Source organism: Rossellomorea yichunensis (assembly GCF_032337515.1).
GTDB lineage: Bacteria > Bacillota > Bacilli > Bacillales > Bacillaceae_B > Rossellomorea > Rossellomorea yichunensis.
In genome coordinates, this window is record NZ_JAVYAD010000002.1 from 230,687 (window position 1) to 287,375 (window position 56,689).

Here is a 56,689-nt window from a genome sequence, read left to right on the forward strand (position 1 = left end):
AAAGTTCTAAGTCCGATACTTGGTGCATTATTTGCAGCATGGATTTGGTTTATTCCCTTCTTTTCCATTCCAGTATTTTCACTTTTATCCATTCTTCTCATCGTCGTTTTTGTAAAAGTCCCAGCAAAAAAAGAAGAAGTAGCGAAACAAACCATTAAAGAATTTGTTCATGAGGTGGGAATTGTCCTTAGGAAGGAAAAGAAATGGATTTTCGGAATTTTTATTATCGGAATCATTTCCATGTTTACTTTATTTGGATTTTTATATTATTTATCAACCCGTTTAGAGCAGGCTTATGGAATTAACGGAGTAATGAAAGGACTATATTTAGCAGTTCCACTCCTTTTTTTATGCCTGACCTCCTATATAACCGGAAAAGTGATTGGAAAGAGCAAAGACAAGATGAAGTGGGTCATCGTATTTGGATCCCTAATGAGTTCGGTTGCTTTCATACCATTAATCTTTACTGAAGGAAAATGGATCATCTTGAGCATTTTTTCCATTGCTGGTATCGGAATGGGTGCAGCCCTCCCCTGTTTGGATGCATTGATAACAGAAGGAATTGAGAAGGAACACCGTGGAACCATTACCTCCATATACAGTTCAATGAGGTTTACAGGTGTCGCTTTAGGTCCTCCTTTAGTAGCGTTGATTGAACCTTTGAGTACCTTTATCATTTTTATAATTCTAAGCCTATTTTCCAGCCTCGTCGGCATGTTTTTCATTAAAGTTCCAGAAACTCCCCCGCAAGCTGTCTCAACTAAAAAGGCTTAGAAATTCAATCCATGATGAAAAAAACGGTGCTGGATGCAGCTCCGTTTTTTATTGCAGCCACTTTTCTGAGTAGAATATTGAAAGCTCGTACTCTACGATCCCAACATGTTTATTTCGAATCATAATGTGGTAGATATATCCATAAACATGATAAGGATCGTAAGGGAGGAATATATATGACTTGGATAATCGTGATTGTTTCTCTTTTTATACTTCTCATTCTGGCTGAAGAAGTCATTAATTATTTTCTACGTACAAAAGTAATTGATCATCAGCCCAAGGCGAAAAAAAGCGAAGGAAAGATGAAATCTTTGTTTCATAAAGTAAAGCTGAAACTGACTCATTCACAGTAATTGGTGCTACATAGACTAAAAGGTGGAGAAGTTTTTTCTCTGCCTTCCACTTAAATCACTTCTTTGACACAATATGCATCGTTTCATTTGGTTGATGTGCTAACATATCTTTAACCTCTTGAGGATATACTTGTACTTCAGAAAGTTCTGCAATGGGAATCCACTTATATAATAAACGATCGCCTTCCAGTCCATGAAAGGCGTCCTTTTGAAAAATTGCCCTGTCTGTAGATTTCACTTTATAATAAAATCCAATTTCATGGAAATCCCATTCTTTATACGGAAAGAAATTTTCGTTCACCATGATCAATTGTTCTATATGAATATCTATCCCTAGTTCTTCTTGCATTTCTCTCTTTAAACTTTCCTGTGATGCCTCTCCCATGGCGACTCTTCCACCGGGCAACGACCAGTAACTGTCTTCCACTTGTTTATGTAATAAAATATGGTCCTGTTCTATCCAGACGGCCACTACCCTGTAATTAAAAACGTTTTGCTTTTGTTTAAACAATATCCATTTGCCCCCTCCTTCCCCTCATTCTAACCCATAAAAAACCAATTCCATCTAAAAATATACAAAAAGAAGACAAAAGCTTCAGCAAAACTTTTGTCTCCAAAGGAAAGAAATTAGAATGGGTCTTACATAATAAAGATTTAAACAAAAAGAAAGCTACCCCACTTTCTTTTTGCTTAGGGAGTGATAAATCCTTATTCATAAGCAAGATTCATTGTAACGGGTGAAAAAGTGAACTCTATTAGAACAAGATTAAAATTTGATGAGAAAATCATTTTCTTCCTTAATTCCCCACTACTCTATCAGAAAGCATCCAGATTAAATTTATGATATGATAAATAAGAATTCAGAATGTTACAATTCATTCTAGTGGATGAAAGGATGGAAAAATGAAAATCGATTTAAACTGTGATTTAGGAGAAAGTTTTGGTACATATACAATTGGACAAGATGAAGAAATGATGAAATACGTGTCCTCCGTCAATGTCGCTTGCGGATTCCATGCAGGAGACCCCCTCGTAATGAAACAAACAGTCACAAATGCATTAAGTCACAACTTAAAAATAGGTGCTCATCCAGGGTTGCCTGATCTTCAAGGCTTCGGAAGAAGAATGATACAAATAACCCCTGAAGAAGCATACGCCCTTGTACAATATCAAATTGGCGCCCTACTCGCTTTCATTGAGGCACAAGGAGGTAAGTTGTCACATGTTAAACCTCATGGTGCCCTTTATAATATGGCTGCGAAGGATTCCGAACTGGCTGTATCGATTGCTAAAGCAGTATTCGACCTTGACCCTGGATTAACATTGTTCGGCCTTTCTCAAAGTGAGCTGACAAAAGCAGGTGCGGAAATCGGATTGCATGTTGCACATGAAGTCTTTGCCGATCGAACCTATCAATCTGATGGTTCACTAACTCCCCGTTCCCTTCCGAATGCCGTACTTCATGATGAAAACCAAGTTGAAAAGCAAGTCTTACGAATGGTTGAGAAACAAGAAGTAGTTTCAACAGATGGTGAGGTATTATCAATTAAAGCGGATACCATTTGTCTTCATGGAGACAACATGGCTGCTTTGAACCTTGCAAAAAGATTATATGAAAAGTTAAGTTGAATCATATAAGGGCTATACATAGCCCTTATTCTATGGAGAATGTAAAGGATTTGTCTATTGTATAGAAGATAGGAGCAATCTCTAATGAATAAGACTTTACTACTCGAAGGGTTCCGTTGGATGTTCATCTTACTTGTTGCTTGTGTCATCATTCTCTATGGTTATCAGCGGTACCTTTTGCACTCTAGCATTGAAACATCTCTACAAACCGTATCTCCCGACTCAACCATCATAGGAATCATTCAAACTCATACCACTGACAATAAAGAAAAAGTGTATGAAGCTCTATACAAGACAACAGACGGCAAATGTTACCGAGCTTCATTCGAGCGTAAGGGGCGCACATTCATAGGAAACCAGGAGGCATCCTGCGAATAGGGTGAGTAGACAGATGAACCGAGTTATACATATCTTTCCTCATTTCGAATCAGCAGAAGAAAAATAAAAAATCAGAAAATTCATGGGATTTCCCCCTCGTCAGATTACACTCGTTTTCCCGTCTACTGCGATTATTCCAACTTGTGAAATTTGATAAAGAGTATGTCTGGTTTTAATCAGGCCATTTAGTGGAATGTAGAGGAATATGACATACATGGAAAGGATCATTGCTATGATAAGAACTCTTACAATCGATACAAAAAAACGTGATGAGATGGTTGATATCACTACTTATGTCCAAGACATCGTCATCAATGAAGAAATGAAGGAAGGTATTGTTGTGGTTCAATCCTTACACACCACAGCCGGAATCACGGTGAATGAAAATGCGGACCCAGATGTAAAAACGGATTTTCTACGTCGATTAGACGAGGTATATCCTTGGGAACATACGCTCGACCTTCATGGAGAAGGAAACACGGCTGCTCATTTAAAGACAAGTACGGTAGGACACTCTCAAACAATCATTGTCACTAATGGAAGGCTTCAATTGGGAACTTGGCAAGGCATCTACCTCTGTGAGTTTGATGGTCCTCGCTCCGGAAGAAGGGTTTCGATAAAAACGATTGAAGCTGAATAAGGAACGAAAAGACTCGGGGGCTTTCTACCGAGTCTTTCTATTCGATAAAACGATCTCTAATGTTTTGCGAAGGCAGCATACAAGAATCTTGTTTTCCAAACCATTTATATCTATTCTTCGCAATCCATCTGTATACCCTATCTCTTAGGGGCTTAGGGACGATTATGCATGTATTGATAAGCTTCCATGGCCATGTCAAATGAGAGCAAACCTTTAAAGCAGCGGTTGATTCCACATACGCTTTATTTTCTTCAATTAATACAAAGCTATCTGTAGTATTCGGAATGTTATGCTTCTGTAATAATTGTTGACCAATATCGCTTTGTAAGGAAGCAAATTGGAAGATCCCTTCAGGATCACGTTCGATAATAAATCGCACACTACTATTGCAAAAATTACATATGCCATCAAACAAAATTATTGCCAATGAAATCACACCGTTTCAGGAATATCCCATATTTACTTCTGATTATAATAGAATTCATAACTTCATTCCAGGAAGTTATCTGCTCTCAACTTTTAAAATGCTCGGATAGGTGACCTACTTCATTGTAGGAATGAACTGCCCATCGTTCACTTCTAAAATGGAGATTGGTCAGGCAGCCGTTAAAAAGCTTCACATGCTCCAGTGCTCCCTTTTCTTGATGAAACTCCCGCAATACTGCATTGATGACAGCACCGTGAGCAACCAACAGTACCTTCTTTGCGGGAAACTGAGCATGAATCTCTTCCAGCCCTTCCTGCACCCTCCCGACCAACTCTTCATACGATTCCATATACGGAAAGTTAAAATCAGGATACCGCTTTTCCCTTTCTTCACGGGATAATCCCTCTCCCTCCCCAAAATGGCGTTCCTTGAAATGATCCATTTCCACAATTGTCAGTTTCAATGATTCATTGATAATTTCCGCTGTTTTTCTCGCTCTCATTAAAGAAGTGGTTATGAGAACATCCCATTCTGATTTCTTCAAAAACTCCCTGCATTCTTCTGCTTGACGTTTTCCAGTTTCATTTAATGGTATATCTGTTTGGCCCTGTAATTTACCCAATAGATTCCATTCAGTTTGACCATGTCTTACTAAGCATATTTGAGTCATTTCATTTACTCCTTCTGTCAAATTTCTGTTTCTATTTGTCCGTACAATATCATGCTTCAAGAAATCTATAATTCTACTAGATTTTATGATATACTATATTACCATTAAAAGAGATTATTTCGAAAGTTTTAAATAAATGAGGCAGTATAAGGAGTTGGCTGAAAAGGATGAGAGATGAATTATTATATCTGGGTCAAGAAATCGTTTCACATAAATCTGAAATTGCTAAAGGTGTAATTGACTATCAGGAACAACGATACTCCGAACAACTTAAGTTTTCAGGTGTTAACATGGAGAAAGTCACAGAGTGGAGAACTGAGTTAATACAAATATTGGGAGAATCTTTACTTGAAAATCAAAAGGATTCTCTTATTAAAATAAAAGAGTGGACGCAGAAAGTTGGGAATATTGCTATTGAAAAAGGTATCTCCCTAAACGAATCTTTAAAAACTCTATCAACATTCCGTACGGCCATTTGGGATTTCTTCCATCATCAAATTGACAATCAAATTTCAGCCTCTATTATGCTGCAATCAAACAAAAAGATAAATCCCTTGCTTGATGAAATTGCTTATCTTTTCAATGAGCTATTTATTAAGCAACAGAAAGATCAGTTGGCCCTGGTTCATTCTGCCATGGATGAACTATCAGCACCGATTGTGCCGATAGCTGACAAAATTGCAATTCTTCCTCTTATTGGGGAAATTGACACTCATAGATCCAGCTCTGTTATGGAAACGGCACTAAAGAAAAGCTCTGAATTGCAATTAGACTATTTATTTATTGATATATCCGGTGTAGCAATCATGGATACGATGGTTTCGCATAATATCTATCAAATTGTAAATGCTTTAAAAATGATGGGTGTACAATCGGTATTAACAGGAATTCGTCCTGAAGTTGCCCATACATTAGGGAATCTGGGTATAACCTTCGACGATTTAAAAACCAGCTCCAGTTTAAAGCAAGCCCTCGAAGACATCGGATTCACTCAATATGAGGTTGTCCTCCCCCTATAATGAAAACCAGAAGCCACATGCAGCATGGCTTCTGGTTTTTTGGTTATTTACAAACACTAGGCACTCTTATTTATTTTATGATGAAATAATAGTTGAATGCTTTGAACAGCCATATATATGGGAATCGACCAATACATTTCATACCCTTTATCGAAATGGAATATACCGATTCTGACCGTGAACCATTCCATCAAGATAGAAAATGCTGTCCAGATCAATAAATAAGCAAGGTTCATAATCCCTCTTATCTTTAGCTTTTTATATATGTATATGAAGAAATAACTATAAGGGCCATACATGATGTAACTTACAAAGTCAATTGCCTGGTAAGCTGAACTGTCATTGACATCATAAAAATCCCATGGAGGAATACTAATTGTATGATCATAGAACATTCCAATTGAGATGCCATAAATATAATGACTTAACCCTTCGAGGAATGAAAATATTTTTGGAGTGATCCAGATCAATAAAAGGAGAGTGAATAGACTAATGATGATAAACCATTCGTTTAAGTCAAATGACCTCTCATAGATTCTGTCCACTGTCTCTCTCCTCCTTTTTCTGCAAATAATAAAGCCCTTGACCTATCCAAATACACATCAATAAATATGTTCCATTAATGATAATTGTATTTAACAGGCTCCAGTGAGGATACTCAAGCGTTTTAAAGTGTATGTGAAGGATATCCAATACACTGATAAAGCATAGCAAACATACAAATAATAAGAATCGATAAGTCCTATTCCCGTAATTCAAGTAACCGTTCACCATGACAATCCCGACTAATGGCAAAATGCATTCCCGGTTTATCAATAAGCTGATAAATTGAGTGACATCCTCTGACGCCTTCATCCACTCCAGGTTATTGGTCATAATCGTAATATAGTTCGTTGAAATGATCGATAACACCATGAACTGTATGAAGTTTGAAGTAAATGAAAGCTTTTTTCGCATAAAACTGACAATATAAATCAGTATGATCAATATGGAAATAAAGAAAGGAAGAGACATTGATTTCTCCTTAGATTTTTCTTACTATCCTTGCCTTAATCGACTCATTACATAACCAAAATAGTGACAAGAGAGTTTGGATGTTTGTATTGTATTGCAAGGGGAAAAGAGTAAAGGAGAATAAAGGAGGTAATTTTATGAAACATGAATCTATCACCCCCAATGCAAGAGATGAAATAAAAGAAGTCTTTGTGGATGGTTTGCAGCGTGACCTATCACCTGAAGAAGAAGGACTTATCACAGGATGGACTCAAACCTTTAACAAAAGCGAACGTGCAACCATCATTAATATGCTAAAAGAACTACTAAACAAACATAAAAAACATGACTAAACCTAAAGCGGAGGCTGCTTGGTCAGAGGCGACAAGCATAAGACAGGACTACCGGAAAGGCGCTCTTTGCCTTTTTGGTAGTCCTGTCTTATGACCTCGAGCCTCTAGCCGCCGGAGCTGGATGAACCAAAAGCGGAGGCGGCTTGGTCAGAGGCGACTAGCATTAGCAATCCGTCATAATGCGAGAATAAAGAAAAGGCAAGCCTGAATTTTAAGGCTTGCCTTTTCTCTTTTATAGTAATGTTCCTCTTACCTATCACTCGTCAAATCTAGAAGTTTATCAATATCAATGCGATAGATTGGGCGATTTATATCCTCTTGTCCAAGTTCTACGGTATCTTCTAGTACATCATCGATGTTCATACTTTTAAATACCTCCCAAGTTGTGTGTCTACTCTGCATGGCTACAAACCTTTTGCATTCTTATCAAAGAATACGAAAGAAGGATCCCATTCATGGGGGTACTTACAAAATTATTTTTTAAGATGAATTGTAGGTAATAATCTTAAATTTGAATCAAATGATTCACTATGTTAATGTTAAGCGACTATTGATTCTACTTAAATAACAAAATGGGTAGAATAGCTTTCTCCTTAAAGGAGGCATTTCAATGAAACGATTTTCCATGCTTCACGTTCCTCAGGATTATAGGCATAGGGGGCGTCCGGCGGTTACCGTTCATGTTCTACCTGTTCACAAAGAATATTTCGCGATAGGTAAATCATTAAAAGGGAACGGCCGGGCTGCAAACAACAATGAAAAACTAGCCGCATATTATGCGTATCTAGATACTTTAACATAAACGCTCTTCTCTATAGAATGACTTATTAAAAAAAGCTGATCAGATAAGTTTCTGATCGGCTTTTTGCATGTTGAAATGACTCATTCCTTTATCCTAATTGTTTCTTAAATTCATTTAGCATACACTGGTGGCTTCCCACAATAGTATCAGGTAGTTCTTCTAGATTACAAAACTTTAGTTGAATGGATTCAGAGTGTTCTGCTTTCATTTCTCCACTGTACTCATTTGTAAAGTAGGCTGTGGTGACTACATAAAACTCATCTCCATTTTCAGCAATAATGTATTGATCCGCACCAGAATATACGTTTAACAGATTCAACTTACCTAATGTCAGATTCGTCTCTTCCTTCACTTCTCTCCTCGCCGTCTCTTCCGTTGTTTCTGCCAATTCCATTAATCCCCCAGGCAGTCCCCATGAACCGTTCGGAAATCTCCTTTGCTGCAGAAGCACTTCCTGTCTGTCATTCAAAATAATGACGACCGAACCGACTAAAATAAGAGAGCGTGTTCCAACAATTTCTCTTAATTCTTCTATGTAACCCATTGATCAATCTCCTCTCTGAATCTGCTAACGCAATGATACCCAGACCAAATTAGTCCGTTGTATACTGACAAGCCTCAAAACCATTACCATCTATATCCCAGAACTCAAAAAACGTAACCTCTCCAACCTTTACGTCCTTTTCCACAAGCTTTAACCGGGTCTCTTCCAGTGCATCAGAAAAGAGAATCGGCTTGACGGATGAGGGACGGACTTCTCCTTCTTGAACCGTTAAAGTAGAGTCTCCTTGACCTATTTGAAACACAACATACTCTCCCGAATCAAAAACGCGCTCAAACTCCAACACCTCTACATACCATTGAATAGACCTTTTTAAATCTTTTACACACATATGGACCGTATCGACTTTAGAAAACAATGAAATACCTCCTTCTTTCTCTCTAGTTTTTTAATAGTGTTAAGTGCCCGACAATCTCTTTTGCTTCAAACTTCTCCATTGGCGGAAGTGCCACTACTGTTAAAGATCCCTCTTTAATTTCAGTCAATCCGCTATCATGAATACTGAAATATCCATCACCCTCTAATTTCTCCAGCTCACCGGTTTTTCCCTTTAAAACAATTTTTTTCATTCCAGTCTGCACCCATTCTACAAAGTCTGCTTGTCGATCTTGAAAAGGTGAATCAGATGACATCATCGTCAGCGTACTAAGAGTAGCAGCATGTGCCACTTGCGCTGCCGTTTTCCCTTTTGACATATTAAGTTCCTTATTAACAATAAAATATTGAACGAGATCACGCTTATTCATTCGTCTAATCAGCCCTTTTTATCATTTAATACTTGTTATTTTAACATGCGAAGGAGATGTACCTCAGTATTATTTACTTCCTTCTTATTTTCACGTAATTATTTTCAACTGAAACTATTTTGACCCTCTCTCCTATTTTATAATCTAAATATTGATCACAATCCAACTTATAGGTGTGACCGTTATCAAATTTCATAGAGCATGAAGGATCGCTGCTGTTTTCATCTATAACCTCACCTGATTTAATTCCTTCCGAACCTTTTTTATCATTCGCCGGAAAGTACTTTTCCTCAATCATTACCCAGTCCTCATGACTGATAACCACCAGCTTCAGAATAACGAGCCCCGCCAGAAGAACAAGTAACATACTAAGTATCGCAAATTTTGCCCGTAAGCCCATCATGTATATCCCTTTCCTTCCATATAAAATCAACAAATGATTATATGAAAGGAATCTGATATATATTCATTCATTTGAAGAAAGTGGATTATCTTCCCCTCTTGCATTTATTTAAAAAGAGATATAAACTAAAACTAACGACCGTTAGTTAGTTTGAAGGGAAGGTGAATGAATATGAAGAATGACAACAAACAACTCATAAAAGATGTCGCCTTGGAACTATTCGGCCAAAAAGGTTATGAGGATACCTCATTAACGGAAATTGCAAACTCGGTTGGAATTAAAAAGCCATCCATTTACAACCATTTCCGAAGCAAAGAAGATATATTTATGGAAGTGATTGAGGATTTAAGTGTGTCTGAAGTGACTGCCTATAAGAATGCATCGAAAAAAATGAATATAAATGAACCACTAAAGAATGTACGAATCCTCTTTGACCTATTTTGTCACCGATTAGTTACAACCAAAGAAGCTCTTTTATGGAAAAGAGTCACATTCTTTCCTCCAGAAGTGTTTAAAGATCTTATTCAAAAACAATTCATTCATTTTGAACAGGTGACAACAGCAATTTTGGTATCGATTTACCAAGAAGGTCAAAAACAAAAACTGTTCAGTGACATCGAGGAGGATGAATTTATTGCCTCCTTTTTATGTTTAGTGGATGGTGTCTTTTTAGAACATCACTATTACACAGAAGAAATTTTCAGACAACGAATAGAATCGGCTTGGAAGGTTTACGAATTAGGTATATCAAGTCGTAAAGGAGAGTAGCATCATGGGTTGGATATACGTTATTATTGGTGGAATTTTAGAGATTGGCTGGGCTACTGGGTTATCCCTTTCGGAGGGATTTACAAAACCTATCCCAAGTATTGTCACTGCGGTTCTCATCTTAATCAGCTTTTATTTCTTCTCAAATTCCATGAAATTATTGCCAATCGGAACTGCATATGCCGTCTTCACCGGTATTGGAGCAGCCGGCACTGCCGTTGTAGGAATGGTATTTCTAAATGATGGGATTAGCATTTTGAAAGTTGCGTTTATTACACTACTCATTTTTGGAGTGATCGGCCTCAAAATGAGTGATAAAGAAGAGCAAGATACAGGGAGGTCTTACTAATGGCGTGGATGTTACTCATTTTTGCCGGGTTCTCTGAAGTTGTGATGGTAACGTTTATGAAGCTTTCTGAAGGATATAAGAAGCTGGCCCCTTCCATCGTAAGCTTCGCAGCAGGAGGTATAAGCTTTTATTTATTATCCCTTTCTCTACTAGATATCCCAGTAAGTACAGGATATGGAATCTGGACCGGGATAGGATCTGCAGGTGCTGTCATCATCGGGATGATCTTTTTCAGGGAAACGAAGGATTTAAAGAGATTATTTTTTATTAGTTGCATTATAGGGAGTATTATTGGTTTAAAGATTGTTTCATGACTTTAATAAAAATGTCCAGCCATAGTATTACTAAAGGCTGGACATTTTGATAAATCTTAAAAATACATATTAATTAATAATCCCGTGACCCACGATATCCACTTTTATAGTCGGTACAATGGTAATGGTGGGGTATGTTTCTGTCCAATTTATTTTTTCCCATGTTTTCGGATGATAAGCAATCAATTCTCTGCCAATTCCAAATAAATCAGAGTTGGCGATTTGAATTTTTTCTATCATTTTTTGGGCATCTTCTGTTAATTGCTTTGAAATTTCTTTGTTTAGGTATTTAAGTTTATTTTTGTCGGTTAATTTGTCCTGAGGGTACTCTGCGATTGAAACATCCATATTCGTGTCGATACCTACCTGAATATTGTCTGGTGTGTCTGAGACAATTGTAAGTTTTGATTTAGATTTAGCAACATTGTACGTAATATAATTGTCAATGTTCATTTTTTTATCATTGTCAATTTTTGTAACGAACCGAGTTCGCTTTGCTCTTTGATTGTCCATAAGCAGATATAAAGTTGATTCTTCAAAGGATAAAGTCCCCGTTAGTGAATTCTTGTGGAAAATTGCTGTTCCATCTAGTTCAACTTCACCATCTTTCATTTTAATAAGTGGAAGCGCAAAATCCTTTCCTTCATCAAACATTATCGTACAAACCGTCTGTAAATTTTGTTTAGGTATACCTGTAGAGCCTTCCGCACTTGTAAGTATTTCAATCAGAAACTCAGATATCAAAACATTTTTCTCATTCAATTTAGATAGAATTTCTTCCCCGCTTCCTTCCACCACGGCCAATTTCGCAGAAATAGAGCTATTGGGATCGCGGTAGAAGATATCTAAAAATTTATAAATATCTTTCTTGGCTAATTCTTCCCCCAATAAGAACACCCGGTTTTTTGAGGGTTCAAAGACTCCGGAAATCTTCCTGTCCATACTCATCCTTGTCTCGCGAATCGTTTTCCCTTCACCCTGTACCATAACATTGGTAGGGGTTCTATCCTTAAAGTCACGAATGATGGCAGTCGCTTTAATGGTATCTTCATCAACCATATCAAAGGAAGAAGAAAAAACAAGCCTTCCGTTTTTAAGTAAACGTTGATCCCAACACCCCGCCAAAGAAAGGTTGATGAAAAGTAGAACCAATCCTATAATGTACTTTTTCCTCATACACGTTTCCCTCTTTCCTTCTTCTTGAAAATAAAAGAGACTCCCAATAATATAAATGGAATGACAAGTACAAAGAGATAGGATATATTAAGCACCCATTTGTTGTACATATCCATTTGTGATGCTTTATTGGGAACTAAGGCTATGATGAAAGATAAACTGCCAAAAAATATCGTAATGACAGGACGTTTGATTCGCTTAAAGATATGGGTACTTCCCTCCGTCGATAAGAAAAGGTAGCTGGTTAACGAAGTTATTACACTGACCACCCAAAGTGAAACAAATACCAAATCAACTCTCTCAACGATTTGCAAATACAGGGATTTCACATAATATAGAACCGGCTGAGGGATGATGACTAACTCTTCAGGACTGAACGTTATTAGACTTACAATGGTGAGAAATGCATACATCAATGTCACAAAGAGATTGGCCATTGTAGCTGAGAATAAGACAGACCGTACCCCATTATGCTGGAAATAAGGAAAGAGAAATAATAGTAATTCAAAGCCAAGCATTGAAAAATAAGCTTCTTTTACCCCTTTCAAAATATTGACGCCGCCGGAGTGTCCAATTGGGAGTAAATATCTCCAATCCACAGGGTACATGAACAACACAACGATAGAAATCATAATCAGAAAGAAAATCAGTCCCGAGACCACAACATAAACATTGCAAATGTCGGATAAAAGTTCCTTCCCTAAGTAGATTGCTGTTCCCATTAAGAGAAGCATGATAATCCATTTTGGTGTTAGTGTAAGCACCCACGTTTTAATGATAGCAGTTGAGTACATCAATATAAGGCTGGTTACAAGTAGTCCATAAAAGACATAGGATACATTTATGAATGTACCCCCTGCTTTACCTACTAATTGTATTGAATACTGGAAAAGAGATTTAGAGGGAAATCTTCTTCCTAATACCCAAAAAATTGTTATAAATGATTGAACAACAATACCAGCCAGTAATACTGATATCCACGCATCACCTTTCGAAACGGAAAATACGTTAAAAGGAAGCCCAAGAACCCCGACTCCAATTTGTGTTTGAATAATGAATAACATCAATTGAATGGAAGTGAGATTACTCTGATTCTTCATTTTTTTTCCATCCTCGAGGATCCGTCGTTTTCCACTTATACTGTGGTTTCAAATCCTTTGGCCTTTCTTTCATCAGCCACATAGGTACACGAATAAAGGTGTCTTTTAGTGACTTGAAATCCAAAGGTGCCACAGGGTATAAATAATATTGGCCCAATGATTTAAGCGTCGACATATGTATCAACAACAACATCAAACCTATTACTATTCCGAGAACCCCAAATAAAGCAGCAAAAACCATTAACGGAAATCCCAGTATCCTGACGGAAGTACTCATTTCGTTAGATGGAATAACGAAAGACGATATAGCTGTAATTGCGACTACGATAACCATCGTATTGGAAACCAGGTTTGCTTCCACAACAGCCGTCCCAATTACAAGTCCTCCCACAACACCAATGGTTTGAGCAATAGGATTCGGTAAACGTATGGCAGCTTCACGAAGTAATTCTAAGGTCAATTGCATTATTGCTGCTTCAATCAATGGGGGGAATGGAACATACTCCAGGGAGCTTTTAATCGAAAATATTATTTCTACCGGTATGATTTCATAATTATATGAAATGACAGCGATATAAAATGCGGGTAAGCAAAGTGTTGCAATAAAACTGATTAATCTAATGAATCGTACAAATGAACCGATAAATGCCCGATTATTATAATCCTCTGCCGTTTGAAAGAAAGAGAAAAAATTCACAGGCAGAAGTAAAACGGTAGGACTTCCTTCCATTACAAGAGCAATCCTGCCTTCCATTAGATTTCCGGCTACACGATCTGGTCTTTCCGTATTCAAAAACTGGGGAAAGGGAGAAAACGAATTATCTTCTAAAAATTCTTCAAAGTATCCAGGTGACTGAATCGCATCTACTTGGACATAATTGATCCGGTCTTCAATCGTTTTCAGCAATTCAGGATTTGTCAAATTAGATAAATAAACTAAAGCGTACTTTGTTCTTGTTGTTTCTCCTACACTTGAGTATTTCACTGTCAATTTCTTACTGGAAATTCTCTCTCTTATTAAATGCACATTTTCTGTAATATTTTCACTGAACCCTTGATGTGATCCTCTAATCACCTTTTCATTTATTGGTTCAAAACGATTAGTAAGAATTTTGGGCATACTGATAAAGGTCAGGATTTCACTGTCTTCCGTAATTAATAGGCAGTGTCCATCCACCATTGCGCTGAGTGCCTCGTCTAAATACAAGGTTTCTTTAATACTATTACTACTAACGACATCACGTATTTCGCCTGAGCCTTTTTCTAATATAGGTTTTATAATATATGTCTGTAAGCTCCTATTATCAATGACCGAATCAATAAACATAATGGTCATTATTTTACTATTAAAGGTTAATTCTCTTATTATTAAATCATCAGTATTAAATAAACCGTTACGAAAATAAGAAATTTTCTCTTCTAAAGTGAGAAATTCGGGAACTACTTCTTCTTTTTCTGAAAGCAGCTGCTTGGGTATTCTTCTATTCCTTTTATTAAACGAACTCATATTAGCACCTTCAGTAAGAATCTTTTTTTCTATGTTTCCCAAAGGAGGTGCTATTATGCATCCCCGAGGCTCATGTTAACGTTCCTTTCCGTAAAAATGCATCCCCCATACATCTTCTAAAATAGTGATGAATGTTTCGTTTATATGTCCCCATTGAAAAGAATCATCCATGTGTAGATTCTCCAGAGTCCCGTTCATTATTAGTAAGTCATTACTTATGTAGTCTTCAAAATTCCTAACAATGGGGTTAGGAACCTCCTTTCCATTAACTCTTGCTCGAATCATAGATGAAATGGTGTCCTTTATTTCTTCATTTATATTAATGTGGTAAATCATTTCGTTCATCCCATTTGGAGGAAACGTTTGAAACTCTTCAATCCATTTACAAGCAAGCCACGGTCTGATAATCGTCATCCATTTCTTCAAATCTTTGGTATCCTCATACAGATACTTTTCAATATTGCGTTTAGCCATCTGGTTGTAATGAATTAAACAGCTGGCGGGAGAAAAAGTCATGTCTCTCAGCTCCCTGATATTCTTTATAACCGAGAGCTCCCTATACACGTTTTCATTTGTTAGCCACTCCAATAGAGAGGGGTTTGATTTCCGAAGTAGTTTGAGTGCTTTACTAAGGTCCCAGCCGCTGAATTCAATGGAATCGTATGTAGACTTTATAATAACGTCCTTGGTCTCTTGAAGATTTAAATATGCGGTAACCTCCCGAATATAAATAAAACGGACATCATAATCACTCTCATCTGTTTGATACCCCCATGCACGACTCCCGGCTTCAACGGCATACAGAATTATTACTCTCTCTTCTATTTCGATATTTTTCAGCTCACCTAGAATGATTTTTCTCACAAAATAATTCTCCTTAACTTATCTTTATTAGTAGGGTTTTCCTTTCAGTATTTGATATACTTAATCACACAAACAAGTCGATAGATAGAGGTGAATAGCTTGACCAAGAAAAAAATGTACTCATGGAGCCTGCAGGTTCTCATTATTCTTACCATTATTTATGTTTCAACAAAAATCTCCTTTTTATTTGAACCGATTGTCGTATTCGCTTCAACATTATTTTTTCCTATCATCATTTCAGGATTTCTGTATTTTTTATTAAATCCATTAGTCAATCTCCTGGAAAAAGCAAGATTACCGAGAACCATTGCCATCATCGTGCTTTATGCTGCTATCATTGGTGTAATGGTGCTAATTATTGGGAATATCGCGCCTATTCTCACAAAGCAGATAACAGGGTTGTTCAATGAACTTCCGGAGTATGCAAGACAAACGAGGAATTTCATCGAATACTTATCTGAGACTCAACAATTCAAATGGATGATGAGTCAAGACTATGTGTCACTAAAAGATGTAGAAAAACAGCTAATGGACTTTGCCAATACTTTACCAGATAATATTACAACTGCTCTTAAAGGAGTAGTAAGTGTACTGACCAGTATTACGATATTGATTGTCACCGTCCCTTTTCTATTATTCTTTATGTTTAAAGACGGTCATAAATTTCCTAAGGCAATCTCAAAATTCCTTCCTCCTGCCTACCGGGAAGAAGGGATCAACACTTTAAAGGATACGAGTGATACACTTGCCGCATACATACAGGGACAATTGACGGTAGCATCCTTTGTAGGAACCCTGACTTTTATCGGGTATTTGATCATTGGACTCCCCTACGCATTGGTGATGGCGTTAATAGGGGCGGTAACGAATATCATTCCATTTATCGGCCCTTTTATCGGTGCTGCACCTGCCATCATCGTGGCCCTGTTTGATTCACCGACGAAAGCCATTCTCGTCATAGTGGTTGTAACGATTGCACAACAAATAGAAGGGAACCTCCTTTCACCTCTTATTTTAGGAAAGCGGCTGGATACTCATCCAGCGACGATTATCATTTTATTGCTGGTGGCAGGAAACTTAGCGGGTATCCTTGGAATGATTTTAGCCGTTCCTTTTTACGCGGTAACAAAAACCATTGTGTTAAATTTAGTGAAGTTTATTAAACTGAGAAGATCTGCGATTCAAGAATGATAGTGGAGAGACAACCGGGCTAGCCCGGTTGTTTATTTCTGACGTGACAAAAACGTGGAAGTTGAACCGAAAGAAGGTTAAGGAGCAGATATGATTGACTCGATCCCGACAATCATATTTGTTTATACATAATCACATGCGGCCCGATTGGTTCTATTTCAAATACATCCCCCAACTGAATTAATCCCAATTTCTGATAATATGCCCCAGCCGAAATTCTGGCATTGCACCACCACATTTCGCACCCTTTATCTTTAAGAATTTCTTCACTGTATTCGATGAGCTGCTTTCCAATGCCATTCCCCCTGTAATCCGTAAGGGTGGCCATTCCCCTTAACCGGTAAGGCAGATATCCATTCAAACCCGGTTGTTCCTCCTGATAAAAGGAACCGATACTGATCAGCACTTCTCCTTCAAAAACACCAATGTGGAAGGAACTGTCGTCTAAATCTCCTTCGTAACGACACTCCTCTATCGATTGAGTCGGCCTTAAGATTTGTTGTCTAATGGCATATGTATCGGTAGCTGAAATAAAACGAATATGAATCATTTTCACCCTCCATTTTTGATCTCTAGTTTTTCATCCCTATTTTATCATAGCATCTTCGTCATATTTGAGGTGAATAAGAAAAGGAGCAATCCCTCCATAGGAGATTGCTCCTCTTGTATCCTTATTTCTTTTTAAATAACTTATTTGATGCACCTTTGACTGCCTTGCTTGCGGTGTCTACTGTTTTCCCGACCATTTTGTTCCCTGTATTGCTTACATTTTTCACAAAATCTGCCGATGTATCTGACACTTTCCCTACAAGTCCGCCTTTACCGCTTACACTTTTGATTATTTCGTTAGCTGTGTCTGCCGTTTTATTCACTAGCCCGCTGGCTTGCTTTGAAGTGTTCTTTACAAAGTCACTTGGAGTATTTCGTTTATCTTCAGCCATGATGTTCTCCTCCTTAGAAAAAGACTCATCACTATCCCTATGTCAACCAATTTAAAAGTATGCTGATTCAGGGACTATCCTTATACCCCTTTTTTAGAAATTCTGTCGATAAAACCGTTTCGTGCATATCGCCATCTCTCTTCTCGACCCAATAGGCCGAAGCATGAACTCTTGAACTCACTACTTTATAAAGACTTTCATCAATAAAATGTAAAGCAGCACCATCATCCACCCCATAGCCTGCTTGAAATATCCCTTTACGGATGAATGAATGAAATTGAATACGCCTATCTTCTTCGCCGTCATAATGAGGGGAGTGGCTTCCTTTTAAGAATCCCAACCCTTTAATCGTTTCTAATTCTTCACCATACGAATCAGTAATTCCTTCTTCAAACCAACAGATCGAACCTGCGCTCAAACCTGCAAGAATCGTCCCTGATTCCCAAGCTTTCTTGATGATAGAATCGACCTCCCACTCTCTCCATAGGGCAAGCATACTTTTTGTATTGCCGCCACCCACATAGATAATATCCTTTTCAAGAAGGAACCCCTCTAAATCTTTGGTAGGCAATTTGAATAGTGATAAATGGGAAGGCGTACACTGAAGCGAGAGAAAGGAATTGTAAAATCGCTCTATATAACCCTCAGCATCTCCACTGGCTGTAGGTAAAAAGCAAACCTTTGGCTTAGATTCCCCGGCCTGATTTATTATATATTGATCTAAGAGCAAGTTCTCAGGCTCCATGGAAAATCCGCCCCCACCCATTGCGATAATCTGTTTCATTGAATCAACACTCTCCCTCTATTCGAAATTCCCAATAAGTATCTTAATCCTATCAAAATCTGTGACTATAAGCGTACATTTTTTACAATTCAAGAAGAAAAAACAATAGAAAAAACCCCCTATACGAAATAGAGAGTTGATCACTTACTTTATTACTTCTACTGTTAATAAAATCACTTACCAGCACCAGACGTTTTTTTCTTTTTCAATTTCATTTCTTTTTGGAATGAAAGAATTAATCCATATGTCATGACAAATAAGATGATACCTAATGGTAATGCTGTGATGATGGTGGCAGCTTGTAAACCGCTGATTCCCCCAGTGCCCATCAAGATCGCTGCAATGGCAGCTAGTACGATTCCCCAGCTGAACTTCACGAAGAATGGAGGGTTCAAGCTTCCATTGGACGTTTGCATCCCCAGTACAAATGTTGCAGAGTCAGCCGAAGTCACAAAGAACGTGATAATCAAGATGAGGGAAATAATCGACAGCACCCCACTTAGAGGCATTTGATCATATACATAAAATAGTGCCGTCTCCAAACTTTGACCCGCTACATCTACGCCTTGAACAAAGTCGTAATACAATCCTGTTCCTCCGAATACTCCAAACCATAGAGCGCATACGATTGTAGGAACAATGATGACGGCGATGATAAACTCCCGAACTGTCCTTCCTTTTGAAACCCTCGCAATAAAAGTTCCCACAAACGGTGTCCATGATATCCACCACGCCCAATAGAATATCGTCCAATCCTTCACCCACTGATTATTCTCCACATTAAAAGGTGAAAAGCGTAATCCCATACTAGGAAGGTTCTGAACATAGCTCCCAAAAGTGGTCAAAAACAATTCCAGGACAAATTGCGTAGGACCTGCGATGAGAAAGACAATGAATAACAAGACCGCCAATATCATATTGGCATTGCTCAGGTATTTAATTCCTTTTGATAAACCAGAAGCAGCAGAAGTAATAAATAGGACCGTTGCAACTCCCATGATGATAAGCTGAACTTTAAAGTCAATCGGGGTTCCCATCAGATAATTAAGTCCACTATTAATTTGTTGTGCACCAATTCCAAGTGAAATCGCCACACCGAAAAGTGTGGCAAACACAGCGACAATATCAACAATATACCCTATTGGACCTTTCACTCTATCTCCAATGACAGGATATAATGTGGCACTCATCAGTCCTGGCATGTCCTTCCTGAATTTATAATATGCAAGTGCCAATGCTACGACCGCATAAATGGCCCAGGCATGGAATCCCCAATGAAGATATGTATAGCGTAATCCGATTTTAGCTGATTCAATGGTCCCGCCTTCCCCATATGGTGGAGTGGAGTAATGAGAAACAGGTTCCGAGACCCCATAGAAAAGGAGTCCGATTCCCATTCCCGCACTAAAGAGCATGGCAAACCATGTCAATGTGGAATATTCAGGCCTATCAGTGTCCTTCCCTAATCGAATCTTCCCATATTTACTAAATGCAAAGAAGATGGCGATGATGAAAAAGAATGAAGCTGAAAATTGATAAAACCAGCCAAATTTGTCTAGAAGAACTCCTTGAGTATTGGACATGATATCGATTAATGCCTGAGGAAAAATAACCCCCCAAGCCACAAAAATGATGCCGATTGTAATCGCAATCCAAAACATTGGTGTAAAATTTTTCAAATGACTTCCCCCTTAATTCGTTGTTGTAGCTCTATCATGTAGAAATAGGTAAGTAAAGAAAATAAATGCACGAACTTATTAGTACCCCCCTTTTCCAAGGGCTAAACTAGTAAGTAACTGGAAAGTGAGGGACGGACCTTTACGAGGTCCGTCCCTCACTCTAAATTCACATATTCTAAATTCACATTTTTAAATTGATTTTTCGTGTATCTTTTTTTCATTTAGGGGCAAATTATAGTAGACGGAGGTGATAAACATGACTAACAACAACAACAAACCACAACAACAAAAAAATGAAGCAGAATTTGCACAAGAGCAAAACGCTGCTGAAAGAGCTAGAAAAGCTGCTAAACAACAAAATCAGCAAAATCAACAAAACCAACAAAATAAATAAAACATAGGACACAATTGAATACTTAATTAGAGACTAGTCAACTGACTAGTCTCTTACTATTAAGCCCGTTTCTCTTAGCACAGGATTTCTTTAAACCATTCCACAATGTGTAAATGATCTTTCATAATGACTCCTATGGGTTGGCTAGATCCTTATCATGATGTTACATAGAAAAACCTCCCAGGATTGTTCCGGAGAGGTTAGTGTGATTAGCTTATTCTTGATGGCATGAAGTGTGCACATATAGCAGGTTATGCCTGCTCCTTCTTTTTCAAAGGTTTATACGCAACAATAACCGCAAGTACCGCGGCTACGACATTGATGAAGGTCCCAATAACGGGAGACCCTTTATATCCATCACTATGATATAAATTGGTTAAAACCAGACCAGCAATAAGACTTAGTATGATGTTACTTCCTATGAAAACTCCAATAAAAACAAAAAATTTCTTAGCGTTTTTCCACAAAATTCAGCACTCCAGTAAATAAGTATCGTTAACAGTACAGTAACAGAATTATTGAGGAAAAACCACTATAGAGGCGTGCTTTATAGAGTCCGGTATCCACTGGATGTGGGAAAACACAAAAAAACAGAGTACGTCAGCTGACGTACTCTGTTTGGAGTTTTACGATTGAATTACTTTTGAACGTTAGCTGCTTGTGGTCCACGAGCACCTTCAACGATTTCAAATGTAACGTCTTGACCTTCTTCTAATGATTTGTATCCTTCACCTTGGATAGCAGAGAAGTGAACAAAAACATCGTCTTGACCTTCAACTTCGATGAAACCGAAACCTTTTTCAGCGTTAAACCATTTAACTTTACCTTGTAACATAAAACAAGTACCTCCTAGTGCAGTTGCACATAAAAATATTTATATTCCTGCTCTGATTAAGATTCAAGACGAATGTTCTTCAATCATGCACATTAACCGAACAAAAATAACTATCTTTACTATAACAGAATCTCATACAAAACTCAAGAAATGTGGGGCAATTTGTAAATTACAAGTGTGTTTCTACTCTGCCCTTGTTGGATTGTGTTCTTTTGTATATAGTTTTTTGATCATCCGTATTTGTCCCCTATGATTGATTTCATCTTCAAATACATGAAACCACTTAAAGAAGTTATTTCCTTTTTCACCATACCACCAATCCGTTTCTTCATATAGCCAGGATTCATCCAATTGTTTGAACTGTTCCACCGTTTTGTTCCTTGTCATCTGCAAGTTTTCCAGGTAGAATTCGACTCCATTTCCTTTAATCAATTCGGCTGCCTTACTGCCTAAGCTTAAGGCAGGTTCCAAGGTCGTTGCGTATTCATCAATTTCATCATCACTTAAATTTTCAAAGGTCAAGACCTGATAAATTTTTTCAACTGCATCAAAATGAGCAAGAAGCATCCCGATTGAATTTGCTTCATCATGACATCTGTAGTCAAGCATTTCCACCGGTAAGTTCTCCACTTCACTGATAGAAGTGAACCGTGCATAGTCCATCATTGATAGGAGTAAAGAAAAGTCTTTCTTCATTCCATTTTTTTCTTTAATTAAATATATTGAGTTGATTTCCATTGTTTCTCCCCCCGGTTTATTCTTCTCTTACTATATATATTGGATAAATATAGTAAAACTCCTTGTTTATTTTGTCGATTATTCAATTATTCAGGACTGTGCTGGGGATCTTTTAATAAATCACGTATCTCTTTAAGCAGCTCTTCCTTCTGATCGACCTTTATTTCCGCTTTGATTTCCTCTTTTCGCTCCATTTTCTTATATAACCGAATAATAAAGAATATGGCGAGGGCTATGAGGAAGAAATCCACAACGTTTTGCAGGAAGACTCCATATGTAATGACAGCGTCTCCTACCGTAACTTTTAAGTTCGCAAAGCTGATGCCACCAAGCAATATACCAAGAAGGGGCATTATGATGTCATCCACCAAGGATTTGACGATTTTACCAAAAGCTGCACCTATAATGACCGCGACTGCCAGATCTATGACATTTCCTTTCACGGCAAACTTTTTAAACTCTTGCCACATTCGCATTCTCCTTTTGTTTACATTGAAGTACAGGAACCTTGCCTGTCAGGAGTTAGTTTGCCACAATTATACAATTTTATATAGTAGTATGAGTTTCTTTATAGCTACAACAGTTTTTTAGAATTACATGGGAAAGGAGAGAACAGATGATGTTCTTTTCCCTCAGATACACGACAGGATTCTTCAATATGTCCTAAAGGGTAAGCCGGAAGATTTCATCGAAGACAGGGAATTTTATTTAACACATCGATTCATAAATCAATGCCCACCCTTTGGTACAATTGTTCCAAGGAGGGATAATATGTTTTGGATATGGTGTGGACTCATTCTTTATGCATTATTTCTTGCACCTGGAAAAGTTTTTACAACTGATCCTATTGTACAGAACTTACTTACTGGTAACTTTGCTGAGGTGGATCCACTTGTTGTAACTGTTTTTAACTTCCTTGGCCTATTCCCATTATTGTTTGCTTCATTATTGATCCCAGTTGAACGGGGCAATCCCCCCGTATGGCCATTTATTTTAGGATCATTCGTTTTGGGGGCATTCAGTCTTCTCCCTTATTTTTTCTTACGAAAGAGAAAGACCCCTTCATCAAAAAGAAACCCTAAATGGATTCATAAAATTCTCAAATCCAACGTTTACAGTATTCTACTTATTCTATTAGCATTCTCTTCGTCCATCTATCTTCTAAATGGATTTTCACTGATCGCTTATTGGGAAGCGTTCAACAATTCAAAACTTGTAAGTGTCATGACAATTGATTTCTTAGTTCTTCTCTGGCTCTCATCCTATGTAATGAAGACTAAATACAATGTCACACGTTTTCCTATTCTTAGCTTCATTCCCGTTATAGGTCCGCTTGTGTTACGATGGATAAAACACAATGGGAGGAAAACTTATCATGTTTACGAAGATACCAAAAGAACAGAAAGACACGATGATTGAACGGATTCAAACGTTTTATTATGAACAGACCGGTGACGAAATTGGGGATTTAGGTGCTGAAAATTGGTTCGATTTCTTTATGAAAGAGATTGGTCCATATCTCTATAATCAGGGAGTGATGGATTCTAAAGATGTATTGATGGATAAGATGCTTCTTCTCGAAGATGATTTGTATGCTTTAAAAAGACCGGTAAATACTAGATGATCAATACAGACAAAGGAGCAGGACAATGCTGTCCTACTCCTTTGTTACGTTATGAAGAACTGCATCATCAATTCGACCGTTATCATTAACAAGTTCAATTGTGACAGCTTCTTTGTCTTTATTCTTTATTTCTCTTATCAACTTGTCGATCTCTTCCGGTTTTTTAATATCTACAGTTTTCATAACCTCAAACTCTTGCGGAGATTCTCCCTGTTTACGGCTCTTTAACTCTTCATCTGCGTAAATCAGATCCGTTCCCAGGGCATTTTTAATCGTGGTTCCCTGCAGGAAGAAACGGGTTTGAAACGGAGTATCAGGTTCAAGTTCTTTGTCTGTGACCACTCCTCTGAACGTAATCGTATTGGCCTTTTCATCTATTGTCACTCCACCACTCACGACCATTTCAGCAGCATTCCGGTTACATGCACTCAATAGAACGGCCATAAGTATTCCGGCTATGATTACTACTTTTGATGCTTTCACTAAGGTGTCCTCCTTATATGTATGTGCATTAATATTTTACCAAATGTTGAATGAAAAGTGCCAGATACAATTTGCACTGTACTTTTAATGCAAAATTAGTGGGATTTAATGATAGGAGGCAGTATGGATACAGGACAGGGAACTTTGTGAGGTGAAACAGTGGATTAAAAAAGAGGTCGGTGGTCAAAGGGCTTTGTCATTCAATTTTATCGATTGATAAACATACGAAAAATTACTTGGTGGCCGGATCAAAGTCGCCATCTTCACTCTTTGTTGGAGGAAATGGAGTGCATACTGATTTCCGATATAACTTATAGCTTTTTTGATATTTCATTATGTTGGTTTGATCTTACCACCAATCGATGACATCAAGTAAATCAGCCGGACGATTGTTAAGCTATCGCCAGCTAGAGAAAATAAAAGAATTCCTATTCATTACTTTGTGAGATGCTTGTTACATACGGCTTTAAGGATAAACATTTTTTCTTGTAGACTTAACATTCTCCAACACTTTGCACGAATAATCATAATGATCTCCCCTTTCCTTATTTTCATACTCTTTTACTTACTTGTCTTTACCTCCTTTTCAACCATTACAAACACTTCAATTTGCTACATATTTACAAACAAAAATACTTTCTCCGACATGTTGCCCTATCGAAAAAAGTATTAATTGAAAACATATGTCAATACGTATAGGTAAATGTAGAATTCTTTTTGAAAAAGATCTCGTTTTAATTTGAAATCATGTTTAATAATCATTGATCTCGTGGAACTTTTAGAAAGCACCTTATTAAAAAGTCCATTTACGAAAGGAGTTTCACAAAATGATGAAGTACCCTGGCTGTTAGCCCCCATATTACTTTGTCTTCATAGTAATAAAAATGTTCTTTCATATTTCTCGCTTGCCAGTTGTAATTTTCTCCACCGGGAATCTGTTTGAAGGGAAAGCTCTCTTCTGGCTCCATCTTGAACTTGATGTTATACAAGTCCGGTTCCCTTTCCTGAAGATAGGTTAATGGTGTAGTAAAGATTTCATCCACTTCAGCTTGATTAGGTTTTAATTGTTTTAAGGATACATTTATCTTGCCTACATATGGATAAATGATCGTCCCAAAAGGAGATACGATATAATCAAGTGGATACACATCTGTAATGGTGTCCGTATGAATTCCCAGTTCTTCTGATGTCTCACGAATAGCTGCTGCTTTCTCATCCGAATCACTTCGATCTATCCTTCCTCCAGGAAAACAGATTTCTCCAGGTTGTCTTCTCATGTTTAAGGAACGAACTTCAAATAAAACATGTGTTTGGCCGTTGACCTCAATCAAAGGAAGTAGAATAGCATATTCAGAAAATGTTTCACTTCCAAGCACTTTCGGAGTTCTATCTTTGAATAGCTGCAGTATCTCATTCACATCCATTCTATCCCCCCCTTCTTTAGATAATCTATTCTATGATTTTCTTTATTATAGTATGAACAAGTAGCAAGACCAAGCTATACGTCTCCCCACTTTCCTATTTGATCTAAAACACTATCGTATACTGAAAGAATCTTAGAAGTACTATTTTTCGTATTGGACATCCTCTTTCCCACGACCTTAATTCATTGCCTAGTATCCAAATAAAATAAACATCCTGCTGAACGTATCGGCAGGATGCTTTGTTACTTATTGTTCAGGATTTATTCCTTTCCATTCCTGAATTCCATCGTCTTCGATGATCCCCAACGTTACGTCCGCAATGTCCGGATCACTCATTAATTTATCTTGAACAGAGAATTTAATATCATCTGCTTCCGAAAGGGGTAATCCCCTTTTCAGTTCAAGGTAAGATTCAACATGATAGTATCGACCTTCCTGAGTGATTCTCAGTTTAAAGATATCGATTACTGCTTCGTGCTCAAAGATCGCACTTGCGATTCGGTCCTCGACTTCCTTTGGAGCAGCCACTCCTATCAGACCGACCATGTTGTCATAACCGACTCTGAAGGCGACTCCAACCATGAGGAATCCAATGACAATGGTGACGATTCCATCCAAAAGCTGATAGGCAGAGAAATAGGACACCAATACCGCAATCAGAGCTAAGATAGCCCCTGAAACAGCGACCAAATCCTCATAAAAAACGAGCCTTGTCGGTGGTGAAGCACGCTTTACGTTTTTAAACGCTCCTGAGAAAATTCCCAAACCCGTGCTTTCAGCTCTTGCTTCCTGTCCGATTTCCTTCATTACTTTATAGAGAATGGCACCATCGATAAGGATATTCAGTAATAATACCGACACGTTCAGCCAAATGCCCTTTACCTCTGCGGGATGTTTAAGTAAATGAATCCCTTCCCGTATGGTTTCATAGGCCATGATGGAAACAACGATAACCGCAATCATGCAGAAAAGATTGATGACTCTTCCAAATCCTGTCGGGAACTTATCCGTAGGTTGTTTTTCTGAAAGAACACTTCCTATAAATACAAAGCCTTGATTCACTGCATCAGCTAACGAATGCATCGCCGAGGCAAACATTGCTCCACTTCCACTGATGAAGTAGGCTATCCCCTTTGCAATCGCCAGAATACCGTTCCCCACCATAGCGAAAAATGATGACTTGTTTCCTTTCTTCACTAATGAAATAAAAGATTGATCCCCCACATTTCACACCACCTATACTTAATTCTTAATAAGTAGTATCTCACCAGATAGAACTTTCATAAGCCGATTGACGAACCTTTTCAGCTTTTCTATACTGTAACAATGAATGTATAGATGATTACATAAAACGAATTTATTAAGGTCAGGAGAACAAAACATGGATTTTACTATTCAAAACCTTTCCTTCTACTTAATACAGGTAGAGGGCAAAGGGGAAGAAGCCGATAAACGGCATAAGCATTTTCAGACGTTAACTGGTACCGAATATGAAGAAAGTCCATTAAAAAGCTTTTTAGATGGCGAACTAACCAAAATCGTGAAACGGAAAGTAGATCGACATTCAAAGTCCGAGTCTGCCCCAACAAAAATTGGACGATTTGTAGTGGAACCAGGTCATGAACTGACTTCCAATCCAAATTTTAATTTATTTCACCGCACACGTTATGCTGAAAACAAAGAGGACTTTCGCGAAGCCTGTGATCAAATTGTTCAAATGTACTTAGAAGCGAGTGCTATCCGCGGTGGTGCATTCCTCGTTGCGACTGCAAAGCTGACTAAATTCTTCGACGATCCTTTTGTGTTCATCATGAAATGTGATTTTGAACCAAAGGTTGCCACCATTACCGATGAAGCGACTCTGATTCACAATGTCGAAATGGCGATTACGACGAAAAACATGAAATCCATCCAATATCCTTACATGCCTGAAGAAGGCATGATGGACTCTGCCGAAATCAAGATTCATCAAGCTTCACACGCCAGATACTTTGAAGATTTCTTGAAATGGGTGGAATATGAGAAGTCCATGCCGGAAATCGTGAAATCTCAGGTTTACGGCATGGTCAAGGAACATATTTCAGAAACCTATGCCGAAGAGAGTGACGAACGGGTTGAATTTGAAGAAGCAGTGGAAGAATGGGCAATCAGTCCAAAGCGTGAGCTTCAGGAAAGGTTCACGACTGAACAAGTGGTAGAAGCCACCTCCCAAATCGTCGAACAGTCACCTGAAGTCGAACTGAAGGTGAAACTTGATCATGTATCCGTTAAAGCTCTTCTTTCCGACTTTGGTGACAGCATTCATCTTGCGAAAGTAAACGGTCGATATGTACTGATGATCGAAAGCGAGTCCGTCATGTTTGAAAAAGGCTTCTCCCCACTGGAATTTTTAAAGCCTGATGAACTGCATGAAGTGATTCAGCGAATACAAGAAAAAGAATAAGATAGAGCCATGTTTTAAAATACATGGCTCTTTTTCTAAGAAATCTCTTGTCTAGATGAAGGAATTTTCATAAAATTTAGTAAGTAACTTCTTTACATTTTGATTAATTGGAGATGAAACATGCTTACTTCAAAACAGCTTCAAGACATTAAAAGCCTGCAGATCGTCTGCGAAAAACACGAAGGGATAAATTTAAAACTTAACTGGGATATGCTTAAAAACCGTACAAACAGCCTGGATGATTTTCTTCTTTACGAAGAGGAGCAACTGATAGGATTTTTAGGGTTGTACGGCTTTGGTGAAACATATGAATTATGTGGGATGATTCACCCGGATTACCGTAACCAACAACTATTTCGAGAACTATTCCAGGAAGCCATACAATCACTAAGGTCACGATCTGTTCAAAAACTCTTACTGAATTCTCCCGGCTCTTCAGCTTCCGGGAAGGGGTTTATTGAAAAAATAAAAGCCACTTATGATTTTACAGAATATGAAATGAAGTGGAATAAAAAAAGTTTGTCCTTAAACAACACTGATCTTCAATTACGGAATGCTTCTGAAAAGGATATAGAAACGATCATTGACCTTGATGAAAAATGCTTTCACGTTGTAAGGTCTGATGCTGAATCATACACCAAGAGATTACTTGAATCAGGTGAAGGAAACTTAATGATTGTTTACAATGGAGCCACCGTAGGGAAGATTAGAATTCAACGAGTGGACAATCGAAGCTTTATTTATGGCTTCGCTATCCATCCCTCCCATCAGGGAAAAGGCATCGGTAGAAATGCCCTGTCTCAAGTCGTGATGAAGGAATCCGAGTGGACCGGCGATATTTACCTGGATGTATCGGCTACCAACAGGAATGCCCTTAAGCTTTATGAATCAAGTGGATTTCAGACCTTCTATAGTCAGGATTACTACCAGTTTCCTTTATAAGATTTAGCCATATTAACGAGGAAGAGCACAGAGGTTCAGACCCCTGTGCCTTTTTAACGGTAAAATTTATGTTCTATTTTCCACGTGTCTTCAATGGTCAAAACACCGTGGGAGAAGTAAGGAAGTTTACGTTTATCCGTGGGGGATCCTGGATTAAACAAAAGTCTCCCTTTCATATAGCGGGAATATGGGATATGTGAATGACCAAAGACGATCAAGTCTACCTCATCAGATTCGAACGCTTCCAGAGCTCTTTTCTCCGTTGTTTTCCCCTTCCCGTGTCCGTGCACCACACCGATTTTCAGTCCTTTTTTCTTGATGATTCTTTTTCGGGGAAGAAGCGCTTGAAGATCTGCATTGTCCCCATTTCCGACAACGGCAATCAGTTCTCCGTACTCCATAAACTCTCGATAAGCATCAAGGGTTTGAAAGTCTCCTGCATGGATGATCAAATCACTACTCATGAGATCTTCCTTCAGAATTTCAGGAAGCCCTCTCCTTTTTTTAGGCATGTGGGTATCGGACACGACTATAATCTTCATCTCATACTCCTTTTGGTTTCACTGTGCTTTCTGTTTTAATTGTTTCCGTTCTGTCTCAATTTGATCAAGGTCAATACGGTTAAACAATGGTGTTGTCGCTTCAATGCTGATTTCTACCGGCAAAGATACTGGAGCCCATACGGATTGCCCGCTCATACCCAGTTGATCAGCCAATTTTGAAGAAGTGAAGGGGAGAAACGGTTGAATGAGATTCCTTAAATTACATAATAGGTACAGGAATTCCTCTAATATCTTTCTTCCTTCCTCCCTATCCTCTTTTAATACATTCCACGGTTTCAATTCATCAAAACGCTTATTCGACCATCGAATGAATTCGAATGCTATTTCAATTCCCTGTCGAGTGTTCCCTTCCTCAATCGATTGCCCAACCGAATAAAATGTTTCTTCTATTTTATCCTTAACAACATTAGGCATAATAGAGAGAGTAAGGTTATGACCAAATTCTTTCCCATAAAATTTCAACGTGCGTTGAGCCAGATTCCCCAGAGCTCCCAGCAGTTCACTGTTATGACTATAAATGAATTCTCTCCAGGAGAAATCTGCATCTCTCTTTTCCGGTGCATTAATGGTAAGAAAATACCGAATGGAATCTGGATGATAGTCGTTGAGAAGTTCCTTCACCCAAACAGCCCAATTCCCGCTCGTTGAAATTTTCCTTTTCTCAAGGGTTAAATATTCATTTGAAACAATATAGTCAGGAAGATTCCCTTCGCCAATTCCTATAAGAATGGCGGGCCAAATAATACTATGAAAAGGGATATTATCTTTTCCATGTACATAATAGGACGTGGTTGCCTCCTGCCAAAAGTCCTTCCACTCACGCTGATGCTCCCTCGCCCACTTTTTTGAAGCACTCAAATAGCCACTCACAGCCTCTATCCATACATATATTTTCTTATCTTGAAAACCTTGAATCGGGACCTGCACACCATTCTCTAAATCCCTTGTAACCGGTCGGTCATGCAAGCCTTCCTTTAAATAGCGATTTGTAAGCTGAAGGGCATTATCTCTCCACCCGGTGCCGTTATCCATCAGTAATTGTTGAAGAGGTTCCTGTAATTTAGAAAGGGAGAAATATAAATGCTTTGTCGTCCTAAGCACCGGTTCATGACCACAGAGCTTGCAGGTTTTATCCATTAAATCAGTCGGGTCTAAAACCGTCGAGCATTGATCACACTGATCACCTCTTGCCCTCGAGCCACATACGGGACAGGTTCCTTCCACAAACCGATCAGGCAAAAATTGATGATCATGCTCACAATACGTTTGCTCCACTTCTTTTTCATAAAGCCAACCCCGTTGATAAAGAGTGGTAAAGATGTTTTGAACTTCTTCATGATGATGTGAGTGATCTGTTCTTGTGTACTCTTCATAACTAAAGCCTAAAGCGTGGAAACACTCCAGGAACTCGTGGTGATATCGATTCGCTACCTCTTCAATGCTTTTTCCTTCCTGTCTGGCCCGAATACCGATGGGGGTCCCATTACAGTCACTTCCTGACACGTAGAGAACATCTTCTCCTTTTAGACGGTAATATCTTGCAATAATGTCCCCTGGCAATAGGGCTGCGATGTGACCTAAATGTAACGACCCATTTGCGTATGGCCAAGCGCCACCAATAAATATAGTCATGACCTTATCCTCCTCCTGAAAAATATAAAAAACCCCTCGTCCTTAGATATCGATCGACATCTAAGGACGAGGGGTTGAACTCGTGGTACCACCTTAGTTTATAGCTTGCTCACACAAGTCTATCTCAGCAAGTACGGAGCATATAAACAGCTCTTATACCGTGACAATGATAACGGATGCCCACTCCCGTTCCACCCTACACCAAAGCGGTTCGAGTAGAATGCTCCGAGACCATTTTCCATAACGAGTTACCCTGCTTCTTTTCAGCTTCCGAAGCTCTCTGATTAAGGACTCATCTATGTACTCTTCTCATCAACGCAAGTTAGATTTGTTTATATTATGCCACTTTTCCAAAAAATTGCAACATCGCTTTAAAGGTTTTAATTGTGAGTATTAGTGGAAAGGTGTATAGACGATACTATTTTATTAGACCAGATTTCAGCAAAAGAGGTGATGCCCTGTTGTTTTCATTACAAAAGCAATTCAAGCGTCCTAATGGATTACTCGGCTGGTTTGTCGGAAAAGTAATGGAATTCGATAATCGAAAAATAAATAATTGGTCCATTAAGCAATTGTCCATTAAAGATGGCGATCATATTCTGGAAGTAGGCTACGGGCCCGGATATTGTATTCATCGCATTTCAAGTCGTTTTCCTAAATCGCTTGTGGATGGGGTTGATATTTCTGAGACAATGAAGAATGCTGCACACAATAAGAATGAAAAAGCCATTGAGAATGAAAGAGTTCGGTTATTTGTTCATGATATTAGTCAATTTGAATTGAACAATGTTGAGTACGATCGGATTTTTTCCGTCAATAACTATCCTCTATGGAAAGACCAGAAAAAATCACTTTCACATTTATATAATATGTTAAAAAAAGGTGGCACCCTTCTCATTACCGTCCAACCACGCGGGGATGAGGAAAGGGATAGCAGGGCGAAACACTATGGCGAGAAAATTTCTGAAGCTTTGCATGAAGCTGGCTTTAAAGATATCACTCTTTCTTATAGGAATGTTAAACCCGCTTTAACGGTATGTGTGAAGTGTGTGAAGTAGATTTGCAAAAACAAGCACCTCCTTAAGAAAATCAATTCTTACAGGAGGTTTTTCCTTTACCGTTTAAATGTTCTTAATCCATTTTAATCCGTACAAATCATCAATAAATTCCCGTTGACATCTCTAAAGTTAAAATAAGAAAAGTCGGGAAACGTGATGATCCCGGATTCAAATGTGACTTTCTTTTCGTGAAAGTCTTCTCTTACTTTTTCAATTTGAGTGGTATGGAAATTGCACATTGGAACATTTGAAGCAGATGGAGTGAATCCTTTTTCCTCTTCTAAAGTTAGTGATGTTTCCCCCATCTGAAAAGTATAAACGGGAAGCTCCTCAATCTCATTATACTGCACTGGATCGACTTCAAAACCCAGTACTTTTTCGTACCAATCCACAGAATCCTTTAGATTAAGAACGGGAATAAACACTGTATTCATTTTTCTTTGAATCATGTGAACTCCTCCTTATTATGTAGCCGGCTTTTCCACCAGATGGAAATCAATTTGATTTTCGTGAACTTCAAGCCGGGCTTGGATTCCGTTTGGAAGGATAAACATAGGGTCAGTATGACCAAAATCCAGATCCGTAACGACTGGGATTTCATACTCCTCTGTGACACGGGATAAAATGCCGGCCAGTTGATTCTCTTTAAAGCCAACGTGATCATGAAAACGTCCAACGACTAGACCATTAATTTTCGAATATACACCCATGTGACTGAGTTGAGTTAAGTATCGATCAATTGACGACGGGGTTTCCTCTGGATCATCTTCAATACATAAAATGGAACCATCGAGATCTGGAAAGTATTCTGTACCTGCAAGAAGGAGCATGGTTCCCATATTGGCTGCAATGATTTTTCCTTCTGCTCTCCCTTCTTTGACTACATGAGGTCCCTTATTTACAATTTGTTCTCTTAATCGATTGTCTTCTTCGTCCCACCATAGATGTTCCATTACATAGGAAGAAGAGGCGGAGTAATCTACTCTTTCACCTTGAACGAGTGATTGGAAGAAGTGCTCCTTTGTGTATGTTTGCAGTCCTCCATATTCTCCAAACTGTGGCAGAACGGCAGGTCCAAGATATGTTGTGAGACCGGTCTTTTGATAAATGGCCAAGTGGAGAGCCGTTATGTCACTGTATCCGAGGAATATCTTTGGATGCTTTTGGATTAAAGAGAAATCCAGAAAATCCAGTAGTTGATGAGAACAGGTTCCTCCAATGGTGGTGATGATGGCTTTTACATCTTTATCCCTGAAGAGATTATGTAGGTCCTCCACTCTTTCCTCGATGGTACCAGCCATATACTCTTCAATTTTCAACGTGTTTGGCGCTACTTTCACGTTAAAGCCTAAATTCTTAAGCTCTTCAATCCCTCTTTTCAATCTCTTAGGGCAATGAGCAGCGACTGGGGAAGATGGGGAACAAATCCCGATTGTATCTCCTATTTTTAATCGATTTGGAATCGTCATCTGCTTGACCTCTCCATCAAATATGTCTTATAATGTCAGATTAATAGAAATAGTAGTACAATACAACCTTTATCTTCGCATTTCAGGTTCAAAAATAAAACAGCCAGCCCACTTAGGACTGACTGTTACCATTTTATTCTTCTGTATTGTTTTCTTCAGTGTTGCTTTCTTCTTCCATGTTTTCTTCCGTTTCAGTACCTGTGTCTTCCTCTGTGTCTCCACTGCATCCGGCTGCAAATGTTACTACTGATAGAGCTGTCATTGACATTAATAACCACTTTTTCATACTTTTCATTTTTAATAGCCTCCTGTTATGATGCTTTGTTCAACTACATCTCTATCATACTGATTTCAGGAGGAAAAAGAAGGTTATTTACCTTTATTTAACATACATTTAGAATCTGTTAATCTAGGCGTTCATTTATTTACGAAGAATTCAGTAATCTTTACAATTTTAATTCTTTAGCCTTTGAAGCACTGATTAATTCTTTTATTTCATCAAATGATCCATGCTGAATCAAATCGATTATTTTGCTTCCAACGACCACTCCATCACAGTATTTACTCATGGTACTCACATGTTCAGGAGTAGATATTCCAAACCCGGCAAGTACTGGGACTTGACTGTTTTCTTTTAATTTATTCAGGTGATTTGAAATATTGTTTCCAAATCCTTCTCTCGTTCCAGTAATACCATTAATCGTAACAGCATAAAGGAACCCTTCAGTGACGGAAGCCAATTCCTGAATTCTCTCTAACGGACTCGTAAGCGTTGCTAATTGAATAATGGCGATTCCATTTTCTTGAGATGGCTCCCTAACCAATTCATGATGTTCAAGTGGCAGATCAGGAATGATCACACCGTCCACCCCTGCATTCTTACATTCCTGAAAGAAACGCTCTACTCCATATTTGTAAATGGGATTAATATACGTCATAAAGACTAACGGAATGCCAATTTCCTTTCTACTCTCATTAAGCACTTCAAACACCTTTTGCAGTGTCGTCCCGTTCTCCAGTGCCCGCTTCCCTGCCTCTTGGATGGTCGGGCCATCGGCAACGGGATCAGAGAACGGAATCCCGACTTCTATGGCCGTCGCCCCTCTTTCTTCGAGCATTTTCAAGGTCGATATCAAGTTCTCTATACCCCCATCCCCTGCCATCACGTAAGGAATGAATAGTTTGTTTCCTTTATCCAGTTCAGCTTTAAACGTATTCTCAAGAAATGATTTACCCATGTTGACTACCTCCCAGTAACTCTTTCACTTGTTCCACATCTTTATCCCCTCTGCCGGATAAACAAATCACTACTGACTCTTCTTTTCTCATTTTTCCTGCTAACTTCACCGCATAGGCGACTGCGTGTGAGCTTTCAAGTGCTGGTATGATTCCTTCTGTCTGGGACAGCTGCTTAAATGCATCTAATGCTTCCCGGTCTGAAATGGACGTATATTCCACTCTATCAATGTCTTTCAAGTAGCTATGCTCCGGCCCGACACCAGGGTAATCAAGGCCTGCTGAAACAGAGTGGGCTTCTTGAATCTGCCCTTCATCATTTTGCAGCAGGTACATCATGCTGCCATGAAGAATCCCGACGGACCCCTTTGTTAATGTGGCTGCATGTTTGTCGGTTTCAACCCCGCTTCCAGCCGCTTCCACACCGTATAAGTCAACTTCCCTATCATCAATGAACGGGTGAAACATTCCGATGGCATTGCTGCCGCCTCCAACACAAGCGACAATGGCCTTAGGGAGGCATTGTTCCTTTTCGAAGAACTGTCGCTTTGTTTCCTTACCGATCACACTTTGAAAATCCCGTACCATTTTAGGAAATGGGTGTGGCCCTAACACGGAACCGATAATATAGTGTGTGTCCTCTACATTTGCTACCCAGTAGCGCAGGGCTTCATTGACTGCATCTTTTAATGTGGCACTTCCCTGGGTGACACTCACCACTTTCGCTCCCAGTAACTCCATTCTGAATACGTTGAGCTTCTGTCTGCGAATATCTTCCTCCCCCATAAAAATGACGCAATCCAGGTTTAAAAGGGCACATACGGTTGCCGTTGCGACACCGTGCTGCCCTGCTCCTGTTTCCGCCACGATTTTTCTTTTGCCCATCCGTTCTGCAAGCAGTGCCTGACCGATTGTATTATTGATTTTGTGAGCACCCGTATGATTGAGATCCTCACGTTTTAAATAGATTTTCGCTCCACCTACCTGTTTGCTTAGATTTTCAGCAAAGTAGAGTGGGTTTTCTCTTCCTACATAATCCTTTAAATAGTTTTGAAGTTTCTCTTGGAATCCTTCATCCTTAGAGGCTTCATCATAAGCCTTTTCCAATTCTTGAACTGCCTTCATCAATGATTCCGGAACGAACCTTCCCCCGAATTGCCCGAATAACCCTTTTTGATCTGGTTGTGCGTATATCATCTCAATTCCTCCATTCATTGATTTAATCAATCGTTATACCGACTTCGCCTCTCGAATAAATGATTCTATCTTCCTTCTATCCTTCTTTCCATCCGTCTCCACACCACTTGAAACATCCACCATATAGGGACGGACCTTTGTGATCGCCTGCCGAATATTATCCAGATTCAATCCACCGGCAAGGATCAAGTGTTGAGGGATGTTTAGTGAATGGACATAATCCCAATTAAACGTTGTCCCATTCCCTCCACGATATGGCCCATTTCCACTGTCCACCAAAATCATCTCTCCGCCAAAGTGTTCGATCCCATCTAAGTCTTCTTTTTCCTTTATCGAAACCGCCTTGATAAAAGGGAGATTGAGACTATCACAAAATTGGACTGATTCATCGCCATGAAGCTGTAAGTAATCTAGATTTACCGTTCTGGATATTTCCTCCATCTTATCTTTAGCCTCATTTACAAACACGCCAATTTTTAATACATTCGAAGGTAGTGAAGCACTTATTAGTGCCGCTGATTCTACGTCAATTTTTCTTTTACTATCAGCGAACACGAATCCTATCGCATCAGCTCCCGCTTCAAGTGCCCACTGCGCCTCTTCTTGTCTTCTTATTCCACACACCTTTACTCTGGTCATTTCACCACGCCTTTTCTCACTTGTAAGGAAGCAAGCTTAGTTGCAGGGTCATCACTTCTCATTAACGTCTCTCCGACGAGTACCCCATCCGCACCTGCGTTTACGACTCGGTGACAGTCATCTTCATTTCTTATACCGCTTTCACTTATGAACACGATATCTGTTCCATTTACCATGGAGCCGAGAGTTTCTGTAATCAGAAGATTTACTTCAAAGGTTTTCAGGTTACGATTATTCACACCAATAATGGTTGCCCCTAATTCCAAAGCGACATTCATTTCTTCTTCATTATGAACCTCTACCAGAACTTCCAGGCCAAGCTTCGTTGCATAAGAATATAATTCTTGTAATCTATTATCATCCAGGGCAGCCACTATAAGAAGAATGACATTTGCCCCGGCATCTTTGGCACGATCAATCTGGATTTCATCGATAATAAAGTCTTTACACAGAATAGGGAGGGAGACTGCTTTTCGAACATTTGCGAGATCTTCCATACTCCCTTTAAAGAAGGGAGCATCGGTTAATACCGATATGGCACATGCTCCCGCTTCTTCATACTTCTTGGCTTGAACCACGGGATTCACTCCTGTTCGGATATCTCCTTTTGATGGAGATGCCCTCTTAATTTCTGCAATTACCTGCAATCTGGATGCTGATTTTAAAGCTTCATATAAGGAATGATCGGGAGCCCCCTTATAATTATAGGATTCATACCCTGCATTTTTTAACTCTTCCACTTCCACTTTCTTTTTTTCAAGAATGGTTTGTAGTATGGTAGACAATTAAATCACCTGCTTTCGACGTTGTTGACTATAACAGACCAAGGAGTGGAGCTTTTCTTTAGCACGACCGCTTTCTATACTTTCCCTGGCAAGCTTTACACCTTCTAGAAAAGTGGCTGCTTTGCCATGAGCGTACAGACCGATTCCAGCATTGAATAAGACCGTATCAGTGTAAGCTCCTTCCTTCCCACTTAATACTTGTTCTAAAATAATGGCATTGTCTCCCGCGTCCCCCCCACGTATCTCTTCGAGGGAATAATATGGAAGGCCGACATCTTCTCCCTTTAATATAAGTGAAGTAATTTCCCCTTGATCCAGCAGAACGAGATGATTTTCTCCTGCTAATGAGGCTTCATCCATGTAATCAGCTCCATTAAGCACAATCGCTCGTTTTCTGCCTAATTCATGTAAAACATGCGCCATCGTTTCTAATTTATCTCTTCTATATACCCCTAGGAGCTGAGTTTCCAGATGAACCGGATTCGTTAATGGTCCAATAAGATTAAAGATGGTAGGAATCCTTAATTCTTTCCGGACCTTCATTACCTTTTTTAAACCTGAGTGGATATGGGGTGCAAATAGAAAAGCAATATTGGTTTCATCCAGTAAACTTTCCACCTCATGTGATTGAAAATCGAGGGCTACCCCTAAATGTTCTAACACATCAGCACTACCTGTTTTACTGGATATACTTCTGTTACCGTGTTTCGCGACCTTCACCCCGGCCCCGGCAAGAACAAATGCACTCGTTGTACTAATATTAAAGCTTTGGGATCCGTCTCCACCTGTTCCGCAGTTATCCAATATTCCTGGGGCCGTGCTTTTAATCGGCATCGCTTTCTCCCTTAAAACTTCAACAAGGGCGGTAATTTCATCTACAGTTTCCCCCTTCATTTTTAACAAGGTCAGGAAACAGGCGATTTGACTATCCGTTGTTTCTTCATTGAACAATTTCTCTACTGCCTCTCTCATCTCTTCTCTCTCTAATGAATGCCCGTTAGATAGCTTCTGTAGATAGGGTTTCACGGTTATTCTCCTTCCTCATCTGAACTAAAAAGTTTTGAATGATTTTCTTTCCTGTTTTCGTACCGATGGATTCCGGATGAAATTGAAGACCGTACATCGGATACTTCATATGCTTTATCGCCATGATTTCTCTATCATCCATGGACAAAGCGACAGTCTCTAACTGCGTCGGAAGGGTCCCATTCTTAATCACCAGGGAATGATATCTCATCACCTCTAATGGCTGTGGAAGATATTCGAATACTCCGCCGCCATCGTGTTTAATGAGGGATGTTTTTCCATGCATGACTTTCTCAGCCACTTCGATGGTTGCTCCGAATGCTGCCCCGATTGCCTGATGCCCTAAACAAACCCCTAAAATCGGCACACTAGCGTGAAGATTCTGTATTATCGAGATACAAATGCCCGCATTTTCCGGTTTCCCAGGACCAGGTGATAGAATGATTCCCGAAGGATTCAATTCCTTGATTTCTTCTAATGAAATAGCATCATTCCGTTTCACGATTACTTCTTCACCGAGCTCTTCTATATACTGATACAGGTTATACGTAAAGGAATCATAGTTATCAATAAGAAGGATCATCCTGTCACCTCCAATAATGATTTAGCTTTATTCATCGTTTCTTCATATTCACTGGCTGGGTCTGAATCATAAACAATCCCGGCACCAGCTTGAACATATGCCGTTTTATCTTTAAGAACCATCGTCCGTATGGCAAGGGCAAAATCCAAATTCCCATTTACACCGATATACCCGACAGCACCTGAGTACACGCCGCGCTTTGTGGTTTCAAGTTCATTGATGATTTGCATCGCCCTGATTTTCGGTGCTCCACTGACGGTACCTGCCGGTAAGCAGTTTGATAATGCTTCCAGTGGTGCTACTTCTTCTTTTAATTCACCCTTTACTTCCGAAACGATGTGCATGACATATTTATATCTCTCAATTGTTAAATACTTTGAAAGGTAAATGGAGCCGATTTCACAGACTCTGCCTAAATCATTCCTGCCTAAGTCAACCAGCATTCGATGTTCAGCGATTTCTTTTTCATCTGTCAGTAATTCCTTCTCGAGCTCCCTGTCCAGATCATGTGTTTCTCCCCTTCTTCGCGTTCCTGCGATTGGATTCGTGGTGATTTCCCTCCCTTGAACTTTCAGCAAGCTTTCTGGTGATGCACCCATTACGACATAATCCTCGAAATCAATGAAGAACATGTAAGGGGACGGATTGGATTTCCTCAAGCTTCTATAGAATGAAAAGGGATCTCCAGAAAAGGACGCCTTAAGTCTCTGAGAGAGCACGACTTGAAATATCTCACCTTCTCCTATGGATCGCTTTGCCCTTTCCACCTTTTCCATGAATTCATCTTTCGAGGTTTGAGCATGGAAGGACAGTCGATCCAGCTCCTTTTTATGAGTTTTCAAATACACATTGTTCAGCTCAGCCTCTACTTCCTTCACCTTTTTATCCAAATCTCCTATGTGATCCTCTGTCCACTCATTCATGACGACAATAAATACTTTGTGCTCCAGATGATCAAACACAATGACTTTTTCATAAAACATGAGATGAATATCCGGCATTTCCAATTCATCTTGGGGAGTTATACCGATGTCTTCGTAGTGTCGAATAACGTCATATCCCAGATATCCAATCCCCCCACCTGTAAAAGGAAAAGGCGCACCTTCTAATTGGTTGGAAGGTATGAGGCTTTGAATGATTTCAATGGGATTTCCCTCTATTTCATCAATTTCATTTACAGATGATTTTTTTAACTGTACGGCATTTCCGTATGCTTTACATTCTAAAAATGGATCACTCCCTACAAATGAATACCGACCGGATTGTTCATGCTTCAAAGAGCTCTCCAATAAATATTTTTTCTTACCTTTTAACGATTGAAAAAGTGAGATGGGTGTAAATATGTCTCCATTTAATTCTTTCACTACATAATCCAGTGCTTGCTGTTTCATCATTTCATGCCTCCAATTCAATGTTCCGCTTAAAATAAAATAAAAAAGTCCCCTATGAACAGAAAGCTCTGTTCATAGAGGACGATGCTGACCGCGGTGCCACCTCTGATTGGGATACGCTGACGTATCCCCTCTTGCTTCAAGTACGGGGTCTATCACCCGATACTCTATCCTTTTAACGGTGGAATTCCGTACGATCCTACTTCCATTCAGATCATCTCTCATAAGTCCATTCCACACAAGCTATCATGCCAAGGTCTCACCATCCTTAGCTCTCTGTCATGCATCACTTGAATGTACTCCTCTTACTCAACGATTTATCATTATTAAGTTATAAAAAAAGGGCATCCCTATCCATTTACATCATGTAAAGGACGAGATACCCGTGGTGCCACCTTTGTTGACTGCCTGAACAGTCCACTCAATCGTATCGAAGCGGTTTGCTTGAATACGCGTCTTTTGTAACGATAAGACATTCGCCAAAGCCTACTCCCTAAAAGTTTCGGTCTGGAGGCTCAGAAGTCCATTCCCAAAGATCGTTCACACTGGTTCTCACCAACCACCAGCTCTCTTAAGTGTCGATCAGAGGTACTCCTCTTCGTCAAAGCCATTCGCTCATTTAATTAATTGTTTATTATACTAATAGCTTTCCTTCACAATGTCAACTATTTATATAAAATAATATTCTGGTATGTATCAAAAGGTTCACACAATGGAAATCATCATTGAATCGCAAACGGGCTTATAGCCGATTTCCATATAAATCTTGTTGGAGGTGGGAAGTCCGTATAAAGGGAACAAAAGGAGTGGTCCTTCAACAAAAGACGGCTCAGTTCTGCTACAACAGAAGACGCGTACCCTTTTCTCCTGTATTCTGAAGGGGTGTATACAAAATTTACGGTAATGCCGTTTTCCGTTTTTCTTGCACCCCGTGCCATGGAAACAGGCTTCCCATCCACTTCCCACAAAAACACATATGGTTCATTTTCAATCATATCCCTTGACCGATTCAATGCCTCTCCCTCAGTAAGAGCCAGTTCCCCGGTATCTTCTACAAAACCTATCAACCATTGGGCAAGGAGCTCTTCATGTTCTTTACGCACAGCTATCATCTTCCCACCGCTTAACGGGATATCATTCACTTTACCCAGTTGATATACACGCTGATTCATTTTCACATTGTATCTATCTCCCGTTAAATGACACCAAGCGTGTGTCAATTGAAGTGCGAGCTCCTTCTCTGCTAAAAAACCCGGGAAGTTGATACCCGTATTTCCACAAAACGAATGTAGCTCTTTGACTATCTCATGTACGCCTTCTTTCTCCACCTTAAGTGTACTGACAAGGTAATGAGGAGGGGTCATGATTAGAGATCCCATCACCGTCCCGACCTCATTTTCCACTAAAAGAAGAAGAGGATCTTTATATTTGTCACTCGTTTTCATCGTGTTCAACAAACCCAAAGGCAGGTTATTCGCCGCTTCATCCTCCATTAAAAGGGAATGGACCTTTTCGTGGAAGACTGTCGGGTCTTTATACTGTATCAACTTGTACATATTATCACCCCATTCCCAGAATTCGACATAAGTAGTCGAGGTTCCTTCTTACCTCTGAAGTTTTCTGCCTGTAATGGAGTGAAATACATGGTAAGCACTTACAGATACACCGATGGTCCCTGCACCTGGAAAGACTGAATCTCCACATACCCATATATTTTTCAATGGAGTCCTGTGAGAGAGACTCTTGAAGAGAGCATGGTCATTAGATTGAGGAAATCCACCGACTATGCCCCCGGGCCGCCCGGTAAATCGTTCCCATGCTTTAGGTGCCCCAGTGTAAATATCTACAATGCTATCTCTTATAGTTGGAATGACTGATTCTATGGAATTGATCAATTTCTCCTTAAGATCCTCCTTGTATGTATCATATTTTTCTTTGGTTTTCCATTCTTCTAATTTAGTATGCGTTGATACCGTTAAGGTACGGAATCCTTTCGGGGCACGCTTACGATCATTTGGATGGGATAGCGATAAGAAGAGATGGTCCCCTTCTGTCATATTTCCATTTGGGCTTGCACAAATTTGGGAAAACAACGGATAGGATTCCGGTAGTGATTCTTCTTTCAATAACATGTATAGGGACATGGTGCCCCAAATTGCTTCATCCTCTTTTGCTTTTAGATAGGTATCAAGTTTGGGTGTATATTGTGGGGGAAGAAGATTTTTTAAGGATTGTACCGGAACGTTGCATACAACATGATTTGCACGATATTCATTGCCTCTATGATCAAGGATTATCCATTCTTCACCAGAATGATCACGGTCGATGCAAACCACCTTTCTCCCTAAAGTCGCTTTAACCCCTATGGATTCTGAAAATCCGACAAGACTATGGGCTATTTCGAATAATCCACCATCCAGATAAAATGCTCCTTCATGATAAATATCCAAACCGAGGCATCCCAGCAATAAAGAGCATTGATCGCTGGTCACCTGCATGCTATCGATCAGTTGTCCATCGATAAAATGCTTAAAAGAAGAATGTTGGTGGATTCCGTGTTTTTCTAATAAATCGAGCATTGTTTTCTGGAAGGAAGGAATCAGTGTCAGAGTTCTGGGGTGTAAACTCATCGTTAGCTCCACCCAATCTTTTAGCGTTTTAGGAGGAAGTATCGGGAGCGCGACCATCAGCTTTCGAATTTCGTCGGCTATCCTGTACACTTCTTCATAAAAAGCGCTGAGCTTCGATGATACTTCGGGATATGCTTTCTTCAACTGATTCACATGTGTTTCCCTATTACGGTAGAATATCAGTGTTTTGTCAGGAAGATGAATGTCCATAACCTCATCAAGCATGAAAGACACAGGGGGTTCTATCCCTAAATAGTCAAAAATACGCTGATGGATCCCTCCTTTTTCAAAACCCATTCCAAGAGTCGCCCCTACGGGAAATAAGGCTTTTCCTCTCTGGAATTTACCAGCGCATCCTCCCCATTCCCTGGAAGCCTCAAGAATCTGTACATTGTAATCAGCACTTCCAAGGAGTGAAGCTGCGGTCAGACCGCCGATTCCTCCACCTATTATGACAACAGAATTTTCCAAGATACTTCACCCCATTCATTGATTCTTTTCTAAAATGTACGCTTTTCCCTTATTAAATACAAAAATGGATGGGTTAAACCCATCCATTCTGCCGATATTGTACTTGAGTAAAAAGGGAAACGACCACATACATGAAAAACGAAATGACAATTGGAAATATGACCGTGTGCATATCCAGATAATTAGGTGCGAAACTGTGAAATAAAATGTACGCTACCAGTCCTGAAATCATAGAAGCAAAGGCACCATGAGCATTTCCTTTTTTCCAATATAAACCTAAAACGATTGGCCAGATAAATACAGCTTCAAGTCCTCCAAATGAAAATAAATTAAGCCAGATAATTAATTCAGGCGGACTCAGCGCCATAAGAAAAACGAGTATTCCCGTTATACTAGTCACCCAAAAGCTGATTTTTTTGACTTGTTTTTCCTTTGCATCCTTATTGATGAAATTCATATACACATCTTTCACAATAGCCGAGGATACAATCAATAATAACGAATCCACTGTCGACATGATCGCGGCCATTGGAGCAGCCAGGACAATCCCGGCAAGCCATGGTGGAAGAACTTCTAATGCGAGAAGGGGCATGACTTTATCAGCCACTTCTATTCCCGGGACTACGACCCTTGCAAGCACACCAATCAAGTGCATACCGAGCATAATGGACCCGACCACAATGGTTCCGATTATGAGCGCTCTGTGCAAGGATCTGGAATTCTTATAGCTCATGGCTCTAACTGCCACTTGAGGTAATCCGACAACACCCACACCCACTAAAATCCAGAAAGAAGAAATATAGCGGGCACTTAATTCTCCATCAGGACCATGTGGACTTAATAAGTCAGGGTTTTCCGCTTTCAATCCCATCATGATGTTCTCCATGCCACCTCCGGCTATGATAGTGGCAATCAACAGAATAATGGTCCCACCAAGCATGACCACACCTTGAATGGCATCCGTGATGGCAACCGCACGAAAGCCCCCGATAATGACGTAAACAAGTACCGATACGGCAAACAGAAAAAGAGCACTCTCGTAAGATAAACCGGTTAAAGATTCAATGAGCCTTGCTCCCCCTACCCATTGAGCAATCATGGCTGAGAATAAAAAGATGATAATACTGATGGCCGATAGAATCGTGATCTTATTACTGCCATATCTGCCTTGTAGATAGTCGATCAAAGTAACGGCCTTGTATTTCCGGGCCATAATCGCGAACTTTTTCCCAAGTATAAGGAGAACAAAGTAACCTGTCACAACCTGTGACATGGCCAAAAGAACCCACGATAAACCATATGTATATGCTGCGCCCGGCCCTCCGATGAAACTACTGGCACTTCCATAGGTCGCAATCATGGTCATCGCCAAGATAAATCCGCCAAGCTGACGGCTTCCCAAGAAGTATTCCTGGACAAAGGAATCTGCTCTACTCACATTTCTGGCCGCATAAATTCCCACAATAAAAATCAAGATTAAAAAAGCGAATAAGGGAATCAATGCCATACTATTCATGATCATCCCCCTCATCGTCAAAAGGAATGTCAGTAAGCATGTACTTTACGACGATAATCACTAACAATACCATAAGAAAAAAGCCAACGATGCAGCTGTAAAAAAACCATTCAGGCATCCCGAGGATCCAATCGTAATCTGAAACCTGTTGACCACCTAAACCGAATGCAAAACCATACCACCATAAGAAATTTATAAGAACAAGTGCTATTCCTATCAGTGCCTCGTGACCAGCAACCCTGAACCGTTTATCTTCATTATGATCCACTTACTTTTACCCCTCCTTGAAATACACATCCTTTAACAATTTACGACAGGAAGAAATGAAATGCAATATAAAAAGACAGACCGGAACCATATGCATCCGGTCTGTCTTTTTATATTTAATAAAGGGGGTTTTTCATGAACCATTCTCTCTATTGAAAGAGGGGGAACTCTTTTGTTTAAATGAGAATGATTTTCAATATCATTTTAATCCCTCTAATAATAAATGTCAACATAAAACTTTTATTTATATAAGGAAATATTTGGTGCCTTAAAATGTGAATTATGATAAAATTCTAAATTGAGCTTATATTATAGAGATAGAGAATCGAGGGGGATATGTTTGAAAGAGAAATTCAAATCATTTGGAATACCTTTAGTGTTAATCATCCTGTTTATAGGAGCATTATTTCTTCACCAGCTGTTACAAGTAAAAGAACAACCACAGCCTGATTGGAGTAGATCCATCCCATTAAACTACACTTCTGAAGAACGCCCTGTTATCTTTAATGGAGATAAAGCACTCTTCTTGGCAAGTAACGGGAAAATTACAGGGTTTACTTTCGAGGGGGCACTGGATTCAACCAGTGAAACAACGCTAGACACCAGCGTTACCCGGGGCCACCCTTTTTGGACAGACGGTACGAAGGTCATTCAGATCAAGGATGACAAGTTAATCTCTTCAGAGAATAATGAAGTAATGACGATTGCTGAGGAAGCAACAGGAACCAGTGCGGCAATGAACTTTGTGTATTTCTGGAATAAAGAGAACCTTTTTTCTCTTAATCCTACTGATTTATCAACGAAAGAGGTTTTCAGCTTTTCTAATGAAATCCTGGACGTCTATATTGGAAATAGTGGCAGTGCCGTAGTACAGGTTAAAATAGATGACGGTCACTCTCACCTGTACTACATGGATGAGACGTTCCAAGTAGTGAAAAATCCATTTGCAATCGTAAACACAGCAACGAATCACCACATTAATGGATTAACCTTTACCGCGGAAAATAATCAATTAACACTTCTATATAATGAAGAGATGAGAGCCCAGGGCACATTGTCATATAAGATTTTCAAGTTACAAACACCGATGGATGAAATAGGATCTTCTATTTTGAAGCCCACAAAAATCGATTTTATGAACGAAATGTCAGGGAGCAAACTTCAAAGTCCAAGAACCGCACAACTTCTTTCCATTAATGGAGAAAAATCCATTCTCTTCACATCTGAAGGTCATCGGGTTGGGGATGAAAATGCGATCAGTCTATATGTAGCACCCTTCAGTGACTCTAATCAATTAACAGCGGCACCGGTCAGTACAACAAAACATTTTACTTATTCTCCACTTCAGCTTACCAATAAGAATATTGCTTGGTTGGATTATGATGGAGATACGTATGAATTATTTGGTGCTTCACAAGATGCACAAGTTATCGCCGATAGCATAGAATGGTCGAAACGAAGTGTCAAAGAAGCCGTAAACAATTCCGTACTAATGATATTCAGCAGCTTAATCACGATCATGGTTTCATTTTATTGGGTACTGCCTTCCCTATTTCTTTTAATTCTGCTTTATATTTTTAAACCAAATATATTTGAGAAGGAAGAGATCAACTGGGTTGAATATGCCTCTATCATTATGTTTTTAGTAATGCCGATAACCTTCATCACTAAAGCGATGGGCGATTATTTCTACTTTGCTGCTCCGGAATACCTGATGTTTTCAGGAAGTGAATATATAGTATTACTCGTTATCAGCGCCATTACTTCACTATTATGGAAAGTTGGGAGAGATCCTGACTGGGGTACTTTTGGTGGAGTATTCTATTTCATGGGTATTTATATTCTACTCTATGCCACTTTAATTGGACCGTATATTTTTAATTTATTTTAATGATAAATGGAAATAAGCGCTCAGAAGAATTTCTGTGCGCTTTATTTCTATTTAATTCTCTCTTTCTTTCCAATGTTTTCGTTTATGGAAGTAAGCATAAATGACGATACAAAGCGTCAACCATGCACCTCCCGCAGTGAAACCTCCAAGAATGTCACTTGGATAATGTACCCCTAAATACACTCTGCTAAGACCAATCAATAGCACTAGGAAGCTGACAGCAATGACACTTGCCCACTTATACCGTTTATTATCTAAAGCCCGAAATAATATGAATGCAAGGGTCCCGTAGAATACAAAGGAACTCATGGAATGACCACTGGGAAAACTATAACCGCCTTGCTCGATCAGTGCTTCAATATCAGGTCTTTCCCGTTTGAAAATCCATTTTAGCAGCCAATTAAATCCTGCTCCTGTTGTGATGGTAATTCCTACAAACAGAGCAAGTGGATACTTCTTGAGAAACAAAAGTATGACCACAACACAAATGGCAAATATTGTGATCCCTTCCACGCCACCCAAAAAGGTAATCGACGTCATAAAGGTCGTTAACCTCGGGGAAATGAACCCTCTTACAATCTCAGAAACACCATTGTCAAATTGTGCGATTTCATTTTCTTTCCACTCCTCGACAATCGTCACGAATCCCCATGTAAATGCAATTAGACAAATGACTGATAGGACAACAAATATTCCTTGTTTTATTTCTTTCTCCTCCAAAACTTGTCCCTCTCTTTATTCACGACTTATATTTTATTGAGCTTTTTTCTTTGAAGTCGTTTTCTTTTTCGTTTGTTTTTTCGTCTTTTTAGGTTTGGATGAATCAATGGAGGCTTGAAGTGCCGCCATTAAATCTGTCACATTTTCTCTTGGCTCTTTTTCTTTCGTTGTGACTACCTTTTCCCCGGTTTGCTTTGATTCAATCAACTGACTCAAGCGTTCACGATACTGATCTTTATAATTCTCCGGTTGAAATTCAGTTGTAAGCTGATCAATCAACATCGTTGCTGTTTCCAGCTCTTTGTCCGTTATTTCATCTTCTTCTGGAACATTCGGTACATCACCCGTGCCTCTTACCTCATCTGGATAATGAATGGTTTCCATTACAAGCGTATTCTCATACACCCGAACGATGGAGAGTTGTTCCTTCGAACGCATCGTGATCTTGGCAATCCCAACTTTCCCGGATTCCTGAAGAGCTTTTCGCAATAATGAATATGCTTTTTTCCCTCCATCATTAGGTGAAACGAAATAACTCCGATCAAAGAATATGGGGTCGATTTCCTCCATTTTGATAAAGTCTACTATTTCCACTGCTTTATCCCCGTTTGCTTCCTTCAATTCCTTCAATTCCTCTTCTTCAAGAACGACAAATTTCCCCTTGGTCACTTCATAACCCTTAACGATGTCATCATGTTCGATTTCTTTTTCACAAGCTGGACATACTTTTTCATATTTAATTGGAGTATGACACTCTTTATGAAGTGAACGAAGCTTTATATCACGATCTTCTGTAGCAGAATGAAGTTTAATGGGGATGTTCACCAGTCCAAAACTGATAGAGCCTTTCCAAATCGTATGCATATATCAATACCCTCCTTCACATAAACTAATCCCTTATCATTATCATTTAGTTGATCGATACTCTTCATTCCCTTAAACATTTGGAAATAAATAAACCCTCATTGGTCACACTAATACTAAAAATCAGGTGAATAGATATGAAACCGATGCTACCTACCTTATATGATGAACTCCCTGAAAATGAGGACTGGCTTTATGAAGTGAAATATGATGGGTTTCGCGCAGTTCTCAACGTTCATTCTAAGAATCAGATAAGCCTTCAAAGTCGAAACGGGAAGGAATTGCTTCCTCACTTCCCGGAAATTGAAGAACAGATTAAAACTTTACTCAATAAAAAAAACTTAACCGTTCCTATCATTTTGGATGGGGAGATTGCCCTGTTACGTTCTCCCTACAGCAGTGAATTCTTTGAATTGCAGGTAAGAGGCAGAATGCGCAATAAGCAGAAAATTGATCATGCTGCAGCCGGGAGACCCGTTAAATTTCTGGCTTTCGATTTACTCCAGTTTGGAAAGAAATCATTTGCCCCCGAACCCTACCTTACAAGAAAAGAAAAATTGAAAGAGGTTTTTACCTTTCTTCAATTGCCGTTAGATCCGTCGCCTTCTCACCCATCTTCCCTTCAAATGGTTTCCTATTTCAAGGATCGGCAGGAAATATGGGAACTTGTAGAAAAAGAGGAAGGTGAGGGTGTTGTCGCCAAGAGGAAGCATAGTAAGTGGGAAGCGGGAAAACGAAGTACGAGCTGGGTGAAAACCAAGAATTGGAAACACTGTCACTGTTTCATCACTGCGCTTGATGAAACGAACGATTACTTTCACATTGGCATTTTCGATGACGAAAAGATTATTCCTATTGGCTTATTTCACTTTGGTCTTTCTCCTGAAGAGAAAAAAACATTAAAAGCAATGATTAAAAAGAATAGTACGAAGAATGAGCATTCCCTTCACTACATAGACCCGGCTATAACTGTGGAAATTTCATATTTGAATTGGTATGAGGGTCAACTGAGAGAACCACATTTTCATCGATTTCTATTCTCCATTTCTCCAAAATCCTGCACAATGGAGCAATTCAAGCTGGACGAAGCATCCATTCCTCCTGGGGTTGAAATCACTCATCCTGATAAGGAATTGTTCCAGAAAGTCTCAATGACTAAGCTTGATTACGTTCGGTATCTTAGGAAGATGTCCGTCGCTATTTTGCCTTTCCTGCAGGATAGGCCATTGACTTGTATTCGTTTTCCACACGGGCTCTTTGGTGAATCATTTTATCAAAAAAATACGCCTGATTACGCCCCTTCATTTATTGAAACGTACAAGGAGGACAACATCGACTATACGGTATGCAATAACTTGGAGACATTGATTTGGCTTGGAAATCAGCTTGCATTGGAATTTCACATTCCTTTCCAAAGGACAAAGGATTCATCGGTCACTGAAGTTGTCTTTGATTTAGATCCACCAGGCAGGGATCAATTCTCCCTGGCGGTTAAAGCGGCTTCCATTATGAAAGAACTATTCGACCGACTCAACCTGCATAGTTTTGTTAAAACGTCGGGGAATAAGGGACTGCAAGTGTATATTCCCATACCTCCGGGTTACTCATGGAAGGACACCGGCTTGTTTACTGAATTCATCGCACACTACCTTGTAACCAATTATCCTGAAGATTTTACGATCGAGCGGTTAAAAAAGAACCGAAAAGGCAGGTTATATGTGGACTACATTCAGCATGGAGAAGGAAAAACCATCATTGCGCCTTATTCCTTAAGGGGTAATGAAGATGCTTTAGTAGCAACTCCACTCTGGTGGTATGAAGTAAATGAGGACCTTCATCCAGAACATTTTACTATAGATGTTGTTCTGCAGAGGTTCCAGAAGATGGGATGTCCCTTTACTAGATTCGAATGGGTAAAAGACCTCCAGCCATTTGATAAGGTGATTCAATTTTTGAAACAGCAATCCAACAACAAAAAAAAGAGTGTCCCAAAAGCTTAGCTCTTTTGGACACTCTCGTCTGAACTTGCACATCAGGTTCTTTTATTCGTTTAGGCGCTCATAAATACTTTACTATCGACAATTGATTTGGCATGATTTTGAAGCAGTTCGTACGTTCCTTCTTCAGTGAAATCCTGTCTGGAAATCTCACGATAATCCTCAGGATGCGAGATAGACAATTCAAACTGGGCCTGGTAGAGATATGTTGCATTCCCGATCAACTCCATATTGTATTGCCCTTCACCTAATTGGTTCACCACGACACGTACTTTTCCCCCATTATTATATACATCTATTTCCTTGCCGAATTCATTCTGATCGAGTAAGCATGTCACAAGACTGGAAGCAGACATAGCCGTTCCACAAGCATTTGTAAAGCCTACACCTCTTTCGAATGTACGAACATAAATCGCACCTTTTTCTAATGGATGAACAAAACTTACATTGACTCCATCAGGAAAGAGATTATTGGGACCATTTACTGTTTCAGCAATCGTCTTCTGTTCATTCGAAAGAATATGTTCTGTGCTTACAACACTAATTAGATGAGGGTTGGGGACCGCAAGTGCAGTAAACGATAGCCGATCTGAAATTTCAGGAATCATCTCGTCCACTAACGCCTCACGATCCATATTCATCGGCAATTTATCCAATTCAAATAATACAGGAGAAATTTCAACATTATACGTCGGTATATTTTCATAGATAGCCTCTTGTGCTGAAACACGCAGATCAGCTTTCATCGTCTGAATCACAATCATCGTTTTGTCGAGAAGCTCACACACATAGCGACCTACACAACGAAGTCCATTCCCGCACATGGATGCTTCAGATCCATCTGCATTGAATACCCTCATTTGTGCATCGCAATGTTCACTTGATAACACAAATAGGATTCCATCCGCTCCAATACCCGACTTTCGATCACATAGCGCAAGGGCAAGATTTTGCCTTGCTTCTTCAGTGAATTCATAACCATTCGTCATTTCATCAATTAGTAAAAAGTCATTTCCTGAGCCATGACATTTAATTAGATTCAAGTTCATCGTGAATCCCTCCACGGTAATTTACTAGTAAACTATTCTTAATAGTCTTAGCTTGCCACAAACAAGCTCTTTTCGCAATCATCTCACCCGATATTATTTAAGATAATCCTCTTGGTGTGACTTGTAGAAAGGTAAAAGTTGAATTTCTTCGTCCATTTAGAGACAATGGGGATGGGTGATGATGATCATGAAGGATGAGTATACTTTTCGGTTTCAAGTTCAAGAGGTAGAAGAAGCGGGTGACGAATACCATTCCCGGGTAGTGACTGTATTGGCCCATATTCTGAATGACAAAAAAGACCTTTTACATGAAGGTCTCTTTCGTGTGCGTTTCAATCAAATCGGCATTTATCCTTTTCCTAAAGATGTAGCCCGACAAATATCTTCTAAGCACCTCCAGCGGTTACTTCTAGTTGAATTGAAGAGATATATAAAGCCTCAAAGAAAATATCTGACCCCAGGGGAATATAAACGTGTTTGGTAACTAACTGATCTCTGCTATTTCATCTTGTAAGAGGTCTCGTGCCCATTTACATGATGTTTGATAGCATTCCATCACATCTCCTTTGTTCAACTTCAGTTCGGCCATTTTTGTTTCGATTGCTGTCCAGTCAGCTTTTTCAAACAAAATAACCAGCTCCAGAATGTCTTTGAACTCGTTTGAGGTACCCGTTAGTGCATCACAGATTTCGTCATTCAATGGTAATTCATTCAGGATTACTTCAATTGGCATAGATAATATCGTTTCCATTAATGAAAACATACCCGTAAGGAAATAGCTCGACTTCATTGAACCGCGATTGTGCTTCTCTGCCAGCATCTCACACATTTTTGCCCTTGTTAAAGATAATGTAATAACTTCGTTTTCTAATTGCTTCCTTTTACCAACCTGCTCCCTAACCGCTAAAACATAAATCCACCGTTTAATTTCCAGAAGACCCAATAGAACAATAGCCTGTCGAATAGAATGAATTTTATGTTTAGGTCGGTAAGAAGGTGAATTAATTAATTTTAAAAGTTTATAGGACAAAGAAAGATCCTGTTCAATCAATCGACTAATCACATCAATGCTAGGTTCCGTCATTTCCAGACTTTGAATAATCGAATAATAGGAATGAAAATAGGTAGGTACGTCATGGGTAGAAATGATTTTTGGTTTACTAAAGAAATACCCTTGAAAGTAATGGTAACCGTTTTTCCTTGCTTCTTCATATTGTTCCACTGTCTCCACTTTTTCTGCCAGGAGCTTGTACCCCAGTAAATTAGCGAAAACTTCAATCGTTCCCCGGTTAGTGTCTGTGGTATGTAGAAAATCAACCTTCACATAATCCGCAATTTTCATTAATTTTAAGTAGTTAGGATCCGATTCATTAAAGACAAAATCGTCTAATGCGATTTTATAACCCAGCTCCTTTAACTCTAAGCAAACCTTCAGGATTTCAGGACTTGGAATTACATTTTCCAAAATCTCCACGACAATTTCCTTGGGTTTGAAGTAGGTAGGCACTTTATCCCTTAAAAGATTTTCTGTGAAATTGATGAAGCATGGCTTACCAGCGGACAAGCTTTCAAGACCAATATTTAAATAGCTGTTAATAATGACATCGGCCGTGGCCTGGTCTCCATCTATATTTGGAAACATATTCAATTCATTGTTTCGGTAAAGAAGCTCATAAGCTACGGTTTCTCCATTCCGATCAAAAATTGGCTGTCTCGCTACAAACACTTCCATTACACTCACCCCTGCTGGTTTCCTGATATATGCATAAAAATAGTCCTAAAGTTTCATTAATCCCTATAATAATACCAAGAAATATGTGGAAAGTCCACGGAATTTGGAAGTAGCTGTAAGGACAAAAAAACTCAAGCAGACAGCTCATAACTACGATTTTAATCGTAATGATGAGCAAATCCACTTGAGTTCTTTACCGCTTTAATGAATCGAATGAACAAAAAAGTTCATAAGGAACAATGCAGCAATGATATATAGAGGAATGGATACTTCTCTCGCTTTACCTGTAGCCAATTTTAAAATTGGATACAGAATAAAACCGATGGCAATTCCATCTGCGATACTGTACGTAAATGGAATCATTGCAATGATAAAAATGGCTGGAAATGCCTCTGTTAAATCACGAAGATCCATATGTCGTATATTTTGAATCATTAAGCCGCCAATGATAATGAGGATTGGGGCGATAGCATGATCTGGAATCCACTTTAAATACGGAATAAACAACACAGATCCCAAGAATAATACTCCAGTAGTCAAACTCGTTAATCCCGTACGACCACCCGCTGTCATGGCTGCAGCACTTTCAACAGTAGAAACCGTCGGACTCGTTCCGAAGAATCCTGATGTAAAGGCAGAAAATGCATTAGCCTGGAACGCTTTAGAGTATTTATGAGGTTGATCGATCATATCCGTATGTCCATGAACGAGACCGATGTTTTCAAATACCAGCACCATCGTGACAGAAAAAACCGCAATCCAAAACGGAATCTCCAAAATGGCACTAAAGGATATTTGACCGAAAACCTGACTGTATTCACTTAATTGGAAAGAACTGGACTGAATCGACGGTTCGATTCCAAAGATGAATCCCAGCAAGGTTCCAAAAGCAATACTCCATAAAAATTGACCTTTTACATTTCGAACAAACAAAAATATCGTCACCAGGAAAGTCAGCACAGTGGCCAACACCTTTAATTCCCCAAAATCACCAATCATGATGAGTGCGCTCTCTCCTCTTTGGATGAGACCGCCTTTTTCAAGACCGATAAACATTAAAAACATCCCTAATCCTACAGTGATGGCTTCTTTTAATGTTTTGGGTATGGCTTCTGATAATACTTTTGAAAGCTTTGTAAATGCAATGATCATAAAGAGTATTCCTGAAATCACTACGACAGCTAAAGCTTCCTGCCACGTTAAGCCCGATGATTTTACGAGTGTAAACGTAAACATCGCATTAATACCCATGCCTGGAACCAGAAGTATTGGTGCATTAGCCCAAAAGGCCATCACCAAACACCCAACGAAGGAGGCTAGAATGGTTGCCATAACCGCTCCTTCAAATGGAATTCCAGCTTCAGAAAGAATTAAAGCATTCACAGCGATGATGTACACAATCGTGAAATAACCGATTGCTCCAGCCATCATCTCCTGCTTCATCGTGGTACCGTGATTCTTTAACTGAAAAATACCTCCACGTGCTTTCATATAATAATCTTCCTATAAAACTGCCCTCTCCCTACCCGCTCCTCCCATAATAAGGGGAGCCACAAAATACTATTCTAGCAAAAGGTCTGACGTTTGCCAATATGTATTTTGATGGGTACAGGTTGTTTCTCCATCAGGAATACCGACGAAAAGTGAAATACTCCAGAGGCTTTTGTGGTAAATCGAGCCATTTTACAAATTTATCCACACACCCCAGGTCCGTCCCTCGTAAAAAGCCAAGCCTCCCAAAAAGGAGGCTTGGCTTAGTTGAAAAATTTTACTTATCAATCTCACGAATCAAATTGGCCATTTCAATGGCTGATACAGCTGCTTCCCATCCTTTGTTTCCTGCTTTTGTGCCGGCTCTTTCGATGGCCTGCTCGATTGTATCTGTCGTCAAGACTCCAAAGATGACGGGTACCTCTTCCTGTAGGCTTAGATTGGCCACTCCTTTTGCAACCTCTCCGCTTACATATTCAAAATGAGCGGTTGCTCCACGGATGACCGTTCCCAGGGTAACAACGGCATCATATTTCCCTGAGCGAGCAAGTTTTTTGGCAATCATAGGTATTTCGAATGCACCTGGAACCCAAGTGACAGAAACATTTCCTTCTTCAACGCCGTGGCGCTTTAATGCATCTTCCGCCCCACCCAGAAGTTTTGATGTGATGAACTCATTGAAACGTGAAACAACAATGGCAACCCTTAATCCTGATCCGACTAAATTACCTTCATAAATTGTTTTCATTGTATTTTCCTCCTAAAATTTAAGTAAATGTCCCAGCTTAGCATGCTTTGTTTTTAAATATTTCTCATTTTCGAATTTCGCCGGCATCTGGATCGGTACTCGATCTGCGATTTCTAATCCGTAACCGTTGATTCCGGCAATTTTTCTAGGATTATTGGTCAGTAGACGCATCTTTGTTATGCCTAAATCTCTCAGTATCTGTGCTCCGATTCCATATTCCCTCAAGTCATCACCAAAGCCCAGTTTTTGATTAGCTTCAACTGTGTCATAGCCTTCTTCCTGGAGCTTATAGGCCTTCAATTTATTGATTAAACCAATCCCACGGCCTTCTTGTCTCATATAAAGCAGTACACCTTTTCCATGCTCTTCAATTTGAGTCAGTGCTGTGGCAAGCTGCGGTCCACAATCACAGCGATTGGAACCGAATAC

68 protein-coding genes and 3 other annotated features (2 of these 71 cut by a window edge) are annotated in these 56,689 nt (G+C 39.3%); of the genes, 21 read left to right on the forward strand and 47 right to left on the reverse strand.

Features of this window, described 5'->3' with window-relative positions:
• Positions 1–774, forward strand: the 3' portion of a protein-coding gene (locus RSX31_RS05580) for an MFS transporter (RefSeq protein WP_148994042.1). Its footprint begins 447 nt before the window's first position; only the last 774 of its 1,221 coding nucleotides appear in the window; its start codon lies beyond the left edge, outside the window; it ends in the stop codon at positions 772–774.
• Positions 775–950: 176 nt separating this feature from the next.
• Positions 951–1,127, forward strand: a complete 177-nt coding sequence (locus tag RSX31_RS05585) for a hypothetical protein (RefSeq protein ID WP_187443514.1) — start codon at positions 951–953, stop codon at positions 1,125–1,127.
• A gap of 55 nt (positions 1,128–1,182) precedes the next feature.
• On the opposite strand, the gene RSX31_RS05590 is transcribed toward RSX31_RS05585, so the two are convergent.
• On the reverse strand, positions 1,183–1,638 hold the full coding sequence (locus tag RSX31_RS05590; protein WP_262371746.1) for an NUDIX hydrolase: 456 nt from the start codon (positions 1,636–1,638) through the stop codon (positions 1,183–1,185).
• Between the two features lie 392 nt (positions 1,639–2,030).
• Here RSX31_RS05590 and RSX31_RS05595 point away from each other — a divergent pair, with 392 nt between their 5' ends.
• The 3 genes from RSX31_RS05595 to RSX31_RS05605 all read left to right on the forward strand — a co-directional run bounded on the left by RSX31_RS05595 (position 2,031) and on the right by RSX31_RS05605 (position 3,774).
• Positions 2,031–2,756 (forward strand): LamB/YcsF family protein, encoded by a 726-nt coding sequence (locus RSX31_RS05595; protein ID WP_148994044.1) that lies wholly within the window; start codon positions 2,031–2,033, stop codon positions 2,754–2,756.
• Positions 2,757–2,840: 84 nt separating this feature from the next.
• On the forward strand, positions 2,841–3,134 hold the full coding sequence (locus RSX31_RS05600) for a hypothetical protein (RefSeq protein ID WP_148971103.1): 294 nt from the start codon (positions 2,841–2,843) through the stop codon (positions 3,132–3,134).
• A gap of 232 nt (positions 3,135–3,366) precedes the next feature.
• Complete coding sequence (locus tag RSX31_RS05605; protein WP_148994302.1) at positions 3,367–3,774, forward strand: secondary thiamine-phosphate synthase enzyme YjbQ; 408 nt, start codon at positions 3,367–3,369, stop codon at positions 3,772–3,774.
• A 37-nt stretch (positions 3,775–3,811) separates the two neighbouring features.
• On the opposite strand, the gene RSX31_RS05610 is transcribed toward RSX31_RS05605, so the two are convergent.
• Positions 3,812–4,201: a thiol-disulfide oxidoreductase DCC family protein gene (locus tag RSX31_RS05610; protein WP_148971102.1), complete on the reverse strand. Its 390-nt coding sequence runs from the start codon at positions 4,199–4,201 to the stop codon at positions 3,812–3,814.
• A gap of 85 nt (positions 4,202–4,286) precedes the next feature.
• A complete protein-coding gene (locus tag RSX31_RS05615) occupies positions 4,287–4,871 on the reverse strand; it encodes a histidine phosphatase family protein (protein ID WP_148971101.1) in 585 nt (194 codons plus the stop codon).
• 167 nt (positions 4,872–5,038) lie between these two features.
• On the opposite strand from RSX31_RS05615, the gene RSX31_RS05620 reads away from it, so the two are divergent.
• Positions 5,039–5,890, forward strand: a complete 852-nt coding sequence (locus RSX31_RS05620; protein ID WP_148994046.1) for an STAS domain-containing protein — start codon at positions 5,039–5,041, stop codon at positions 5,888–5,890.
• A gap of 56 nt (positions 5,891–5,946) precedes the next feature.
• Here RSX31_RS05620 and RSX31_RS05625 read toward each other — a convergent pair whose 3' ends face one another.
• Entirely contained in the window at positions 5,947–6,435 is a 489-nt protein-coding gene (locus tag RSX31_RS05625; RefSeq protein ID WP_148994047.1) for a hypothetical protein, read from the reverse strand.
• Entirely contained in the window at positions 6,419–6,904 is a 486-nt protein-coding gene (locus RSX31_RS05630) for a hypothetical protein (protein WP_148994048.1), read from the reverse strand. Before RSX31_RS05630 ends, RSX31_RS05625 begins: the two co-directional genes overlap by 17 nt.
• Positions 6,905–7,041: 137 nt before the next feature.
• Between RSX31_RS05630 and RSX31_RS05635 the strand changes: the two genes are divergently transcribed.
• On the forward strand, positions 7,042–7,236 hold the full coding sequence (locus tag RSX31_RS05635; RefSeq protein ID WP_262371747.1) for a hypothetical protein: 195 nt from the start codon (positions 7,042–7,044) through the stop codon (positions 7,234–7,236).
• Positions 7,237–7,846: 610 nt separating this feature from the next.
• Positions 7,847–8,038: a hypothetical protein gene (locus RSX31_RS05640; protein WP_148994050.1), complete on the forward strand. Its 192-nt coding sequence runs from the start codon at positions 7,847–7,849 to the stop codon at positions 8,036–8,038.
• Positions 8,039–8,126: 88 nt separating this feature from the next.
• On the opposite strand, the gene RSX31_RS05645 is transcribed toward RSX31_RS05640, so the two are convergent.
• The 4 genes from RSX31_RS05645 to RSX31_RS05660 form a co-directional block, all read right to left on the reverse strand.
• Entirely contained in the window at positions 8,127–8,582 is a 456-nt protein-coding gene (locus RSX31_RS05645; RefSeq protein ID WP_315633774.1) for an NUDIX hydrolase, read from the reverse strand.
• Between the two features lie 49 nt (positions 8,583–8,631).
• Positions 8,632–8,958, reverse strand: coding sequence for a VOC family protein (locus RSX31_RS05650; RefSeq protein WP_315633776.1), 327 nt, complete (start codon positions 8,956–8,958; stop codon positions 8,632–8,634).
• A gap of 22 nt (positions 8,959–8,980) precedes the next feature.
• Positions 8,981–9,346, reverse strand: coding sequence for an aminoacyl-tRNA hydrolase (locus tag RSX31_RS05655; protein ID WP_315633777.1), 366 nt, complete (start codon positions 9,344–9,346; stop codon positions 8,981–8,983).
• Positions 9,347–9,419: 73 nt separating this feature from the next.
• Positions 9,420–9,644: a hypothetical protein gene (locus RSX31_RS05660; protein WP_148994054.1), complete on the reverse strand. Its 225-nt coding sequence runs from the start codon at positions 9,642–9,644 to the stop codon at positions 9,420–9,422.
• Between the two features lie 276 nt (positions 9,645–9,920).
• On the opposite strand from RSX31_RS05660, the gene RSX31_RS05665 reads away from it, so the two are divergent.
• Genes RSX31_RS05665 through RSX31_RS05675 form a run of 3 tightly spaced genes read left to right on the forward strand, consistent with a single transcriptional unit; the run spans position 9,921 to position 11,180 of the window.
• A complete protein-coding gene (locus RSX31_RS05665) occupies positions 9,921–10,517 on the forward strand; it encodes a TetR/AcrR family transcriptional regulator (protein ID WP_187443515.1) in 597 nt (198 codons plus the stop codon).
• A gap of 4 nt (positions 10,518–10,521) precedes the next feature.
• Positions 10,522–10,866: a DMT family transporter gene (locus RSX31_RS05670; protein ID WP_148994056.1), complete on the forward strand. Its 345-nt coding sequence runs from the start codon at positions 10,522–10,524 to the stop codon at positions 10,864–10,866.
• Positions 10,866–11,180 (forward strand): DMT family transporter, encoded by a 315-nt coding sequence (locus RSX31_RS05675; protein WP_148994057.1) that lies wholly within the window; start codon positions 10,866–10,868, stop codon positions 11,178–11,180. The genes RSX31_RS05670 and RSX31_RS05675 overlap by 1 nt, the downstream gene beginning before the upstream one ends.
• 69 nt (positions 11,181–11,249) lie before the next feature.
• On the opposite strand, the gene RSX31_RS05680 is transcribed toward RSX31_RS05675, so the two are convergent.
• From RSX31_RS05680 to RSX31_RS05695, 4 genes are all read right to left on the reverse strand, one after another.
• On the reverse strand, positions 11,250–12,356 hold the full coding sequence (locus tag RSX31_RS05680) for a Ger(x)C family spore germination protein (RefSeq protein WP_148994058.1): 1,107 nt from the start codon (positions 12,354–12,356) through the stop codon (positions 11,250–11,252).
• Complete coding sequence (locus tag RSX31_RS05685; protein WP_148994059.1) at positions 12,353–13,456, reverse strand: GerAB/ArcD/ProY family transporter; 1,104 nt, start codon at positions 13,454–13,456, stop codon at positions 12,353–12,355. The genes RSX31_RS05680 and RSX31_RS05685 overlap by 4 nt, the downstream gene beginning before the upstream one ends.
• On the reverse strand, positions 13,440–14,963 hold the full coding sequence (locus RSX31_RS05690) for a spore germination protein (RefSeq protein WP_148994060.1): 1,524 nt from the start codon (positions 14,961–14,963) through the stop codon (positions 13,440–13,442). The genes RSX31_RS05685 and RSX31_RS05690 overlap by 17 nt, the downstream gene beginning before the upstream one ends.
• A 75-nt stretch (positions 14,964–15,038) precedes the next feature.
• On the reverse strand, positions 15,039–15,827 hold the full coding sequence (locus RSX31_RS05695) for a nucleotidyltransferase domain-containing protein (RefSeq protein WP_148994061.1): 789 nt from the start codon (positions 15,825–15,827) through the stop codon (positions 15,039–15,041).
• Positions 15,828–15,926: 99 nt separating this feature from the next.
• On the opposite strand from RSX31_RS05695, the gene RSX31_RS05700 reads away from it, so the two are divergent.
• Positions 15,927–17,018 (forward strand): AI-2E family transporter, encoded by a 1,092-nt coding sequence (locus RSX31_RS05700; protein ID WP_148971084.1) that lies wholly within the window; start codon positions 15,927–15,929, stop codon positions 17,016–17,018.
• A 112-nt stretch (positions 17,019–17,130) separates the two neighbouring features.
• On the opposite strand, the gene RSX31_RS05705 is transcribed toward RSX31_RS05700, so the two are convergent.
• From RSX31_RS05705 to RSX31_RS05720, 4 genes are all read right to left on the reverse strand, one after another.
• Entirely contained in the window at positions 17,131–17,568 is a 438-nt protein-coding gene (locus tag RSX31_RS05705) for a GNAT family N-acetyltransferase (RefSeq protein WP_315633784.1), read from the reverse strand.
• Positions 17,569–17,689: 121 nt separating this feature from the next.
• Positions 17,690–17,959, reverse strand: coding sequence for a hypothetical protein (locus tag RSX31_RS05710; RefSeq protein WP_148971082.1), 270 nt, complete (start codon positions 17,957–17,959; stop codon positions 17,690–17,692).
• Positions 17,960–18,026: 67 nt separating this feature from the next.
• The gene (locus RSX31_RS05715; protein ID WP_315633787.1) at positions 18,027–18,743 is read right to left on the reverse strand and encodes a Type 1 glutamine amidotransferase-like domain-containing protein; all 717 of its coding nucleotides are present in this window, start codon (positions 18,741–18,743) and stop codon (positions 18,027–18,029) included.
• A gap of 173 nt (positions 18,744–18,916) precedes the next feature.
• Positions 18,917–20,422 (reverse strand): glycine betaine uptake BCCT transporter, encoded by a 1,506-nt coding sequence (locus tag RSX31_RS05720; RefSeq protein ID WP_315633790.1) that lies wholly within the window; start codon positions 20,420–20,422, stop codon positions 18,917–18,919.
• Positions 20,423–20,678: 256 nt separating this feature from the next.
• On the opposite strand from RSX31_RS05720, the gene RSX31_RS05725 reads away from it, so the two are divergent.
• Entirely contained in the window at positions 20,679–20,816 is a 138-nt protein-coding gene (locus tag RSX31_RS05725; protein WP_315633791.1) for a hypothetical protein, read from the forward strand.
• A gap of 251 nt (positions 20,817–21,067) precedes the next feature.
• Here RSX31_RS05725 and RSX31_RS05730 read toward each other — a convergent pair whose 3' ends face one another.
• From RSX31_RS05730 to mscL, 4 genes are all read right to left on the reverse strand, one after another.
• Positions 21,068–21,283, reverse strand: coding sequence for a hypothetical protein (locus RSX31_RS05730; protein ID WP_315633793.1), 216 nt, complete (start codon positions 21,281–21,283; stop codon positions 21,068–21,070).
• 170 nt (positions 21,284–21,453) lie between these two features.
• A complete protein-coding gene (cspD, locus tag RSX31_RS05735) occupies positions 21,454–21,651 on the reverse strand; it encodes a cold-shock protein CspD (protein ID WP_032088076.1) in 198 nt (65 codons plus the stop codon).
• Between the two features lie 183 nt (positions 21,652–21,834).
• Positions 21,835–22,389 carry a DinB family protein gene (locus RSX31_RS05740; RefSeq protein WP_315633799.1) on the reverse strand — a complete coding sequence of 185 codons (555 nt, stop codon included), beginning with the start codon at positions 22,387–22,389 and terminating at the stop codon, positions 21,835–21,837.
• An 86-nt stretch (positions 22,390–22,475) separates the two neighbouring features.
• Positions 22,476–22,859, reverse strand: a complete 384-nt coding sequence (gene mscL, locus RSX31_RS05745) for a large conductance mechanosensitive channel protein MscL (protein WP_315633800.1) — start codon at positions 22,857–22,859, stop codon at positions 22,476–22,478.
• A gap of 127 nt (positions 22,860–22,986) precedes the next feature.
• Here mscL and RSX31_RS05750 point away from each other — a divergent pair, with 127 nt between their 5' ends.
• The gene (locus tag RSX31_RS05750) at positions 22,987–23,808 is read left to right on the forward strand and encodes a hypothetical protein (protein WP_315633802.1); all 822 of its coding nucleotides are present in this window, start codon (positions 22,987–22,989) and stop codon (positions 23,806–23,808) included.
• Positions 23,765–24,013, forward strand: coding sequence for a DUF2164 domain-containing protein (locus RSX31_RS05755; protein ID WP_262371757.1), 249 nt, complete (start codon positions 23,765–23,767; stop codon positions 24,011–24,013). The genes RSX31_RS05750 and RSX31_RS05755 overlap by 44 nt, the downstream gene beginning before the upstream one ends.
• A 33-nt stretch (positions 24,014–24,046) precedes the next feature.
• Here RSX31_RS05755 and RSX31_RS05760 read toward each other — a convergent pair whose 3' ends face one another.
• The 3 genes from RSX31_RS05760 to RSX31_RS05770 form a co-directional block, all read right to left on the reverse strand.
• The gene (locus tag RSX31_RS05760; protein ID WP_148994067.1) at positions 24,047–24,496 is read right to left on the reverse strand and encodes a hypothetical protein; all 450 of its coding nucleotides are present in this window, start codon (positions 24,494–24,496) and stop codon (positions 24,047–24,049) included.
• 806 nt (positions 24,497–25,302) lie between these two features.
• Positions 25,303–25,920, reverse strand: a complete 618-nt coding sequence (locus RSX31_RS05765; RefSeq protein WP_315633803.1) for an NUDIX hydrolase — start codon at positions 25,918–25,920, stop codon at positions 25,303–25,305.
• Positions 25,921–26,166: 246 nt separating this feature from the next.
• Positions 26,167–27,144 (reverse strand): cation diffusion facilitator family transporter, encoded by a 978-nt coding sequence (locus RSX31_RS05770; RefSeq protein ID WP_262371760.1) that lies wholly within the window; start codon positions 27,142–27,144, stop codon positions 26,167–26,169.
• A gap of 157 nt (positions 27,145–27,301) precedes the next feature.
• On the opposite strand from RSX31_RS05770, the gene RSX31_RS05775 reads away from it, so the two are divergent.
• Positions 27,302–28,363, forward strand: a complete 1,062-nt coding sequence (locus tag RSX31_RS05775; RefSeq protein WP_148971075.1) for a DUF3900 domain-containing protein — start codon at positions 27,302–27,304, stop codon at positions 28,361–28,363.
• A gap of 120 nt (positions 28,364–28,483) precedes the next feature.
• Entirely contained in the window at positions 28,484–29,305 is an 822-nt protein-coding gene (locus tag RSX31_RS05780) for a GNAT family N-acetyltransferase (protein WP_315633806.1), read from the forward strand.
• Between the two features lie 53 nt (positions 29,306–29,358).
• Here the strand turns inward: RSX31_RS05780 and RSX31_RS05785 are convergent, their stop codons facing one another.
• Both RSX31_RS05785 and metG read right to left on the reverse strand, forming a co-directional pair.
• Positions 29,359–29,847: a metallophosphoesterase family protein gene (locus RSX31_RS05785; protein WP_148994070.1), complete on the reverse strand. Its 489-nt coding sequence runs from the start codon at positions 29,845–29,847 to the stop codon at positions 29,359–29,361.
• Between the two features lie 18 nt (positions 29,848–29,865).
• Entirely contained in the window at positions 29,866–31,500 is a 1,635-nt protein-coding gene (metG, locus tag RSX31_RS05790) for a methionine--tRNA ligase (RefSeq protein ID WP_148994071.1), read from the reverse strand.
• Positions 31,501–31,559: 59 nt separating this feature from the next.
• Positions 31,560–31,825, reverse strand: a binding site (T-box leader).
• 136 nt (positions 31,826–31,961) lie between these two features.
• On the opposite strand from metG, the gene RSX31_RS05795 reads away from it, so the two are divergent.
• A complete protein-coding gene (locus RSX31_RS05795) occupies positions 31,962–32,558 on the forward strand; it encodes a class I SAM-dependent methyltransferase (protein ID WP_315633809.1) in 597 nt (198 codons plus the stop codon).
• A gap of 83 nt (positions 32,559–32,641) precedes the next feature.
• Here RSX31_RS05795 and RSX31_RS05800 read toward each other — a convergent pair whose 3' ends face one another.
• From RSX31_RS05800 to RSX31_RS05865, 14 genes are all read right to left on the reverse strand, one after another.
• On the reverse strand, positions 32,642–33,007 hold the full coding sequence (locus RSX31_RS05800; protein ID WP_315633811.1) for a VOC family protein: 366 nt from the start codon (positions 33,005–33,007) through the stop codon (positions 32,642–32,644).
• 15 nt (positions 33,008–33,022) lie between these two features.
• Positions 33,023–34,027, reverse strand: a complete 1,005-nt coding sequence (locus tag RSX31_RS05805) for a S66 family peptidase (RefSeq protein WP_315633812.1) — start codon at positions 34,025–34,027, stop codon at positions 33,023–33,025.
• Positions 34,028–34,160: 133 nt separating this feature from the next.
• On the reverse strand, positions 34,161–34,322 hold the full coding sequence (locus RSX31_RS05810; protein WP_187443443.1) for a hypothetical protein: 162 nt from the start codon (positions 34,320–34,322) through the stop codon (positions 34,161–34,163).
• 151 nt (positions 34,323–34,473) lie between these two features.
• On the reverse strand, positions 34,474–35,265 hold the full coding sequence (trpA, locus tag RSX31_RS05815) for a tryptophan synthase subunit alpha (protein WP_315633816.1): 792 nt from the start codon (positions 35,263–35,265) through the stop codon (positions 34,474–34,476).
• On the reverse strand, positions 35,258–36,460 hold the full coding sequence (gene trpB, locus RSX31_RS05820; RefSeq protein WP_148971068.1) for a tryptophan synthase subunit beta: 1,203 nt from the start codon (positions 36,458–36,460) through the stop codon (positions 35,258–35,260). Before trpB ends, trpA begins: the two co-directional genes overlap by 8 nt.
• A gap of 33 nt (positions 36,461–36,493) precedes the next feature.
• On the reverse strand, positions 36,494–37,099 hold the full coding sequence (locus RSX31_RS05825) for a phosphoribosylanthranilate isomerase (protein ID WP_187443516.1): 606 nt from the start codon (positions 37,097–37,099) through the stop codon (positions 36,494–36,496).
• Complete coding sequence (gene trpC / locus RSX31_RS05830) at positions 37,096–37,884, reverse strand: indole-3-glycerol phosphate synthase TrpC (RefSeq protein ID WP_148971066.1); 789 nt, start codon at positions 37,882–37,884, stop codon at positions 37,096–37,098. The genes RSX31_RS05825 and trpC overlap by 4 nt, the downstream gene beginning before the upstream one ends.
• On the reverse strand, positions 37,885–38,910 hold the full coding sequence (trpD, locus tag RSX31_RS05835) for an anthranilate phosphoribosyltransferase (protein ID WP_315633819.1): 1,026 nt from the start codon (positions 38,908–38,910) through the stop codon (positions 37,885–37,887).
• Positions 38,882–39,493 carry an anthranilate synthase component II gene (locus tag RSX31_RS05840; protein ID WP_148994077.1) on the reverse strand — a complete coding sequence of 204 codons (612 nt, stop codon included), beginning with the start codon at positions 39,491–39,493 and terminating at the stop codon, positions 38,882–38,884. Before RSX31_RS05840 ends, trpD begins: the two co-directional genes overlap by 29 nt.
• The gene (gene trpE, locus RSX31_RS05845) at positions 39,490–40,887 is read right to left on the reverse strand and encodes an anthranilate synthase component I (protein WP_148994078.1); all 1,398 of its coding nucleotides are present in this window, start codon (positions 40,885–40,887) and stop codon (positions 39,490–39,492) included. Before trpE ends, RSX31_RS05840 begins: the two co-directional genes overlap by 4 nt.
• Before the next feature lie 71 nt (positions 40,888–40,958).
• Positions 40,959–41,206: a binding site (T-box leader), on the reverse strand.
• Positions 41,207–41,251: 45 nt separating this feature from the next.
• Positions 41,252–41,498: a binding site (T-box leader), on the reverse strand.
• A 108-nt stretch (positions 41,499–41,606) separates the two neighbouring features.
• Positions 41,607–42,440, reverse strand: a complete 834-nt coding sequence (locus RSX31_RS05850) for a GNAT family N-acetyltransferase (protein WP_315633822.1) — start codon at positions 42,438–42,440, stop codon at positions 41,607–41,609.
• A 48-nt stretch (positions 42,441–42,488) separates the two neighbouring features.
• On the reverse strand, positions 42,489–43,985 hold the full coding sequence (locus RSX31_RS05855) for an FAD-dependent oxidoreductase (protein ID WP_148994080.1): 1,497 nt from the start codon (positions 43,983–43,985) through the stop codon (positions 42,489–42,491).
• A 73-nt stretch (positions 43,986–44,058) separates the two neighbouring features.
• The gene (panF, locus tag RSX31_RS05860; protein ID WP_148994081.1) at positions 44,059–45,501 is read right to left on the reverse strand and encodes a sodium/pantothenate symporter; all 1,443 of its coding nucleotides are present in this window, start codon (positions 45,499–45,501) and stop codon (positions 44,059–44,061) included.
• Positions 45,494–45,769 (reverse strand): YhdT family protein, encoded by a 276-nt coding sequence (locus RSX31_RS05865; protein ID WP_148971059.1) that lies wholly within the window; start codon positions 45,767–45,769, stop codon positions 45,494–45,496. Before RSX31_RS05865 ends, panF begins: the two co-directional genes overlap by 8 nt.
• 339 nt (positions 45,770–46,108) lie before the next feature.
• Here RSX31_RS05865 and RSX31_RS05870 point away from each other — a divergent pair, with 339 nt between their 5' ends.
• Positions 46,109–47,659: a hypothetical protein gene (locus RSX31_RS05870; protein WP_148994082.1), complete on the forward strand. Its 1,551-nt coding sequence runs from the start codon at positions 46,109–46,111 to the stop codon at positions 47,657–47,659.
• 51 nt (positions 47,660–47,710) lie between these two features.
• On the opposite strand, the gene RSX31_RS05875 is transcribed toward RSX31_RS05870, so the two are convergent.
• Together RSX31_RS05875 and ku are read right to left on the reverse strand one after the other, a co-directional pair.
• Entirely contained in the window at positions 47,711–48,379 is a 669-nt protein-coding gene (locus tag RSX31_RS05875; protein WP_315633824.1) for a phosphatase PAP2 family protein, read from the reverse strand.
• Positions 48,380–48,412: 33 nt separating this feature from the next.
• Complete coding sequence (gene ku, locus RSX31_RS05880; protein ID WP_148994084.1) at positions 48,413–49,243, reverse strand: non-homologous end joining protein Ku; 831 nt, start codon at positions 49,241–49,243, stop codon at positions 48,413–48,415.
• A 137-nt stretch (positions 49,244–49,380) separates the two neighbouring features.
• Here ku and RSX31_RS05885 point away from each other — a divergent pair, with 137 nt between their 5' ends.
• Positions 49,381–51,243 carry a DNA ligase D gene (locus tag RSX31_RS05885; RefSeq protein ID WP_315633826.1) on the forward strand — a complete coding sequence of 621 codons (1,863 nt, stop codon included), beginning with the start codon at positions 49,381–49,383 and terminating at the stop codon, positions 51,241–51,243.
• A gap of 50 nt (positions 51,244–51,293) precedes the next feature.
• Here the strand turns inward: RSX31_RS05885 and dapF are convergent, their stop codons facing one another.
• Positions 51,294–52,289: a diaminopimelate epimerase gene (dapF, locus tag RSX31_RS05890; protein WP_148994086.1), complete on the reverse strand. Its 996-nt coding sequence runs from the start codon at positions 52,287–52,289 to the stop codon at positions 51,294–51,296.
• Between the two features lie 178 nt (positions 52,290–52,467).
• Between dapF and RSX31_RS05895 the strand changes: the two genes are divergently transcribed.
• Positions 52,468–52,773, forward strand: coding sequence for a hypothetical protein (locus RSX31_RS05895; protein ID WP_148971053.1), 306 nt, complete (start codon positions 52,468–52,470; stop codon positions 52,771–52,773).
• Here the strand turns inward: RSX31_RS05895 and RSX31_RS05900 are convergent, their stop codons facing one another.
• The 4 genes from RSX31_RS05900 to RSX31_RS05915 all read right to left on the reverse strand — a co-directional run.
• Complete coding sequence (locus RSX31_RS05900) at positions 52,774–54,021, reverse strand: EAL and HDOD domain-containing protein (protein WP_315633827.1); 1,248 nt, start codon at positions 54,019–54,021, stop codon at positions 52,774–52,776.
• A 201-nt stretch (positions 54,022–54,222) separates the two neighbouring features.
• Entirely contained in the window at positions 54,223–55,512 is a 1,290-nt protein-coding gene (locus RSX31_RS05905) for an NCS2 family permease (RefSeq protein ID WP_148994088.1), read from the reverse strand.
• Between the two features lie 277 nt (positions 55,513–55,789).
• Positions 55,790–56,260, reverse strand: a complete 471-nt coding sequence (ribH, locus tag RSX31_RS05910) for a 6,7-dimethyl-8-ribityllumazine synthase (protein ID WP_148971050.1) — start codon at positions 56,258–56,260, stop codon at positions 55,790–55,792.
• A gap of 12 nt (positions 56,261–56,272) precedes the next feature.
• Positions 56,273–56,689, reverse strand: partial view of a bifunctional 3,4-dihydroxy-2-butanone-4-phosphate synthase/GTP cyclohydrolase II gene (locus tag RSX31_RS05915; RefSeq protein ID WP_148971049.1) — the final stretch only. The gene runs 777 nt beyond the window's last position; only the last 417 of its 1,194 coding nucleotides appear in the window; the start codon falls outside the window, past its right edge; it ends in the stop codon at positions 56,273–56,275.

Bases quoted from the DNA above. Each gene is read 5' to 3' on its own strand.
- RSX31_RS05715 (WP_315633787.1), bottom strand. From the start codon at position 18,743: ATGAAACAGATTATCGCAATGGGTGGGGGCGGATTTTCCATGGAGCCT.
- RSX31_RS05895 (WP_148971053.1), top strand. From the start codon at position 52,468: ATGATGATCATGAAGGATGAGTATACTTTTCGGTTTCAAGTTCAAGAG.
- RSX31_RS05840 (WP_148994077.1), bottom strand. From the start codon at position 39,493: ATGATCCTTCTTATTGATAACTATGATTCCTTTACGTATAACCTGTAT.
- RSX31_RS05605 (WP_148994302.1), top strand. From the start codon at position 3,367: ATGATAAGAACTCTTACAATCGATACAAAAAAACGTGATGAGATGGTT.
- trpE (WP_148994078.1), bottom strand. From the start codon at position 40,887: ATGATGAAACAGCAAGCACTGGATTATGTAGTGAAAGAATTAAATGGA.
- mscL (WP_315633800.1), bottom strand. From the start codon at position 22,859: ATGTGGCAAGAGTTTAAAAAGTTTGCCGTGAAAGGAAATGTCATAGAT.
- RSX31_RS05660 (WP_148994054.1), bottom strand. From the start codon at position 9,644: ATGATTGAGGAAAAGTACTTTCCGGCGAATGATAAAAAAGGTTCGGAA.
- ku (WP_148994084.1), bottom strand. From the start codon at position 49,243: ATGCATACGATTTGGAAAGGCTCTATCAGTTTTGGACTGGTGAACATC.
- ribH (WP_148971050.1), bottom strand. From the start codon at position 56,260: ATGAAAACAATTTATGAAGGTAATTTAGTCGGATCAGGATTAAGGGTT.
- RSX31_RS05705 (WP_315633784.1), bottom strand. From the start codon at position 17,568: ATGATTCATATTCGTTTTATTTCAGCTACCGATACATATGCCATTAGA.
- RSX31_RS05825 (WP_187443516.1), bottom strand. From the start codon at position 37,099: ATGACCAGAGTAAAGGTGTGTGGAATAAGAAGACAAGAAGAGGCGCAG.
- RSX31_RS05635 (WP_262371747.1), top strand. From the start codon at position 7,042: ATGAAACATGAATCTATCACCCCCAATGCAAGAGATGAAATAAAAGAA.
- RSX31_RS05600 (WP_148971103.1), top strand. From the start codon at position 2,841: ATGAATAAGACTTTACTACTCGAAGGGTTCCGTTGGATGTTCATCTTA.
- RSX31_RS05850 (WP_315633822.1), bottom strand. From the start codon at position 42,440: ATGTACAAGTTGATACAGTATAAAGACCCGACAGTCTTCCACGAAAAG.
- RSX31_RS05680 (WP_148994058.1), bottom strand. From the start codon at position 12,356: ATGAGGAAAAAGTACATTATAGGATTGGTTCTACTTTTCATCAACCTT.
- RSX31_RS05755 (WP_262371757.1), top strand. From the start codon at position 23,765: ATGTTTACGAAGATACCAAAAGAACAGAAAGACACGATGATTGAACGG.
- RSX31_RS05800 (WP_315633811.1), bottom strand. From the start codon at position 33,007: ATGATTCAAAGAAAAATGAATACAGTGTTTATTCCCGTTCTTAATCTA.
- RSX31_RS05685 (WP_148994059.1), bottom strand. From the start codon at position 13,456: ATGAAGAATCAGAGTAATCTCACTTCCATTCAATTGATGTTATTCATT.
- panF (WP_148994081.1), bottom strand. From the start codon at position 45,501: ATGAATAGTATGGCATTGATTCCCTTATTCGCTTTTTTAATCTTGATT.
- RSX31_RS05675 (WP_148994057.1), top strand. From the start codon at position 10,866: ATGGCGTGGATGTTACTCATTTTTGCCGGGTTCTCTGAAGTTGTGATG.
- RSX31_RS05780 (WP_315633806.1), top strand. From the start codon at position 28,484: ATGCTTACTTCAAAACAGCTTCAAGACATTAAAAGCCTGCAGATCGTC.
- RSX31_RS05710 (WP_148971082.1), bottom strand. From the start codon at position 17,959: ATGGCTGAAGATAAACGAAATACTCCAAGTGACTTTGTAAAGAACACT.
- dapF (WP_148994086.1), bottom strand. From the start codon at position 52,289: ATGAACTTGAATCTAATTAAATGTCATGGCTCAGGAAATGACTTTTTA.
- trpB (WP_148971068.1), bottom strand. From the start codon at position 36,460: ATGATATACGCACAACCAGATCAAAAAGGGTTATTCGGGCAATTCGGG.
- RSX31_RS05810 (WP_187443443.1), bottom strand. From the start codon at position 34,322: ATGAAAAGTATGAAAAAGTGGTTATTAATGTCAATGACAGCTCTATCA.
- trpA (WP_315633816.1), bottom strand. From the start codon at position 35,265: ATGGGTAAATCATTTCTTGAGAATACGTTTAAAGCTGAACTGGATAAA.
- RSX31_RS05595 (WP_148994044.1), top strand. From the start codon at position 2,031: ATGAAAATCGATTTAAACTGTGATTTAGGAGAAAGTTTTGGTACATAT.
- RSX31_RS05885 (WP_315633826.1), top strand. From the start codon at position 49,381: ATGAAACCGATGCTACCTACCTTATATGATGAACTCCCTGAAAATGAG.
- RSX31_RS05630 (WP_148994048.1), bottom strand. From the start codon at position 6,904: ATGTCTCTTCCTTTCTTTATTTCCATATTGATCATACTGATTTATATT.
- RSX31_RS05640 (WP_148994050.1), top strand. From the start codon at position 7,847: ATGAAACGATTTTCCATGCTTCACGTTCCTCAGGATTATAGGCATAGG.
- metG (WP_148994071.1), bottom strand. From the start codon at position 31,500: ATGACTATATTTATTGGTGGCGCTTGGCCATACGCAAATGGGTCGTTA.
- RSX31_RS05765 (WP_315633803.1), bottom strand. From the start codon at position 25,920: ATGGATGTGAATGAGATACTGCAGCTATTCAAAGATAGAACTCCGAAA.
- RSX31_RS05670 (WP_148994056.1), top strand. From the start codon at position 10,522: ATGGGTTGGATATACGTTATTATTGGTGGAATTTTAGAGATTGGCTGG.
- RSX31_RS05785 (WP_148994070.1), bottom strand. From the start codon at position 29,847: ATGAAGATTATAGTCGTGTCCGATACCCACATGCCTAAAAAAAGGAGA.
- RSX31_RS05905 (WP_148994088.1), bottom strand. From the start codon at position 55,512: ATGAAAGCACGTGGAGGTATTTTTCAGTTAAAGAATCACGGTACCACG.
- RSX31_RS05645 (WP_315633774.1), bottom strand. From the start codon at position 8,582: ATGGGTTACATAGAAGAATTAAGAGAAATTGTTGGAACACGCTCTCTT.
- RSX31_RS05725 (WP_315633791.1), top strand. From the start codon at position 20,679: ATGACTAACAACAACAACAAACCACAACAACAAAAAAATGAAGCAGAA.
- RSX31_RS05690 (WP_148994060.1), bottom strand. From the start codon at position 14,963: ATGAGTTCGTTTAATAAAAGGAATAGAAGAATACCCAAGCAGCTGCTT.
- RSX31_RS05775 (WP_148971075.1), top strand. From the start codon at position 27,302: ATGGATTTTACTATTCAAAACCTTTCCTTCTACTTAATACAGGTAGAG.
- RSX31_RS05740 (WP_315633799.1), bottom strand. From the start codon at position 22,389: ATGGAAATCAACTCAATATATTTAATTAAAGAAAAAAATGGAATGAAG.
- RSX31_RS05585 (WP_187443514.1), top strand. From the start codon at position 951: ATGACTTGGATAATCGTGATTGTTTCTCTTTTTATACTTCTCATTCTG.
- RSX31_RS05900 (WP_315633827.1), bottom strand. From the start codon at position 54,021: ATGGAAGTGTTTGTAGCGAGACAGCCAATTTTTGATCGGAATGGAGAA.
- RSX31_RS05620 (WP_148994046.1), top strand. From the start codon at position 5,039: ATGAGAGATGAATTATTATATCTGGGTCAAGAAATCGTTTCACATAAA.
- RSX31_RS05665 (WP_187443515.1), top strand. From the start codon at position 9,921: ATGAAGAATGACAACAAACAACTCATAAAAGATGTCGCCTTGGAACTA.
- RSX31_RS05655 (WP_315633777.1), bottom strand. From the start codon at position 9,346: ATGAATAAGCGTGATCTCGTTCAATATTTTATTGTTAATAAGGAACTT.
- cspD (WP_032088076.1), bottom strand. From the start codon at position 21,651: ATGTTACAAGGTAAAGTTAAATGGTTTAACGCTGAAAAAGGTTTCGGT.
- RSX31_RS05805 (WP_315633812.1), bottom strand. From the start codon at position 34,027: ATGACGATTCCAAATCGATTAAAAATAGGAGATACAATCGGGATTTGT.
- RSX31_RS05615 (WP_148971101.1), bottom strand. From the start codon at position 4,871: ATGACTCAAATATGCTTAGTAAGACATGGTCAAACTGAATGGAATCTA.
- RSX31_RS05750 (WP_315633802.1), top strand. From the start codon at position 22,987: ATGGGAAAGGAGAGAACAGATGATGTTCTTTTCCCTCAGATACACGAC.